The sequence below is a fragment of the Pseudonocardia kongjuensis genome (assembly GCF_039526905.1).
GTDB lineage: Bacteria > Actinomycetota > Actinomycetes > Mycobacteriales > Pseudonocardiaceae > Pseudonocardia > Pseudonocardia kongjuensis.
Map to the genome: position 1 here is coordinate 332,254 of NZ_BAAAJK010000007.1, position 54,778 is coordinate 387,031.

At 74.3% G+C, this 54,778-nt stretch carries 57 protein-coding genes (2 of these 57 running past the window's edge); 30 read left to right on the forward strand and 27 right to left on the reverse strand.

Features of this window, described 5'->3' with window-relative positions; translation table 11 throughout:
• A protein-coding gene (locus ABD160_RS11870; RefSeq protein ID WP_344021490.1) for a GntR family transcriptional regulator crosses the window boundary here: on the reverse strand, window positions 1-489 show its 5' portion. It extends 213 nt beyond the left edge of the window; the window shows 489 of its 702 coding nt (coding positions 1-489); it begins with the start codon at window positions 487-489; its stop codon lies beyond the left edge, outside the window.
• Between the two features lie 112 nt (window positions 490-601).
• Between ABD160_RS11870 and ABD160_RS11875 the strand changes: the two genes are divergently transcribed.
• From ABD160_RS11875 to ABD160_RS11900, 6 genes are read left to right on the forward strand one after another with little or no spacing between them, the layout of a single operon-like run.
• Complete coding sequence (locus ABD160_RS11875) at window positions 602-1,819, forward strand: NRAMP family divalent metal transporter (protein ID WP_344021492.1); 1,218 nt, start codon at window positions 602-604, stop codon at window positions 1,817-1,819.
• Window positions 1,816-2,580, forward strand: a complete 765-nt coding sequence (locus ABD160_RS11880) for a LamB/YcsF family protein (RefSeq protein WP_344021494.1) — start codon at window positions 1,816-1,818, stop codon at window positions 2,578-2,580. Before ABD160_RS11875 ends, ABD160_RS11880 begins: the two co-directional genes overlap by 4 nt.
• Window positions 2,577-3,356: a putative hydro-lyase gene (locus tag ABD160_RS11885; protein WP_344021496.1), complete on the forward strand. Its 780-nt coding sequence runs from the start codon at window positions 2,577-2,579 to the stop codon at window positions 3,354-3,356. The genes ABD160_RS11880 and ABD160_RS11885 overlap by 4 nt, the downstream gene beginning before the upstream one ends.
• 14 nt (window positions 3,357-3,370) lie before the next feature.
• Window positions 3,371-5,389 (forward strand): prolyl oligopeptidase family serine peptidase, encoded by a 2,019-nt coding sequence (locus ABD160_RS11890; RefSeq protein ID WP_344021498.1) that lies wholly within the window; start codon window positions 3,371-3,373, stop codon window positions 5,387-5,389.
• Between the two features lie 11 nt (window positions 5,390-5,400).
• Window positions 5,401-6,300, forward strand: coding sequence for an NADP-dependent oxidoreductase (locus ABD160_RS11895; RefSeq protein ID WP_344021500.1), 900 nt, complete (start codon window positions 5,401-5,403; stop codon window positions 6,298-6,300).
• A 45-nt stretch (window positions 6,301-6,345) separates the two neighbouring features.
• Window positions 6,346-6,807, forward strand: a complete 462-nt coding sequence (locus tag ABD160_RS11900; protein ID WP_344021502.1) for a maleylpyruvate isomerase mycothiol-dependent enzyme family protein — start codon at window positions 6,346-6,348, stop codon at window positions 6,805-6,807.
• On the opposite strand, the gene ABD160_RS11905 is transcribed toward ABD160_RS11900, so the two are convergent.
• Window positions 6,721-7,998, reverse strand: a complete 1,278-nt coding sequence (locus tag ABD160_RS11905; RefSeq protein ID WP_344021503.1) for an HNH endonuclease — start codon at window positions 7,996-7,998, stop codon at window positions 6,721-6,723. The two genes, ABD160_RS11900 and ABD160_RS11905, sit on opposite strands and share 87 nt — an antisense overlap.
• Before the next feature lie 251 nt (window positions 7,999-8,249).
• Between ABD160_RS11905 and ABD160_RS11910 the strand changes: the two genes are divergently transcribed.
• Window positions 8,250-8,930 carry an SIMPL domain-containing protein gene (locus tag ABD160_RS11910; protein WP_344021505.1) on the forward strand — a complete coding sequence of 227 codons (681 nt, stop codon included), beginning with the start codon at window positions 8,250-8,252 and terminating at the stop codon, window positions 8,928-8,930.
• A gap of 13 nt (window positions 8,931-8,943) precedes the next feature.
• Here the strand turns inward: ABD160_RS11910 and ABD160_RS11915 are convergent, their stop codons facing one another.
• Entirely contained in the window at window positions 8,944-10,560 is a 1,617-nt protein-coding gene (locus ABD160_RS11915; RefSeq protein WP_344021507.1) for an acyl-CoA synthetase, read from the reverse strand.
• Window positions 10,561-10,717: 157 nt separating this feature from the next.
• Between ABD160_RS11915 and ABD160_RS11920 the strand changes: the two genes are divergently transcribed.
• The gene (locus ABD160_RS11920) at window positions 10,718-12,088 is read left to right on the forward strand and encodes a short-chain fatty acid transporter (protein ID WP_344021509.1); all 1,371 of its coding nucleotides are present in this window, start codon (window positions 10,718-10,720) and stop codon (window positions 12,086-12,088) included.
• Window position 12,089: 1 nt separating this feature from the next.
• Here ABD160_RS11920 and ABD160_RS11925 read toward each other — a convergent pair whose 3' ends face one another.
• The 6 genes from ABD160_RS11925 to ABD160_RS11950 form a co-directional block, all read right to left on the reverse strand.
• Window positions 12,090-13,619 (reverse strand): adenylate/guanylate cyclase domain-containing protein, encoded by a 1,530-nt coding sequence (locus tag ABD160_RS11925; RefSeq protein ID WP_344021511.1) that lies wholly within the window; start codon window positions 13,617-13,619, stop codon window positions 12,090-12,092.
• Between the two features lie 31 nt (window positions 13,620-13,650).
• On the reverse strand, window positions 13,651-14,811 hold the full coding sequence (locus ABD160_RS11930) for a pyridoxal phosphate-dependent aminotransferase (protein ID WP_344021513.1): 1,161 nt from the start codon (window positions 14,809-14,811) through the stop codon (window positions 13,651-13,653).
• Window positions 14,812-14,856: 45 nt separating this feature from the next.
• On the reverse strand, window positions 14,857-15,027 hold the full coding sequence (locus tag ABD160_RS11935) for a hypothetical protein (protein WP_344021515.1): 171 nt from the start codon (window positions 15,025-15,027) through the stop codon (window positions 14,857-14,859).
• Between the two features lie 64 nt (window positions 15,028-15,091).
• Window positions 15,092-15,982 (reverse strand): MaoC family dehydratase, encoded by an 891-nt coding sequence (locus tag ABD160_RS11940; RefSeq protein WP_344021517.1) that lies wholly within the window; start codon window positions 15,980-15,982, stop codon window positions 15,092-15,094.
• 1 nt (window position 15,983) lies between these two features.
• Window positions 15,984-17,351: a 3-oxoacyl-ACP reductase gene (locus ABD160_RS11945; RefSeq protein WP_344021519.1), complete on the reverse strand. Its 1,368-nt coding sequence runs from the start codon at window positions 17,349-17,351 to the stop codon at window positions 15,984-15,986.
• Window positions 17,348-18,649: an acetyl-CoA C-acetyltransferase gene (locus ABD160_RS11950; protein WP_344021521.1), complete on the reverse strand. Its 1,302-nt coding sequence runs from the start codon at window positions 18,647-18,649 to the stop codon at window positions 17,348-17,350. Before ABD160_RS11950 ends, ABD160_RS11945 begins: the two co-directional genes overlap by 4 nt.
• 97 nt (window positions 18,650-18,746) lie before the next feature.
• On the opposite strand from ABD160_RS11950, the gene ABD160_RS11955 reads away from it, so the two are divergent.
• Both ABD160_RS11955 and ABD160_RS11960 read left to right on the forward strand, forming a co-directional pair.
• Window positions 18,747-19,433 (forward strand): TetR family transcriptional regulator, encoded by a 687-nt coding sequence (locus tag ABD160_RS11955; RefSeq protein WP_344021523.1) that lies wholly within the window; start codon window positions 18,747-18,749, stop codon window positions 19,431-19,433.
• Window positions 19,430-21,433 (forward strand): acyl-CoA dehydrogenase family protein, encoded by a 2,004-nt coding sequence (locus ABD160_RS11960; protein ID WP_344021525.1) that lies wholly within the window; start codon window positions 19,430-19,432, stop codon window positions 21,431-21,433. The genes ABD160_RS11955 and ABD160_RS11960 overlap by 4 nt, the downstream gene beginning before the upstream one ends.
• 70 nt (window positions 21,434-21,503) lie before the next feature.
• Here ABD160_RS11960 and ABD160_RS11965 read toward each other — a convergent pair whose 3' ends face one another.
• Window positions 21,504-21,689: a hypothetical protein gene (locus ABD160_RS11965; RefSeq protein ID WP_085913327.1), complete on the reverse strand. Its 186-nt coding sequence runs from the start codon at window positions 21,687-21,689 to the stop codon at window positions 21,504-21,506.
• Between the two features lie 288 nt (window positions 21,690-21,977).
• On the opposite strand from ABD160_RS11965, the gene ABD160_RS11970 reads away from it, so the two are divergent.
• The 3 genes from ABD160_RS11970 (at window position 21,978) to ABD160_RS11980 (ending at window position 27,505) form a co-directional block, all read left to right on the forward strand.
• Window positions 21,978-24,296, forward strand: coding sequence for an FdhF/YdeP family oxidoreductase (locus tag ABD160_RS11970; protein ID WP_344021528.1), 2,319 nt, complete (start codon window positions 21,978-21,980; stop codon window positions 24,294-24,296).
• A gap of 103 nt (window positions 24,297-24,399) precedes the next feature.
• The gene (locus ABD160_RS11975; RefSeq protein ID WP_344021530.1) at window positions 24,400-25,620 is read left to right on the forward strand and encodes a multidrug effflux MFS transporter; all 1,221 of its coding nucleotides are present in this window, start codon (window positions 24,400-24,402) and stop codon (window positions 25,618-25,620) included.
• A 67-nt stretch (window positions 25,621-25,687) separates the two neighbouring features.
• Window positions 25,688-27,505 carry an ABC transporter ATP-binding protein gene (locus ABD160_RS11980; RefSeq protein WP_425563612.1) on the forward strand — a complete coding sequence of 606 codons (1,818 nt, stop codon included), beginning with the start codon at window positions 25,688-25,690 and terminating at the stop codon, window positions 27,503-27,505.
• Here ABD160_RS11980 and ABD160_RS11985 read toward each other — a convergent pair.
• On the reverse strand, window positions 27,498-28,046 hold the full coding sequence (locus ABD160_RS11985; RefSeq protein ID WP_344021534.1) for a bifunctional nuclease family protein: 549 nt from the start codon (window positions 28,044-28,046) through the stop codon (window positions 27,498-27,500). The genes ABD160_RS11980 and ABD160_RS11985 overlap by 8 nt on opposite strands.
• 58 nt (window positions 28,047-28,104) lie before the next feature.
• A complete protein-coding gene (locus tag ABD160_RS11990; protein WP_344021536.1) occupies window positions 28,105-29,070 on the reverse strand; it encodes a LysR family transcriptional regulator in 966 nt (321 codons plus the stop codon).
• A 133-nt stretch (window positions 29,071-29,203) separates the two neighbouring features.
• Between ABD160_RS11990 and ABD160_RS11995 the strand changes: the two genes are divergently transcribed.
• Window positions 29,204-29,965, forward strand: a complete 762-nt coding sequence (locus tag ABD160_RS11995; protein WP_344021538.1) for an acetoacetate decarboxylase family protein — start codon at window positions 29,204-29,206, stop codon at window positions 29,963-29,965.
• 29 nt (window positions 29,966-29,994) lie between these two features.
• Complete coding sequence (locus tag ABD160_RS12000) at window positions 29,995-30,882, forward strand: alpha/beta fold hydrolase (RefSeq protein ID WP_344021540.1); 888 nt, start codon at window positions 29,995-29,997, stop codon at window positions 30,880-30,882.
• An 8-nt stretch (window positions 30,883-30,890) separates the two neighbouring features.
• On the opposite strand, the gene ABD160_RS12005 is transcribed toward ABD160_RS12000, so the two are convergent.
• Window positions 30,891-31,628, reverse strand: coding sequence for an SDR family oxidoreductase (locus tag ABD160_RS12005; RefSeq protein WP_344021542.1), 738 nt, complete (start codon window positions 31,626-31,628; stop codon window positions 30,891-30,893).
• Window positions 31,629-31,735: 107 nt separating this feature from the next.
• Between ABD160_RS12005 and ABD160_RS12010 the strand changes: the two genes are divergently transcribed.
• Entirely contained in the window at window positions 31,736-32,833 is a 1,098-nt protein-coding gene (locus ABD160_RS12010; RefSeq protein ID WP_344021544.1) for an NAD(P)/FAD-dependent oxidoreductase, read from the forward strand.
• Entirely contained in the window at window positions 32,830-33,702 is an 873-nt protein-coding gene (gene sigJ / locus ABD160_RS12015) for an RNA polymerase sigma factor SigJ (protein ID WP_344021546.1), read from the forward strand. The genes ABD160_RS12010 and sigJ overlap by 4 nt, the downstream gene beginning before the upstream one ends.
• Before the next feature lie 362 nt (window positions 33,703-34,064).
• On the opposite strand, the gene ABD160_RS12020 is transcribed toward sigJ, so the two are convergent.
• Entirely contained in the window at window positions 34,065-35,051 is a 987-nt protein-coding gene (locus tag ABD160_RS12020) for an AraC family transcriptional regulator (protein ID WP_344021548.1), read from the reverse strand.
• 134 nt (window positions 35,052-35,185) lie between these two features.
• Between ABD160_RS12020 and ABD160_RS12025 the strand changes: the two genes are divergently transcribed.
• The 3 genes from ABD160_RS12025 (at window position 35,186) to ABD160_RS12035 (ending at window position 36,874) form a co-directional block, all read left to right on the forward strand.
• Window positions 35,186-36,061 carry an NmrA family NAD(P)-binding protein gene (locus ABD160_RS12025; protein ID WP_344021550.1) on the forward strand — a complete coding sequence of 292 codons (876 nt, stop codon included), beginning with the start codon at window positions 35,186-35,188 and terminating at the stop codon, window positions 36,059-36,061.
• Window positions 36,058-36,468, forward strand: coding sequence for an anthrone oxygenase family protein (locus ABD160_RS12030; protein WP_344021552.1), 411 nt, complete (start codon window positions 36,058-36,060; stop codon window positions 36,466-36,468). The genes ABD160_RS12025 and ABD160_RS12030 overlap by 4 nt, the downstream gene beginning before the upstream one ends.
• 127 nt (window positions 36,469-36,595) lie before the next feature.
• A complete protein-coding gene (locus ABD160_RS12035) occupies window positions 36,596-36,874 on the forward strand; it encodes a hypothetical protein (protein ID WP_344021554.1) in 279 nt (92 codons plus the stop codon).
• 73 nt (window positions 36,875-36,947) lie between these two features.
• On the opposite strand, the gene ABD160_RS12040 is transcribed toward ABD160_RS12035, so the two are convergent.
• Window positions 36,948-38,411 (reverse strand): peptide MFS transporter, encoded by a 1,464-nt coding sequence (locus ABD160_RS12040; protein WP_344021555.1) that lies wholly within the window; start codon window positions 38,409-38,411, stop codon window positions 36,948-36,950.
• A 54-nt stretch (window positions 38,412-38,465) separates the two neighbouring features.
• A complete protein-coding gene (locus ABD160_RS12045; protein WP_344021557.1) occupies window positions 38,466-39,455 on the reverse strand; it encodes a Gfo/Idh/MocA family protein in 990 nt (329 codons plus the stop codon).
• A 103-nt stretch (window positions 39,456-39,558) separates the two neighbouring features.
• On the opposite strand from ABD160_RS12045, the gene ABD160_RS12050 reads away from it, so the two are divergent.
• Entirely contained in the window at window positions 39,559-39,966 is a 408-nt protein-coding gene (locus ABD160_RS12050) for a VOC family protein (protein WP_344021559.1), read from the forward strand.
• A gap of 51 nt (window positions 39,967-40,017) precedes the next feature.
• Here the strand turns inward: ABD160_RS12050 and aroQ are convergent, their stop codons facing one another.
• From aroQ to ABD160_RS12065, 3 genes are read right to left on the reverse strand one after another with little or no spacing between them, the layout of a single operon-like run.
• Window positions 40,018-40,491, reverse strand: a complete 474-nt coding sequence (gene aroQ / locus ABD160_RS12055) for a type II 3-dehydroquinate dehydratase (protein ID WP_344021773.1) — start codon at window positions 40,489-40,491, stop codon at window positions 40,018-40,020.
• Window positions 40,492-40,500: 9 nt separating this feature from the next.
• Window positions 40,501-41,169, reverse strand: a complete 669-nt coding sequence (locus ABD160_RS12060; RefSeq protein ID WP_344021561.1) for a response regulator transcription factor — start codon at window positions 41,167-41,169, stop codon at window positions 40,501-40,503.
• Entirely contained in the window at window positions 41,166-42,323 is a 1,158-nt protein-coding gene (locus ABD160_RS12065) for a sensor histidine kinase (RefSeq protein WP_344021563.1), read from the reverse strand. Before ABD160_RS12065 ends, ABD160_RS12060 begins: the two co-directional genes overlap by 4 nt.
• A 168-nt stretch (window positions 42,324-42,491) precedes the next feature.
• Here ABD160_RS12065 and ABD160_RS12070 point away from each other — a divergent pair, with 168 nt between their 5' ends.
• From ABD160_RS12070 to ABD160_RS12085, 4 genes are read left to right on the forward strand one after another with little or no spacing between them, the layout of a single operon-like run.
• Complete coding sequence (locus ABD160_RS12070) at window positions 42,492-43,004, forward strand: DUF1707 SHOCT-like domain-containing protein (RefSeq protein WP_344021565.1); 513 nt, start codon at window positions 42,492-42,494, stop codon at window positions 43,002-43,004.
• Window positions 43,001-43,498 carry a hypothetical protein gene (locus tag ABD160_RS12075; protein ID WP_344021567.1) on the forward strand — a complete coding sequence of 166 codons (498 nt, stop codon included), beginning with the start codon at window positions 43,001-43,003 and terminating at the stop codon, window positions 43,496-43,498. Before ABD160_RS12070 ends, ABD160_RS12075 begins: the two co-directional genes overlap by 4 nt.
• 31 nt (window positions 43,499-43,529) lie before the next feature.
• The gene (locus tag ABD160_RS12080) at window positions 43,530-43,862 is read left to right on the forward strand and encodes an ArsR/SmtB family transcription factor (RefSeq protein ID WP_344021568.1); all 333 of its coding nucleotides are present in this window, start codon (window positions 43,530-43,532) and stop codon (window positions 43,860-43,862) included.
• Window positions 43,846-44,334 carry an SRPBCC family protein gene (locus tag ABD160_RS12085; RefSeq protein WP_344021570.1) on the forward strand — a complete coding sequence of 163 codons (489 nt, stop codon included), beginning with the start codon at window positions 43,846-43,848 and terminating at the stop codon, window positions 44,332-44,334. Before ABD160_RS12080 ends, ABD160_RS12085 begins: the two co-directional genes overlap by 17 nt.
• Before the next feature lie 26 nt (window positions 44,335-44,360).
• Here the strand turns inward: ABD160_RS12085 and ABD160_RS12090 are convergent, their stop codons facing one another.
• Window positions 44,361-44,867 carry a DnaJ family domain-containing protein gene (locus tag ABD160_RS12090; RefSeq protein WP_344021571.1) on the reverse strand — a complete coding sequence of 169 codons (507 nt, stop codon included), beginning with the start codon at window positions 44,865-44,867 and terminating at the stop codon, window positions 44,361-44,363.
• A gap of 73 nt (window positions 44,868-44,940) precedes the next feature.
• Between ABD160_RS12090 and ABD160_RS12095 the strand changes: the two genes are divergently transcribed.
• The 4 genes from ABD160_RS12095 (at window position 44,941) to ABD160_RS12110 (ending at window position 49,974) form a co-directional block, all read left to right on the forward strand.
• Window positions 44,941-45,588: a nuclease-related domain-containing protein gene (locus ABD160_RS12095; protein ID WP_344021572.1), complete on the forward strand. Its 648-nt coding sequence runs from the start codon at window positions 44,941-44,943 to the stop codon at window positions 45,586-45,588.
• Window positions 45,589-45,717: 129 nt separating this feature from the next.
• Entirely contained in the window at window positions 45,718-47,811 is a 2,094-nt protein-coding gene (locus tag ABD160_RS12100) for a chorismate-binding protein (RefSeq protein ID WP_344021574.1), read from the forward strand.
• Between the two features lie 256 nt (window positions 47,812-48,067).
• Window positions 48,068-48,961: an alpha/beta fold hydrolase gene (locus ABD160_RS12105; protein ID WP_344021576.1), complete on the forward strand. Its 894-nt coding sequence runs from the start codon at window positions 48,068-48,070 to the stop codon at window positions 48,959-48,961.
• Window positions 48,961-49,974, forward strand: a complete 1,014-nt coding sequence (locus tag ABD160_RS12110; protein ID WP_344021578.1) for a TIGR03617 family F420-dependent LLM class oxidoreductase — start codon at window positions 48,961-48,963, stop codon at window positions 49,972-49,974. Before ABD160_RS12105 ends, ABD160_RS12110 begins: the two co-directional genes overlap by 1 nt.
• A gap of 70 nt (window positions 49,975-50,044) precedes the next feature.
• On the opposite strand, the gene ABD160_RS12115 is transcribed toward ABD160_RS12110, so the two are convergent.
• The 7 genes from ABD160_RS12115 to ABD160_RS12145 all read right to left on the reverse strand — a co-directional run bounded on the left by ABD160_RS12115 (window position 50,045) and on the right by ABD160_RS12145 (window position 54,373).
• Window positions 50,045-50,449, reverse strand: a complete 405-nt coding sequence (locus ABD160_RS12115; RefSeq protein ID WP_425563604.1) for a transglycosylase family protein — start codon at window positions 50,447-50,449, stop codon at window positions 50,045-50,047.
• 370 nt (window positions 50,450-50,819) lie between these two features.
• On the reverse strand, window positions 50,820-51,224 hold the full coding sequence (locus ABD160_RS12120; RefSeq protein WP_344021580.1) for a hypothetical protein: 405 nt from the start codon (window positions 51,222-51,224) through the stop codon (window positions 50,820-50,822).
• 2 nt (window positions 51,225-51,226) lie between these two features.
• Window positions 51,227-51,859, reverse strand: coding sequence for a class I SAM-dependent DNA methyltransferase (locus tag ABD160_RS12125; protein WP_344021582.1), 633 nt, complete (start codon window positions 51,857-51,859; stop codon window positions 51,227-51,229).
• A gap of 74 nt (window positions 51,860-51,933) precedes the next feature.
• Window positions 51,934-52,338, reverse strand: a complete 405-nt coding sequence (locus ABD160_RS12130) for a hypothetical protein (protein ID WP_344021584.1) — start codon at window positions 52,336-52,338, stop codon at window positions 51,934-51,936.
• Window positions 52,325-52,762, reverse strand: a complete 438-nt coding sequence (locus ABD160_RS12135) for a DUF1707 SHOCT-like domain-containing protein (protein WP_344021586.1) — start codon at window positions 52,760-52,762, stop codon at window positions 52,325-52,327. The genes ABD160_RS12130 and ABD160_RS12135 overlap by 14 nt, the downstream gene beginning before the upstream one ends.
• Window positions 52,763-52,827: 65 nt before the next feature.
• Window positions 52,828-53,352: a PadR family transcriptional regulator gene (locus ABD160_RS12140; protein WP_344021588.1), complete on the reverse strand. Its 525-nt coding sequence runs from the start codon at window positions 53,350-53,352 to the stop codon at window positions 52,828-52,830.
• A gap of 16 nt (window positions 53,353-53,368) precedes the next feature.
• Window positions 53,369-54,373 carry a hypothetical protein gene (locus tag ABD160_RS12145; protein WP_344021589.1) on the reverse strand — a complete coding sequence of 335 codons (1,005 nt, stop codon included), beginning with the start codon at window positions 54,371-54,373 and terminating at the stop codon, window positions 53,369-53,371.
• A 220-nt stretch (window positions 54,374-54,593) separates the two neighbouring features.
• Here ABD160_RS12145 and ABD160_RS12150 point away from each other — a divergent pair, with 220 nt between their 5' ends.
• On the forward strand, window positions 54,594-54,778 hold the 5' portion of the coding sequence (locus ABD160_RS12150) for a putative quinol monooxygenase (RefSeq protein WP_344021591.1). The gene runs 139 nt beyond the window's last position; only the first 185 of its 324 coding nucleotides appear in the window; its start codon is at window positions 54,594-54,596; its stop codon lies beyond the right edge, outside the window.

Consider the following 54,778-nt stretch of genomic DNA (forward strand, 5'->3'; position numbering starts at 1 on the left):
CCGGGGGCTGCCGCCGAGTGCGACGACGTCGCGGTGGAAGTGCTGGTTCGCGTCGGCGACCCCGGTCCAGTCCCCGGCCTCGGCGGCCTCGCGGCCACGGTCGTAGGCGGCCCGGACGGCGGACAGCGCCACCGGGTCGGTGGCGAGCAGGCCGTACCGGACCGCGCCCGGCTCGATCACCAGGCGGGCCGAGTAGACGTCGCGGATGTCGTCGATCCCCGGCTGGGCGACGAACACGCCGCGGTTCGGGATCCGGACCAGCACCCGCTCGGCGACCAGCTGGGACAGCGCCTCCCGGATGGTGTTGCGGGAGACCTGCAGCGCCTCGGAGAGCGCCTGCTCGGGGAGCCGGGCGCCGACCCGCAGCCGGGCCTCGGCGACCTCGATCCGGATCCGGTCGGCGACCCGCTCGGACGCGGGCACCACGACCGTGCGGGAGGCCGACAGCGAGGCCAGCGCGTCCTGCACGGAGGTGTTCACGTCAGTCACGAAACCAGATCCTAACGAGGAATGCCCCCACCTGGGATTGCAGGATCGTAGGACAATCCGCCACACTCTCCCGACCTGCAGCGCTCGACGACCGCTACCCCGGGAGGCAGCGATGAGCGACGACACGGCCAGGCCGACGAGAACCGCGACCAGGACGGCCCTGTTCGGAGCGATGTTCCTGATGGCCACCAGCGCCATCGGCCCCGGGTTCATCACCCAGACCACGACCTTCACCGCCCAGCTCGGCGCGGCGTTCGCGTTCGCCATCCTGGTGTCGATCCTGGTCGACATCGCGATCCAGATGAACGTCTGGCGGGTGGTCGGCGTCTCCGGGCTGCGCGCCCACGAGCTGGCCAACAAGGTCGCGCCGGGCGCGGGCTGGTTGCTGACCGCGCTCGTCGTGGTGGGCGGGCTGGTGTTCAACATCGGCAACGTCGCGGGCGCCGGTCTCGGCCTGAACGCGATGCTCGGCCTGGAGCCGGCCATCGGCGGAGCGCTGTCCGCGCTGCTGGCGATCGGCATCTTCACCGTCCGCTGGGCCGGGATGGCGCTGGACCGGATCGTCGTCCTGCTCGGCATCCTGATGATCGGCCTGACCGCCTACGTCGCGGTCGTGTCCGGCCCGCCGGTCGGCGAGGCGCTGCGGCAGACCGTGCTGCCGGACGAGATCAGCTGGCTGGCGATCACCACCCTGATCGGCGGCACCGTCGGCGGGTACATCACCTACGCGGGCGCGCACCGGATGCTCGACTCCGGCCTGTCCGGGCCGGAGAACGCCGGGCGGGTCGCGGTCAGCTCGGTGCAGGGGATCCTGATCACCGGTGTGATGCGGGTGCTGCTGTTCCTGGCGGTGCTCGGCGTCGTCACCGCCGGGGTGGACCTGACCGGCAGCGACAACCCGGCGGCGGCCGCGTTCGCCGCCGCGGCCGGCGAGATCGGGCTGCGCCTGTTCGGCGTGATCCTCTGGGCCGCCGCGATCACCTCGGTGATCGGCGCCGCCTACACCTCGGTGTCCTTCCTGACCTCGCGCAGCACCCCCGAGCGCACCACCCGGCTGCTGACCGTCGGGTTCATCGTGCTCAGCACGGCGGTCTTCCTGGTGGCCGGCGCCGCCCCGGTCACCCTGCTGATCTTCGCCGGGGCCTTCAACGGGCTGATCCTGCCGATCGGGTTCACCATCCTGCTGTGGGTGGCCTGGCGGCGGCGCGACCTGCTCGGCGGCTACCACTACCCGCGCTGGCTGCTGGCGGCCGGTTTCCTCGGCTGGCTGGTCACCCTGTTCGTCGGGTACCAGTTCGTCGCCGAGAACATCGGGAAGCTGTTCGCATGACACCGCACATCGACCTCAACGCCGATCTCGGCGAGTCCTTCGGCCAGTGGGTGCTCGGCGACGACGACGCCATGCTCGGCCTGGTCAGCTCGGCGAACGTCGCCTGCGGGTTCCACGCCGGCGATCCGTCCACGCTGCGCACGACGACCACCCGGGCCGCCGCCGCCGGCGTCACCGTCGGCGCCCAGGTGTCGTACCCGGACCTGCGCGGCTTCGGCCGCCGGTTCCTCGACATCGAGCCCGCCGCGCTGACCGACGACGTGATCTACCAGATCGGCGCGCTGGACGGGCTGTGCCGGGTCGCCGGGAGCCGGGTCCGCTACGTCAAGCCGCACGGGGCGCTCTACAACGCGACCCGCACGCACACCGGGCAGGCCCGGGCGGTCGTCGACGCGGTCCGCGCCTACGACCCCTCGCTGCCGGTGCTCGGGTTGCCCGGCTCGGAGCTGCTGGCCGAGGCGGAGCGGGCCGGGCTGCGGCCGGTGACCGAGTTCTTCGTCGACCGCGGCTACACCGCCGAGGGCGCGCTGGTGCCGCGCCGCGAGCCCGGCGCCCTGCTCGACGACGCGGGCGCCGCCGCCGAGCGGGTCGTCCGGATGCTCACCGACGGCGTGGTCCGGGCGGTCGACGGCACCGACGTCGCGGTGCGCGCCGAGTCCGCCTGCGTGCACGGCGACTCGCCCGGCGCGGTCGCGATGGCCCAGCGGGTGCGGGACGCGCTGGCCGGCGCCGGGATCGCGATCGGGGCGTTCGCCTCGTGAGCGCCGCCCTCGATCTCACACCCGCGCAGGCCCGGGAACGGTTCCGGGACGGCGTGGTCGCGAGCACCTCGGGCTGGTGCGCGGGCTGGACCCAGGCGAACCTGATCGCCGTCCCCCGCGAGTACGCCTGGGACGTGCTGCTGTTCGCCCAGCGCAACCCGAAGCCCTGCCCGGTGCTCGACGTGCTGGAGCCCGGCGACCTCGCCGGCGCCCTGTTCGACGGCGACATCCGCACCGACCTGCCGGGCTACCGGGTGTACGTCGACGGCGAGCTCACCGAGCAGCCCACCGACGTGCGCGAGCACTGGCGCGACGACCTGGTCGCCTTCCTGATCGGCTGCAGCTTCACCTTCGAGAACGCGCTGCTCACCGAGGGCGTCCCGGTCCGGCACATGGCGCAGGGCAGCACCGTGCCGATGTACCGGACCACCCGGCGCTGCCGCCCGGCCGGGCGGATGTCCGGCCCGCTGGTGGTGTCGATGCGGCCGGTGCCCGCCGCGCTCGTCGACACCGCGGTGGCGGTGACCGCCCGCTATCCGGACGTGCACGGCGCCCCGGTGCACGTCGGCGACCCGGCCGCGCTCGGGATCGCCGACCTGGACCGGCCCGACCACGGCGATCCGGTGCGGATGACCGGCGACGACGTCCCGGTGTTCTGGGCGTGCGGGGTGACCCCGCAGGCCGCCGTGCTGGAGTCCCGGCTGCCGCTGGCGATCACCCACGAGCCCGGCCACATGCTGGTGACCGACGTCCGCGACGCCGACCTCCGGATCTGAGTCATGATCGGGGCATGACGAACGACCCGCACGCCTGGCTCGAGGACGTCACCGGCGAGGAGGCACTCGCGTGGGTGACCGGGCGCAACGCCCGCACCGAGCAGCGGCTGACCGCGACACCGCTGTTCGGCGAGCTGGAGTCCGGCATCCGGGAGGTGCTCGACGCCCCCGCCCGCATCCCGTTCGTCGGGCACCGCGGCGGCTACTACTACAACTTCTGGACCGACGAGCGGAACCCGCGCGGCCTGTGGCGGCGCACCACCCCCGAGCAGTACCGCACCGACTCCCCGGAGTGGGAGATCCTGCTCGACGTCGACGCGCTCAACGAGGCCGAGGGCGAGAACTGGGTCTGGCACGGCGCCCGCTTCCTGCGCCCCGACCTGGACCGGGTGCTGATCGACCTGTCCCGGGGCGGCGCGGACGCCGACGTGACCCGCGAGTTCGACATGGTCACCCGGGACTGGGTGCCCGGCGGCTTCGAGCGGCCGGAGGCCAAGGGCGGCGCGTCCTGGCTGGACCGGGACACCCTGCTGGTCGCGACCGATCTCGGCGAGGGCACCACCACCGACTCCGGCTACCCGCGCACCGTGCGGCGCTGGACCCGCGGCACCCCGCTCGCCGAGGCCGAGCTCGTCTTCGCCGGCGAGCCCGATGACCTGAGCGTGTCGGCGTACCGCGACCACACCCCCGGCTTCGAGCGGACCTTCGTGCGGCGGGCGCTGGAGTTCTACGCCGACGAGCTGTACCTGCTCGGCGACGACGGCGAGCTGCGGAAGATCGACGTGCCGGACTCGGCGATCGCCGACGTCGAACGCGAGTGGCTGCTGCTGGAGCTGCGCGAGGACTGGGCCGCCTTCACCGCCGGGTCGCTGCTCGCCGCCCGGTTCGACGACGTCCTCGCCGGCACCCCCGGCTGGGAGGTGCTGTTCGCGCCGACCGACGAGTCGTCGCTGGCCGGGTACACCTGGACCCGGCACCACCTGGTGCTCAACGTGCTGGAGAACGTCGTCAACCGGCTGTCCGTGCTCACCCCCGGCGACGCGGGCTGGACCCGCTCGGCGTTCCCGGGCGCGCCCGAGTTCGGCAGCATCGGCGTGTCCGCGGTGGACAGCGACGAGAACGACGACGTCTGGCTCACCGTCACCGACTACCTCACCCCGGCGTCGCTGGCGATCGCCACCGTCGGCAGCCCGCCGGAGACGCTCAAGAGCGCGCCCGCCTTCTTCGACCCCTCCGGGCACGTGATCGAGCAGCACTTCGTCACCAGCGACGACGGCACCCGGGTGCCGTACTTCCTGGTCCGGCCCGCGGACCTGCCGTTCGACGGCACCGCACCGACCCTGCTCTACGGCTACGGCGGCTTCGAGATCGCGCTCACCCCCGGCTACTCCGGCGGGACCGGGCGCTCCTGGCTCGCCCGCGGCGGGGTGTACGCGGTCGCGAACATCCGCGGCGGCGGCGAGTACGGCCCGCGCTGGCACCGGGCCGCGCTGCGGGAGAACCGGCCGCGCGCCTACGAGGACATGGCGGCGGTGGCCCGCGATCTCGTCGAGCGGCGGATCACCGCGCCGTCCCGGCTCGCCGTGCAGGGCGGCAGCAACGGCGGGCTGCTGGCCGGGAACATGCTGGTCCGCTACCCGGAGCTGTTCGGCGCCGTCGTCATCCAGGTGCCGCTGCTGGACATGAAGCGCTACAGCCACCTGCTCGCCGGGGCGTCCTGGATGGCCGAGTACGGCGACCCGGACACCGACGACTGGGACTTCATCCGGACGTTCTCGCCCTACCACCTGATCGATCCCGACGCCGATTACCCGCCGGTCATCCTGCTGACCTCGACCCGCGACGACCGGGTGCACCCCGGGCACGCCCGCAAGTTCGCCGCGGCGCTGGAGGCGGCCGGCCACGACGTCACCTACTACGAGAACATCGAGGGCGGCCACGGCGGCGCCGCGGACAACGCACAGGCGGCCCGGATGGCGGCGCTGGCGTACGCGTTCCTGTGGGAGAAGCTCGGCCCGGCGACCGGCGACTAGGGTCGGGGACCATGCGCGGGTTCGGGTTCGGACGGGTCGGCGGGCCGGAGCAGGAGACCTTCCTGGAGGTCGCGGAGCCGGTGCCCGGACCGGACGAGCTGCTGGTGCAGGTCCGCGCCGCCGGGGTGAATCCCGGCGACTGGCGGGTCCGCAACGGCTCCTACGGCACGACGGGCCCCGCGGTGCTCGGCCGGGAGGTCGCCGGCACCGTGCTGGCGCTCGGCGAGGGCGTCACCGGGTTCGCCGTCGGGGACGAGGTGTTCGGCGGCTGCCCCGGCATGCTGGGCGGCTGGGCGCCGCGCGCCCGCACCATCGCGTCGTTCTCGGCGCACCGGCCCGACGGGGTCTCCCCCGAGCAGGCCGCCGTGCTGCCGGTCGCCGCCGGGACCGCGCTCGACACGCTGCGCAGCCTGGACCTGCAGCCGGGTGCGACGCTGCTGGTGAACGGTGCGGGCGGCGGCGTCGGGCTGCCGCTGGTCCAGCTGGCCCGGTTGCGGGGGCTGCACGTCGTCGGGACGGCGAGCCCCGCCAAGCACGACCTGCTGACCCGGCTCGGCGCGACCCCGGTCGGGTACGGAGACGGGGTGGTGGACCGGATCCGGGCCGCCGCACCCGCCGGGATCGACGGCGCGCTGGACCTCGTCGGCGGGGACGCGCTGCGCACCGTCGCGCCGCTGGTCCCGATCGGGGCGCTGTACTCGGTCGCCGACAAGCCGACCGTCGCCGAGCTCGGCGGCCGGGCCGTGGAACGCGACCGCGGTCCCGCGGTGCTCGCCGAGCTGGCCCGGCTGGTCGCCGCGGGCGAGCTCGATCCGCTGGTGCAGCAGACCCGCCCGCTGGACGAGGCGGGTGCGGCGCTGGCCGCCGTCGAGTCCGGGCACGCCACCGGGAAGATCGTGCTCATTCCCTGAACCGTGCGGCCGGACGTGGCGGGCCGATGACTTCCCGGGGGCCGGATGCTGGTCGCCGCGGTGCGCGCCCGGTTCGACTTCGACCGGATGACCCGGGACCAGGCTCTCGCCCTGTCCGCCGAGCACCCGCGGGCCGAGCTGATCGCCCGGCTCCGGCAGAGTGCGACCACCTCCCGCCGGATGCCGCTCAGCGGACCGCTCGACCCGCTGATGGACCTGGTGATCCACGCGCAGGACATCGTCCGCCCGCTCGGCCGGGTGCACGAGTCGCCGCCCGAGGTGGTCGCCGCGTGCCTGGCGCACGTCGCGACCCACCGATTCATGGGTGGTCCGGCCCTGCTGCGGGGCGTGCGGGTGGTGTCGGCCGATTCCGGATGGACCCTCGGAGACGGCGCGGAGCTGCGCGGGCCCGACCCGGAGCTACTGCTCGTCGCCGCGGGACGACCGGCCGGGCTCGCCGGGCTGAGCGGGCCGGGTGTCGGGGTGGTCGCGCCGCGACTGGCCTGACGGGTGCAGCGGTTCCGTCCGGTGCAGGTAGGAATGCCCGGTCGGGGTGGTGGTGCGGGTGCCCTCGGCGGTCGGCTCGACCCACCACCCGGGCTGCTCGCGCAGCTGGTTGTGCAGCTCGCAGACCGCACGACCGTTGTCGAAACCGGTCGGGCCACCGTCGGCGGCCCGCACCACGTGATCGATGTGCCGGGCCGGAGCGTCGCAGTAGGGAGCGGTGCACCGGTGCCGGTCCCGGGCCCGGATCAGATCCGCCAGCCCGGCCGGGAAGCACCGCGCCCGGGAGTCACCACCGATCACCGTGCCCCGCACCGTCAACAGCCGCCGCAACAGCCTGCGCCCGCGTGCCCGGGCCAGGAACCCGACCGGGATCGGCCCGAACCCCGGGACCTCGGCGGGCAGCGGGCTGTCCTCGTCGAGCAACGCCTCCAGCGGCACGACGACCTGCACCTGCACGTCGACGTGCTCGGCGGTGACCCGCCCGGTCACCCGCTCCACGAACGTGTCGGCCATGACCTGCCCGCGGCTGCGGGTCAGCGGCTCCGGGGCGACCTGGACCGCGTCGAACGCCCGGCGCAGCGCCGCATAACAGGCCACCCCCTGCTCCACCGGCAGGTGCGCCCGCAGATCGACCATCCCGTCCGCGGCCTGCCGCAGGGTGACCCGCCGCCCCGCCCGCGCAGCCAGGCAGCGCTGCCGGAACCTCTCCGGCGCCACCTCCGCGGCGAGCGCGGCGACCAGGCTGCGCAACCGCGCCGGCCCGAGCCGGGCGATGTCGTGCCCGGCCAGCCGCCGATCCACCTCCGCCCGCTGCCCGGCATCGAGATGCGCGGTCCCGCCGGCCACGATCGACACCCGGTACCCGTCGAGCTCCCCCGCCGCGAACAGGCCGCGCACATGCCCCAGACCGTCGTGCAGGTCCCGGGCGGTGCGCATCCGGTTGCGCCCCACCGTCGGCGAGGCCCGGTTGGCCAGCCCGATCTCGGCGCCGATGCTGCGCTCGAGCCGCTCCGGGTCGACCTCGGCGGCACTGTCGGCGGCGCGGCGACGGGCGAAGGCCAGCTCGGTGGCCGCCAGCGCCGCCTCCACACTGTTGCGCACCGCGACCAGCGCGATCATCCGGTCCACCAGCACCGGCGCCGGCGACACCTCGTCGACCACCGCCGCCAGCTGCTCGAACCGAGCCCGCACGGCGTACAGGTCCGGCACCGCCGACAGATCGGCGGCAGCAGGCGGATCAGAGCCGGCAGGCAGATCAGAGACGGCAGGCCGAACAGGGCCGGCAGGCGAAACAGGGCCGGCAGGCGTGTCGGGTGAGGCAGGGGCGTTGATGACCGCGGTCATGCGTCCATCATAGACGAACATATGTTCGAGCAACAGGTCCGGAATGGACGAACCCACCGGCGGTTCCGGTGGGACCGACGGCCACTACCCTCGCGCTCATGGCAGAGGCACCGGCGGGCGAGGTCGTGATCAGGGTGCGCGGCGAGTTCGAACGGGAGGTCCCCGCCGAGCGGGGCACCGCGAACCTGCTGGTCCTCGCCCAGGGCGCCGAGCCGGGACCGGTGCGCGCCCGGGTCGAGGCGGACGCCGCCGCCGCGCTGGCCGACGTGCGCGGCCGGCACGACCCGGAGGCCGGCCCGGTCCGCCGCTACGTGGTCGGCCAGGTCCGCACCTCGGTCCAGCAGCCCTCGCACAAGGGCAGGCCCCGCCCGGCGGTCTACCACGCCTCGGTGTCGATCTCGGTGGAGTTCGACGACGTCGCCCGGCTCGGCGACTGGCTGTCCTCGCTCGGCGCGATCGAGGGCGTCACGGTGCAGGGGATCGGCTGGGACCTGGCCACCGAGCACCGCCGCGAGCTGGAGCGGGCGGTCCGCCAGGAGGCGCTGCGGCAGGCCCGCGAGCGCGCCCAGGACTACGCCGACGCGCTCGATCTCGGCCCGGTGCGCCCCCGGCTGGTCGCCGACGTCGGGCTGCTCGGCACGCATCCCGGGCCGTCGGCCCGGGCCGTCGGCCTCTCGTTCGCTGCTGCCCCGGAGAGCTCCGGGGACGGCCTGGGCGAGCTGCTGCGGCCCGACGACGTGACGGTGCAGGCGACCGTCGAGGCCGAGTTCACCGTCTGAGCAGGCGCCCGCCTCACCCCCGCTCGGCCGCGATGTCGGCGTGCGCGTCGCGCAGCGACCGCTTGAGGATCTTGCCGCTCGGGTTCTTCGGGAGCGCGTCGGCGAACACCACGTACTTGGGCCGCTTGTACCCGGCGAGCCGCTCGCGGGCGTGCGCGTGCACCTGCTCCTCGGTGAGCGTCACCCCCTGGCGCGGGACGACGACCGCGGTGACCGCCTCGATCCAGTGCGGGTGGCTGACCCCGAACACCGCGACCTCGGCGACGCCGTCGAGCAGGTAGAGGGCCTCCTCCACCTCGCGCGACGCCACGTTCTCGCCGCCGGTCTTGATCATGTCCTTCTTCCGGTCGACCACCGACAGGTAGCCGTCCGGCGTCATCACGCCCAGGTCCCCGGAGTGGAACCAGCCGCCGGCGAACGCGGCGGCGGTCTTCTCCTCGTCGTTGTAGTAGCCCAGCGCGGCGTGCGGGGAGCGGTGCACGATCTCGCCGACCTCACCGGGCGGCAGCGGCTCCCCGGCGTCGTCGACCACCCGGGTCTCCACGTTCAGCGACGCCCGGCCGGCCGATCCGGCCCGCTCCAGCTGCTCCTCGGGCCGCAGGATGGTGGCCAGCGGGGACATCTCGGTTTGCCCGTAGAAGTTCCAGAGCCGCACGTCCGGCAGCCGCCGGGACAGCTCGTGCAGCACCTCGACCGGCATCGCGGCCGCGCCGTAGTAGCCCTTGCGCAGGCTGGACAGGTCGGTCGAGTCGAAGTCCGGGTGGCGCAGCAGCGAGATCCACACCGTCGGCGGGCAGAACAGCTTGGTGACCTTCTCCCGGGCGATCGTGGCGAGCAGCGTCGCCGGGTCCGGCCCGGGCACGATGATGCTGGTCGCGCCGAGGTAGACGTCGACCGAGAAGAAGCAGTCCAGCTGCGCGCAGTGGTACATCGGCAGCGAGTGCAGCTCGACGTCGTCGGCGGTCATCCCGCCGTCGACGATGCAGGACAGGTACTGGGTGACCAGCGAGCGCGACGACAGCACGACGCCCTTGGGCCGGGACTCGGTGCCGGAGGTGTACATGAGCCGCAGCGGGTCGTCGTCGCCGACGTGCACGTCCGGCTCGCCCGGATCCCCGGCACCGTCGATCCACTCCGCGACGTCGGTCCAGTCGCCGGTGGCCGGCGCGCCGGAGAGCCCGATCCGGCCACGCACCCGGACCGGGGCGGACGAGTGCGCGAGCGCCTTCTCGGCGGTCTCGGCGAGCGCGTCCTCGGCGACGAACGCGACCGCCCCCGAGTGGTCGAGGATGTAGGCGATCTCCTCGGGGCCGAGCATGAAGTTCACCGGCACCAGGACGACGCCGAGCCGGGCGGTCGCGAAGGCGAGCACGCCGAACTGGCGGCAGTTGTGCGAGAGCAGCGCGAGCCGGTCGCCCTTGACCAGACCGCTCGCGGTGAGCGCCGCGGCGCAGCGGTTCACCGCCGCGTCGAACTCGGCGAAGCTCCAGCGGACGTCGCCGTCGACCACGGCCAGCCGGTCCGGGTAGCGCGCGGCGGTGCGGTGCAGGAGATCCCCGACCGAGTGCCGGCGGGCCCGCGTGACCGCGGCGGTGGTCTGCTCGCTGAATTCTCCGGCAACGCTGCTCATGCGCTGATCCTGCACCAGCCGGTGGCACACCGTCACGTGGTGCGAGCCCACATCGGGGGAGCGCCCGCGGTGGGGTCACGCACCGTGGCGATCACGCCGTTCGCCCCGTATGTTCCGTTAGTCAAGTTCGTTGATCCACACAGGAGTGGTGCACGGTATGGCCCGATCCGACACGAGCGCACCGACCGGTACCCCGCTCTCCCGCGCGATGCGCCCGGTGAACGCCGTCGTCGAGCGGTACATCCCGTCGGCGCTGGTCTTCGCGATCGTCCTGACGTTCGTGGTCGGCCTGATGGCGGTGGCGCTGACCGACTCCGGGCCGGTGGACGTCGTCGCCAGCTGGGGCGAGGGACTCTCCGGGCTGCTCGACTTCATCACCCAGATGGCCCTGATCCTGCTGCTCGGCCACATGCTGGCGCACACCCGTCCGGTGCAGCGGCTGCTGAAGGCGCTCGGCTCGCTGCCCCGGACCACGATGCAGGCGTACCTGTTCGTGTTCCTGGTCGCCGCGATCGCCTCGCTGATCACCTGGGGCCTCGGCCTCGTGGTCGCCGCGCTGATCGCCCGCGAGGTCGCCGCGCAGGGCCGGGAACGCGGGCTGCAGCTGCACTTCCCGATGCTGGTGGCGGCCGGGTTCTCCGGCTTCGTCGTCTGGCACATGGGCTACTCCGGCTCGGGACCGCTGCTCGCCGCCACCGAGGGCTCCTTCATCGCCGACCAGCTCGGGGCGCCGATCCCGGTCAGCGAGACGACCTACTCGGCCTGGAACCTGATCGCGATCGTGGTGACCCTGATCGCCGTCGCCGGCGCGCTCTACCTGGTCGCGCCCCGGCCCGGCGAGAAGGTCCGGGAGTTCGTCACCGACGAGCCGGTCACCGCCCCGGCCCGGACCGACGAGGAGCGCACCCCGGCCGACCGGGTGGACGGCAACCGGGTGCTCACCACGCTGCTCGGCCTGCTGCTCGCCGGCTACCTCGTGCACCACTACGCGACCGGCGGCAGCCTGACCCTGGACATCGTCAACTGGACGTTCCTCTGCCTGATCCTGCTGCTGGTGGCGAACCCGTTCGAGATGATCGCGCTGACCCGCAACGCGGCGTCCAACGTCGGCGAGATCCTGCTCCAGTTCCCGCTCTACGCCGGCATCCTCGGGATCATGACGGCCAGCGGCCTGGTCGAGATCATCTCGGCCTGGTTCGTCAACATCTCGACGCCGGTCACCTTCGGCCTGCTCACGTTCCTCTCGGCCGGGCTGGTGAACCTGGCCATCCCGTCCGGCGGCGGGCAGATCGCCGTCCAGGGCCCGGTGATGATCGACGCGGCGAACCAGATCGGCGTCGACCCGGCCATCGCGCTGATGGCGATCGCCTACGGCGACCAGTGGACGAACATGATCCAGCCGTTCTTCGCGCTGCCGCTGCTCGCCATCGCCGGGCTCAAGATCCGGGACATCCTCGGCTACACGACGGTCACCCTGGTCGCGTCCGGCATCGTGTTCGGCGGGACGATGCTGCTCATCTCGCTCTGACTCACCGGGCCGCGGCCGCGGGCTCCCCGATCGGCGTGTGGACCGGCGTCGGGGTGTCCCGGCCGCGGAGCACGACCTCCCGGCCGGCCCGCCAGTGCCGGGCCTCGCGGCCGGCCGCGTCGACGGCGCGGGCGGCCGCGACGACCCCGCCGGGGACCGACTTGGCGAGCTCGGTGAGCCGGGCCGCCTCGTTCACCGGGTCGCCGATCACGGTGTATTCGTAGCGGCGCGGATCGCCGATGTTGCCCGCGACGGCGTCGCCGGCGGACACCCCGATCCCGGCCTCGATCTCCGGCATCTCGGCGGCCAGCCGCCTGCCCAGGCAGCGCGCCGCGGACAGTGCCGCACCGGGGGCGTCGTCCAGGTCCATCGGGGCGCCGAAGACGGCCAGCGCCGCGTCGCCCTCGAACTTGTTGATCCAGCCGCCGGCCTGCTCCACACACTCGACGACGACGCCGAAGAACCGGTTGAGCAGCGCCACGACCTCCTCCGGGGGCCGCCGGGCCGCCATCGTCGTCGATCCGACGAGATCGACGAACAGCACCGCCACCGGCCGCAGCTCGCCGCCCAGCCGGATCCCGTCGCCGCGGGCCGCGGCGGCCTCCGCCACGTCCCGGCCGACGTGCCTGCCGAACAGGTCCCGGATCCGCTCCCGCTCGCGCAGCCCCTCGACCATGCCGTTCGTCCCGGCCTGCAGCTGGCCGAGCTCGGTGTTGTCGTAGACCGGGACGCGGACGTCGAGATCGCCGTCCTGCACCCGGGCCAGCGCCCGCCGCACGGTCAGCACCGGATCGGCGATCGCCCGGGCCGCACCGACCGCGGTGAGCAGGCCGGTGCCGATCGCGGTGCCGCCGAGCACCAGCATGGTCACCGCCAGCTGGGTCGGCGACGAGTCGCCGTAGACCAGCGCGAGCAGCCCGGCCAGCATCACCCCGCACAGCGGGACGGCGGTGCCCAGCGCCCAGAAGCCGACCGAGCGCAGCATCACCCCGGTCACCAGGCGCCGGCGCTCCGGCGGGCGCCCGGACAGCACCCGGGCGGCGGCCCGGCGCAGCATCCGCTCGACCAGCAGGTAGCACAGCGCACAGGTGGTGATCCCGCCGATCGCGACGGTCGCCGTCACCGAGAACGCCAGCCGCCCCGAGTAGCGCAGGTTCACCAGGCAGAACAGCACCGCGGCGAGCAGCCACAGGAAGGCGATCATCCAGGTGATCCGGGCCGGCCCGCGCAGCACCAGCCGGCGCTCGGCCCGGGCGGGGTCCGTCGTGCGCCGGGGCAGGGTCAGCTTGCGGCGGCCGAACCAGATCCCGATCGGGACCGTGAGGAGCAGGTACGCCCCCAGCACGACCAGGTTCACCAGCCGGATCCCGGCCGCGTCCAGCAGCTCCTCGCGGGGCAGCACGAACGCCGAGATCACCAGCACCACGGCCGCGCCGCCGACGTTCGCCGCGACCACCACGAACGCCAGCAGCGCCCGCACCGGGAGCCCGACGACCGGGCGTCCCGGCTGCGCAGGCCGCTGATCCGTCATGGCCGGAGTCTAGGCCGAAAGGGTGATCCGATCAGGGTCGCAGGGCGGCGAGCCGTTCGGCGGCCTCGACGAGCACCTCGTCGCGCTTGCAGAAGGCGAACCGGACCAGCGGCCGGGTCGCCGCGACACCGGCCTCGGACGCGCAGAACACCGACACCGGCACCGCCGCGACCCCGCACAGCTCGGGCAGCTTCCAGGCCAGCTCGACGCCGTCGTCGTGGCCGAGCGGGCGCGGATCGGCGACCACGAAGTAGGTGCCGCGCGGGGTGAGCACGTCGAACCCGGCGGCGCGCAGGCCGGCCGAGAGCAGGTCCCGCTTGCGGGTCAGGTCGGCGGTGATCCCGGCGTAGAAGTCGTCGCCGAGGGCGAGCGCCTCGGCGACCGCGGGCTGCAGCGGGGCGCCGCCGTGGAAGGTGAGGAACTGCTTCACCGCGCGGGCCGCGCCGACCAGCTCCGGCGGGCCGTGCACCCAGCCGACCTTCCAGCCGGTCACCGAGAACGTCTTGCCCGCCGAGGAGATCGTCAGCGTCCGGTCGGCGAGCCCGGGCAGGGTCGCCATCGGGACGTGCCGGGCGTCGTCGAAGGTCATGTGCTCGTAGACCTCGTCGGTCACGATCACCGCGTCGTGCGCGCGGGCGAGCTCGCCGATCCGGATCAGCCGGTCGCGGCTGAACACCGCGCCGGTCGGGTTGTGCGGGGTGTTGACCAGCACCACCCGGGTGCGCTCGGAGAAGGCGGCGGCGAGCTCGTCGTCGTCGACGTCGAAGCCGGGGGCGCGCAGCGGGACCGGGCGCAGGGTCGCGCCGGACAGCGCGACGGTGGCCGCGTAGGAGTCGTAGTTCGGCTCGAACGCGATCACCTCGTCGCCCGGGCCGCAGAGCCCGAGCAGGGTCGCCGCGATCGCCTCGGTCGCGCCGGTGGTGACCAGCACGTCGTCCGGGTCGACGTCGAGGCCGTAGAAGCGCCGCTGGTGTGCGGCGACGGCCTCGCGCAGCGCGGGCACGCCCGGCCCCGGCGGGTACTGGTTGAGGCCGTGCTCGGTGATGTTCGCGGCGGCGCCGGCCAGCAGCGACGCCGGACCGTCGGTGTCCGGGAACCCCTGGCCGAGATTGATCGCCCCGGTCCGCGCGGCCAGCCGGGAGATCTCGGTGAAGATCGTGGAGGTGAACGGGCGCATGCGCTCGACCAGCATGGTTCCCACAGTAGAGCCGGGGCGGCCCGGGCCCGGCCGCGCGGGTCAGTCGAGGCCGCGGACGATGTTCCCCTCGTCCTCGTGTTCCTCGACGTCGGCCCGCGTGGCGGTGCTGTCGGCGGTGTTCATCATGACCTCCTGCTGAGTGTCCGGTGACGAATGGTGGACACAGGGATGGACGTACGTCACCGGGTTCCGGTTGCTGTACCGGCTCATGGACCGATCCAGATGCACCCGGCCGGGTGAGTGCGACCTGTCCACCCGGCCGGGCGGTACCTGCCTAGCGGCCGATCCGGCCCACCAGATGGATCACTTCCGGTTTCTTGACGCCGCGGACCGCGAACCGCCACGCGTCGCCGTCGCGGGCGGTCACCAGCTCCGCGGTCGACGGGAGCAGCAGCGGCCTGCGGAAGGCGACGTCGAAGCCGACCGCGTCCGGGAGCCTGCCCTCCAGCGCCGCGGCCACCCGGGCCGCCGTCCACATGCCGTGCGCGATCGCCCGCGGGAAGCCCATCGCCTTCGCGGTGAGCGGGTACAGGTGGATCGGGTTCACGTCACCGGAGACCGCCGCGTAGCGACGCCCGGTGTCCCCCGGCACCCGCCACAGCGCGGCGGCCGGGCCGGTCGGCACCGCCGGCTCCGGCGGCGCCGGGGCCGGCTCACCGGAGGGCGCCCGCGCGCCGCGGGACAGGTAGGTCGAGCGGCCCTCCCAGACCGTCGCCCCGCCCGCCGACACCGTCCCCACCAGATCGACCTGCGCGCCCTTCGGGTGCGCGGTGAACCGCTCGGCGCGCACCCGCACGTCGAGGGTCTCGGACACCGCGACCGGCCGGTGCACGGTGATCCGGTTCGCCAGGTGCACCAGGCCGGGCAGCGGCAGCGGGAACGACCGGCCGGCCATCAGCGCGACCTGCAGCGGGAAGGTCAGCAGGTGCGGATAGGTGACCGGCAGCGCGTCGCCGATCCGGAAACCGCAGACCCGGGCGTAGTCGGCCAGGTGCCCCGGGTCGACCACGATCCCGCTGCGTGCCAGCTCCCGGTCCGGCAGGCTGCCGGCCCGGCCGGGCAGCACGGTCCGGACCGCCGCGGCGGCGTAGAGCGGGCCCAGCGCGGGCGCCCCGGACAGCTCGGTCACCGCGGTGGCGCCGGCGTTCCCGGCGTTCCCGGTCATCTCAGGCCCCCAGCATGGACTGGCCGCAGACCCGCACGACCTGCCCGTTCAGCCCGCCGGACTCGGCACGGCCGAACCAGCCGATCGTCTCGGCGACATCGACCGGCAGCCCGCCCTGGCGGAGCGAGTTGATCCGGCGGCCGCCCTCGCGGGTGGCCAGCGGCATCGTCGCCGTCATGTCGGTCTCGATGAACCCGGGCGCCACCGCGTTGATCGTCGCGCCGCGCTCGGCGAACCGCGGTGCCAGCGCGCGCACCATGCCGATCACGCCCGCCTTGGAGGCGGCGTAGTTGGTCTGCCCGCGGTTGCCCGCGATCCCGGACTGCGACGACACGCAGACCACCCGGCCCGCCTCGCGCAGCGGCGACCCGTCGGCCAGCAGCGCGTCGTTGATCGCCAGCTGGGCGCCCAGGTTCACCGCCAGCACCGCGTCCCACCGGTCGGCGGTCATGTTCGCCAGCAGCTTGTCCCGGGTGATCCCGGCGTTGTGCACCACCAGGTCGACGCCGTCGTGCCGCTCGGCGAGGTGCCCGAGCAGCCGGTCGGCGGCGTCGGCGGCGGTGATGTCGAGCTGCAACGCGGTGCCGCCGGTGCGGTTCGCCGTCTCCGCGAGCCGCTGCCCGGCGGCCGGCACGTCGACCGCGACGATCGTCGCGCCGTCCCGGGCCAGGGTGTCGGCGATGGCCGCACCGATCCCGCGGGCCGCCCCGGTGACGACGGCGACCCGGCCGGCGAGCGGCCGCTCCTCGCCGTGCGGGTCGTCCACCTCGGCCGGCTCGGGCAGCACGCCGATCGGCGCGGCGACGTGCACGACCTGGCCGTCGACGTAGGCCGAGCGCGCGGACAGGAAGAACCGCACCGACGAGTCGATCGCCACCGGCGCCGCGCCCTCCGCGACGACCAGCAGGTTCGCCGTCGCCCCGGCGCGCAGCTCCTTGGCGACCGAGCGGACCAGCCCGTCCAGCGCCTGGGCCACCGCGGCCGCCTCGGCGCCCCCGGTCGCGAACGCGTCGGCCGGCTCGGCACCGATCAGCAGCAGCCGGCCGGACGGGCGCAGCCTGCGCATCGCCGGGGTGAGGAGCTGCTGGGCCGCGGCGAGATCGGCCAGCGTCCGCGCCCCGGACAGGTCGACGACGATGCCGTGCAGCTTCTCCTCGCCCGCCTCGGCGAGCGCCGGCTGCCCGTTCTCCTCGACGAGCGCGGCGACCGCCTTCGCGAACCGCCCGTCGGCCGCGCCCGGGGACGCCACCAGGACCGGACCGGCCAGCAGCGGATCGCCCGGCCGGTGCCGGCGCAGCACCGGCACCGTCGGGAGCCCCAGCTGCTTGGCGATGCCGGTGTGCGACAGGGTCGCCAGGAAGTCGCTCATGCGGTGGCCTCCAGGATCGCGACGACGCCCTGGCCGCCGGCGGCGCAGATGGAGATCAGGCCGCGCTGGTCGCGGCCCTCGGCGTCGGCCCGCTCGCGCAGCAGCTTCGCCAGGGTCGCCACGATCCGCCCGCCGGTCGCGGCGAACGGGTGCCCGGCCGCGAGCGAGGAGCCGGCGACGTTGAGCCGGTCGTCGTCGATCGGGCCCAGCGGGGTGTCCCGGCCGAGCCGCTCCTTGCAGAACCGGGCGTCCTCCCAGGCCTTGCGCTGCACCAGCACCACCGAGGCGAACGCCTCGTGGATCTCGTACAGGTCGAAGTCCTGCAGGGACAGGCCGTTGCGCTCGAGCAGCCGGGGCACCGCGAACACCGGCGCGGTGAGCAGTCCGTCGCTCCCGTGCACGTAGTCGACGCCGGAGGTCTCCGCGTCCACCACGTGCGCGAGCACCGGCAGCCGGTGCTCGGCCGCCCACTCGTCCGAACCGAGCAGCACCAGCGCGGCGCCGTCGGTCAGCGGGGTCGAGTTGCCGGCCGTCATGGTGGCGTCCGGGCCCTTCCCGAAGACCGGCTTCAGCTTCGCGAGCTTCTCCGGCGACGAGTCGGCGCGCAGGTTGTCGTCCCGGGTCAGCTTCAGGTACGGGGTGAGGAGATCGTCGAAGAAGCCGCGCTCGTAGGCGGCCGCCAGGTTGCGGTGGCTGCGCACGGTGAGCTCGTCCTGCTCGGTGCGGCCGATGCCCCACTCCAGCGCGGTGCGGGCGGCGTGCTCACCCATCGACAGGCCGGTCCGCGGCTCGGAGTTCTGCGGGATCTCCGGCACGATCTGGCCCGGCCGCAGCTGCCCGACCAGCTTCAGCCGCTCCAGCGGCGTGCGCGCCGCGTTCAGCTTGACCAGGACCCGGCGCAGGTCGTCGTTCAGCGCGATCGGCGCGTCCGACGCGGTGTCCACGCCGCCGGCCACCCCGGACTCGATCTGCCCGAGGGCGATCTTGTTGGCGACCGCGATGGTCGCCTCCAGGCCGGTGCCGCAGGCCTGCTGCACGTCGTAGGCGGCGGTCGCCGGGCTCAGCCGGGAGCCCAGGACGGCCTCCCGGGTCAGGTTGAAGTCACGCGAGTGCTTGAGCACCGCCCCCGCGACGACCTCGCCGAGCCGTTCGCCGGCCAGCCCGAACCGGGCCACCAGGCCGTCCAGGGTGGTGGTGAGCATGTCGAGATTGGACGCGCCGGCGTACGCGCGGTTGGCCCGGGCGAACGGGATCCGGTTGCCGCCGATGACGGCGGCCCGCCGGGTGCTGGCTGGCATGGGGTCGTCCCTCCTGGGGTAGGACCGTGGGCAGGAGCTGGTGGTCGTGATTACCACCGGGTAGCCGATACTCAAGGTACACGGTACTGTTGGTTTCGTGAAGGTGGGACGGGACAGGCGGGACAGCCGGTGGGACGCGCACCGCGAGCAGCGGCGCGTCCAGCTCGTCGCCGCCGCCATCGGCGCCATCCGCCACCAGGGCGCCGGCCTCGGGATGGACGAGATCGCCGCCGCGGCCGGCACCAGCAAGACCGTCATCTACCGGCACTTCGGCGACCGCAGCGGCCTCTACACCGCGATCTGCGAGTCGGTCGCCGACGTGCTGCTCACCGAGGTGCGGCGGGCCACCGCCGACGCGCTGACCGCACCGGCGGGCGGCCCGCGGGCCGCCGTCGCCGCGGGCATCGACGCCTACCTGCGGCTGATCGAGATCGACCCGGAGCTCTACCGCTTCGTGGTGCACCGCCCGCTGCTCTCCCAGGGCCCGGCGACCGGCCGCCGCCCCGCCCGGGAGGACGGCACCACCGACCCGGTCAACGACCTGGTCACCGTGATCGGCGACGAGATCGCCGCCGTGATCGGCGCCCGCGTCACCGGCGGCGACGGGCCGTCCGCCGCCCGGATCTGGGGGCACGCGATCGTCGGCCTGGTCCGCGGGGCCGCCGACGACTGGCTGGCCCGCCCGGACGGCACCACCCGCGACCGGCTCACCGCACACCTCACCGACCTCGCCTGGTCCGGACTCTCCGGCCTGGCACCGCACGTGCAGGAGGTTCAGCCATGACCCCCACAACTCCGGCGACCCCGACCGGCACCCTTCCCGCACCGGACCGGATCCCGGCCGACGCCCTGCGCGACGTCGTCGACGGCCGGTGGATCGACGTCCGGCGGGAGACCCGCGAGCAGCTGGCCGCCGCCGGCGTGCTGGCCGATCCGGACGCCTCGTCCGAGGAGTACCGCGCCCGGATCACCGAGGCGCTCAAGATCCTGACCGCGTCCGGGCGGCCGCACAGCGGGTTCGCCCGGTCGGTCGGCGGGCGCGGCGACGTCGGCGGCGTCGTGACCGCGTTCGCGATGCTCGCCTACGGCGACCTGTCGCTGCTGGTGAAGGCCGGCGTCCAGTGGGGGCTGTTCGGCGGCGCGGTGCAGGTGCTCGGCACCGCCGGGCACCACGAGCGGTACCTGCGCCGGATCATCGACGGCGAGCTGCTCGGCTGCTTCGCGATGACCGAGACCGGGCACGGCTCGGACGTGCAGCACCTGCACACCACCGCGACCTACGACCGGGCGTCCGGCGAGTTCGTGGTGCACACGCCCTACCCGCAGGCGCGCAAGGAGTACATCGGCAACGCCGCCCGGGACGGCCGGATGGCCGTGGTGTTCGCCCAGCTCGTCACCGACGCCGGCACGCACGGCGTGCACGCCTTCCTGGTCCCGATCCGGGACTCCGACGGCCATCCCGCGCCCGGCGTCACGATCGGCGACGACGGCCGCAAGGCCGGCCTGAACGGCGTCGACAACGGGCGGCTGAGCTTCGACCGGGTCCGCATCCCGCGGGAGAACCTGCTCAACCGGTTCGCCGACGTCGCCGAGGACGGCAGCTACTCCTCGCCGATCGAGAACGAGACGGCGCGGTTCTTCACCATGCTCGGCACCCTGGTCCGCGGCCGGATCTCGGTGGCCGGCGGCGCGGGCGGAGCCACCCAGAAGGCGCTCGCGCTCGCCGTCCGGTTCGGCGAGCGCCGCCGCCAGTTCTCGAACCCGTCGACCGGCGAGGAGATCGCCGTCCTCGACTACCTGGCCCACCAGCGCAAGCTGCTCCCCGCGCTGGCGACCACCTTCGCGCTGCACTTCACCCAGGAGGACCTGGTGGCCCGGATGCACGACATCCAGGCGCCCGGATCCGGCCCGGTCGGCGCCCGCGAGCAGCGCACCCTGGAGCAGTCCGCGGCCGGGATCAAGGCGATCGCGACCTGGCACGCCACGCAGACCATCCAGACCTGCCGGGAGGCCTGCGGCGGCGCCGGCTACCTGGAGGAGAACCTGCTGCCGGCGCTGAAGGCGGACACCGACGTGTTCACCACCTTCGAGGGCGACAACACGGTGCTGCTGCAGCTGCTCGCCAAGGAGCTGCTGTCGGACTACGGCCGGACGATCCGCAAGGGCAATCCGCTGCAGATCGCCCCGCTGCTCGGGCGCCAGCTCGCCGGGGTGCTCGCCGAGCGGACCGGCCTGGCCTCGGCGGCCCGGCGGCTGCCGCTGCGCGGCCTGGACCTGACCGACCGGGAGCGCCGCCGCACGCTGCTGCGGGTGCGCCGGGACGACACCCTGGCCGCCGCGATCCGGAACCTGGCACCGGCGATGCGCCGCGGGAACGACGAGTTCACCGTCTTCAACGCCAACCAGGACCTGCTGCTGACCGCGGCCCGTGCGCACGTCGACACGCTCGTCGAGGGATCGTTCGCCGAGGCGCTGGACCGGATCGACGACGCCGGGGTGCGGGCGCTGCTGGAGCGCGTCTACGACCTGCACGTGCTCGGCGTGATCGACCGCGAGCGGGCCTGGTACCTGGAGACCGGCCGGCTGACCGCGGCCGAGTCCCGCTCGCTCCGCCCGCTGGTCAACGACCTGTGCCGGGAGCTGCGGCCCTACGCCCGCACGCTGGTCGACGCGTTCGGCATCCCGGAGAACCTGCTGGCCTGCCCGATGCTCGACGACGAGGCGTGGGCCCCGGCGCCGGGCGCCCCGGCCGAGCCGGTCACCGGTTCGGTCGAGACCGGCTGATCCGCGCGGACACACGAACGGCCGGCCCCCTGGACCCGGGGGCCGGCCGTGCGCGTGTGGTGGGGCCGGATCAGGCGGCGAGGCCCAGCGCGTCGAGCACGCCACCGACGGTGGAGAGCAGGTCGGCGACGGTGGAGTCGACGTACTCGGCGATCGGGGTGATCTCGGCGGCGCTGGCCGAGCCGGCGAGGCCCAGCATCAGCAGCGGGGCGGCGAGCCCGGCGACGGTGATTCCGGCGATGCGGCGCTTGCTCATGGGAGTTCCTTTCGGGGAGCGGACTGTCGCGGCCATCGTGGGTCGCCCGAAGCGGATCTTCCAGACATCCGACGGAGATGTAACCGCGCGCTTACACCCATTCGGCAGTGGCAACGTGACTGACATACGGACCCCGTCTCGCCGCCGTACGGCCCCTAAGGGACAGGGCCGGGCGCTCCGTGTGAGCCGACCCACCTTCCTCCGACGGGAGCCCGCGGCCGGGCGCGCTTAGGCTCGACGTGAAGGTCGTTGTCGTTCGACGCTGAAGTCTGTGCAGGTGAGGAACACGTGTCCGTCTCCCCCATCCATCCTCCGGTCGACACCGAGGAGTCCGAGCTCCGGGTCACCGAGCGGAAGACGAGCGCGGCCGGGGCGAAGGCCGTGGCCGTCTCCATGCAGCGGTCGCTGGCCGAGCAGGGTGTGGTCAAGACGGCGCGCAACCTGCTCACCCTGAACCAGGTCGACGGCTTCGACTGCATGAGCTGCGCCTGGCCGGACCCGGAGCCCGGGGAGCGGCACACCGCCGAGTTCTGCGAGAACGGCGCCAAGGCCGTCGCCTGGGAGGGCGACCGCCGCCAGGTCGGGCCGGAGTTCTTCGCCCGGCACCCGATCGCCGACCTGCGCACCCGCAGCGCGCACTGGCTGGAGAGCCAGGGCCGGCTGGTGCACCCGATGGTCCGCCGCGACGGCGGCACGCACTACGAGCCGATCAGCTGGGAGAGCGCGTTCGAGCTGATCGGCGAGCACCTGCGGGCGCTCGACTCGCCGGACGAGGCGATCTTCTACACCTCCGGCCGGGCGTCCAACGAGGCCGCGTTCAGCTACCAGCTCTTCGCCCGCGCGTTCGGCACCAACAACCTGCCGGACTGCTCGAACATGTGCCACGAGTCGACCGGCGTCGGGCTGGCCCAGTCGATCGGCATCGGGAAGGGCTCGGTGTCGCTGCGCGACCTGCACGAGGCCGAGCTGATCGTCATCTCCGGGCAGAACCCGGGCACCAACCACCCGCGGATGCTGTCCGCGCTGGAGATCGCCAAGAAGAACGGCGCCCGGATCCTGGCGATCAACCCGCTGCCCGAGGCCGGGCTGTTCAAGTTCGACAACCCGCAGCACGTGCGCGGCATGACCGGGATCGGCACCCGGCTGGCCGACGAGTTCCTGCAGATCCGCTCGGGCGGCGATCTCGCGCTCTGGCAGGCGTTCGGGCACCTGCTGCTCGCCGCCGAGGAGCGCGACCCGGGCAGCGTGCTGGACCGCGACTTCGTCGAGCGGCACACCAACGGCTTCGAGGACTACGCGGCGCACGTCAAGGACCTGGACCGGGACGCCGTCGTCGCCGCCACCGGGCTCGACTGGCAGCAGATCGAGACGGCCGCCGCGATGCTGGTCTCCTCGAAGCGCACCGTGAACTGCTGGGCGATGGGCATCACCCAGCACCGCAACGCGGTCGCCACCATCCGCGAGATGGTCAACGTGTCCCTGCTGCAGGGCATGATCGGCAAGCCGGGCGCCGGCCTGTGCCCGGTCCGCGGCCACTCGAACGTGCAGGGCGACCGGACGATGGGCGTCTGGGAGCAGATGCCCGACGCGTTCCTCGACGCCGTCCGCGACGAGTTCGGCTTCGACCCGCCGCGCGAGCACGGCCACGACTCGATCGCCGCCGTGAAGGCGATGGCCGCCGGACACGGCAAGGTCTTCGTCGGCCTCGGCGGCAACTTCTCGCAGGCCATGTCGGACACCGGCGTCACCGAGCCCGCGCTCGAGCAGTGCGCGCTGACCGTGCAGATCTCCACCAAGCTCAACCGGTCGCACGTCGTCGCGGGCACCGACGCGCTGATCCTGCCCGCGCTCGGCCGGACCGAGAAGGACCTCACCGGCGGCCGCGCCCAGCAGGTGACCGTCGAGGACTCGATGTCGGCGGTGCACGCCTCGCACGGCCGCTCGCAGCCGGCCGGGGAGCTGCTGCGCTCCGAGGTCGACATCGTCTGCAACATCGCCCGCGCCACCCTCGGCGACGACCACGTCGTGCCGTGGGCCGAGTTCACCGCCGACTACGACCGCATCCGGGACCGGATCGGCCGGGTCGTGCCGGGCTGCGAGGCCTACACCGAGAAGGTGGCCCGCTCCGGCGGCTTCACCCTCCCGCACCCGCCGCGGGACTTCCGGCAGTTCCCGACGGCGTCCGGGAAGGCCGAGTTCGCGGTCAGCCCGCTGAGCGTCACCACCCTGCCCGAGGGCCGGCTGGTGCTGCAGAGCCTGCGCAGCCACGACCAGTTCAACACCACCATCTACGGCCTGGACGACCGCTACCGCGGCATCCACTCCGGCCGCCGGGTGGTCTTCATCTCGCCCGCCGACCTGCGCGAGCTCGGCTTCGCCGACGGCGACCGGGTGAACCTGGTGAGCGAGTGGACCGACGGCACGGTGCGCCGCGCCGACGACTTCCGGCTGGTGTCGTACTCGACGCCGAAGGGCTGCATCGCCGCCTACTACCCGGAGACCAACCCGCTGGTCGCGCTGGACTCCTACGCCGACGAGTCGCGCTGCCCGACGTCGAAGTGGATCGAGGTCCGGCTGGAGCCCGCGATCCCGGCCCGCGCCGTGTGAGCGCGGTCACCCGGCCGGGTGGCCGGGGCCGGAATCCCGGTCACCGCCGGTGTGGTTGGACGTTCCGGGGACACACGTCCGTGCCCCCGCTGAGGGGGACCGGGTGACATCCACGACCACCGCGGCACCGAGCAGGCTGCGGATCGCGCTGATCCTCGGCGCGCTGATCGCGCTCGGGCCGCTCACCATCGACACCTACCTGCCCGCGCTGCCGCAGGTCGGCGAGGACCTGGGCGCGTCCGGCACGACGGTGCAGCTGACCCTGACCGGCACGCTGGCCGGGCTCGCGCTGGGCCAGCTGCTGATCGGCCCGCTGTCCGACGCCTACGGCCGCCGGCTGCCGCTGCTGGCCGGCACCGGGCTGCACGTGCTGGCGTCGGCGCTGGTCGCGGTGGCGCCCTCGATCGAGGTGCTCGCCGCGCTCCGCGTGCTGCAGGGGATCGGCGCGGCGGCCGGTGCGGTCGTCGGGCTGGCGGTGGTGCGGGACCTGTTCAGCGGCCGGGCCGCCGCGACCATGCTGTCCCGGCTGATCCTGGTGATGGGTGCCGCGCCGGTGCTCGCGCCGACCCTCGGCGGGCTGCTGCTCACCTGGACGTCCTGGCGCGGGGTGTTCCTGTTCCTCGCCCTGTACGGCCTGGTGATGCTGGCCGTGGTCACCGCCGGGCTGCCCGAGACGCTGCCGCCGGAGCGTCGCCGCTCCGCCCGGTTCGGCCCGACCGTGCGCACCTACGGGATGCTGCTGCGCGATCGCGCCTTCGTCGGTCTGGTGCTGGTCGCCGGGCTCGCGATGGGCGCACTGTTCAGCTACGTCTCCGGCGCCGCGTACGTCTTCCAGGAGCAGTTCGGGGTGGACCAGCAGACCTTCGGGCTGCTGTTCGGCGCGGGCGCGATCTGGCTGGTCGTCGGCACCCAGCTCAATCCGGTCCTGCTCCGCTACGTCGAGCCGCGCCGGGTGATGACCGCCGCGGTCGCCGCGGGCGTGCTGGCCGGGCTGGCGCTGGCGGTGCTCACCACGACCGGCACCGGCGGCCTGCCCGCCGTGCTCGCCGGGGTCTGGGCCCTGCTGCTGACCTGCGGTTTCATCCTGCCGAACGCGCCGGCCCTGGCGCTGGCCCGGCACGGCAGGACGGCGGGCACCGCGGCCGCGCTGCTCGGCTCGCTGCAGTTCGGCATCGGCGCCGCGACCTCGCCGGTGGTCGGCCTGCTCGGCAACGACGCCGCCGCGATGGGCCTGTCGATGTTCGGCGCGATCGCGCTCTCCGGGCTGGCGCTGGTCCTGGTCGTGCGGCCGTGGACGCTGCCCGACCTGGAGGAGGACGCCTGACCTCTTGTCCTGAAGTGAACTTCAGGTCATAGCGTCCGGCGGCATGGACGCGAGCATCTACACCGCCATGCGCAACGCGGGCACCGAGCCGGTGCACCGCACCCGGCCGGCCGGCGAGACCGGGCGCCGGATCCTGCGGCTCGCCCGCCCGCACCGCAGGCGGATGGCGTGGTTCCTGGTCACCAGCACCCTCGGCGCGGTCCTCACCGTCGTCACGCCGGTGCTGGCCGGGCGGGCCACCGACGCCATCACCACCGGCGCCCCGCTCGCCGTGCTCGGCGTCGTCGCCGGGCTGATCGCCGCCGCCGCGGTCGCCGAGGCCGCGCTCGGCCTGGTCACCCGGTGGCTCTCGGCGAACCTCGGCGAGGGGCTGATCCACCAGCTCCGCACCACCGTGTTCGACCACGTGCAGCGGCTGCCGGTCGCGTTCTTCACCCGGACCCGGACCGGCGCGCTGGTCTCCCGGCTCAACTCCGACGTGCTCGGCGCCCAGCGGGCGTTCTCCGACACCCTCGCCGGGGTGGTGTCGAACCTGGTGACGCTGCTGCTCACGCTCGGCGTGATGCTCGCGATCTCCTGGCAGGTGACGCTGCTCGCGGCACTGCTGCTGCCGGCGTTCCTGGTCCCGGCCCGGCTGATGGGACGGCGGCTGGCCGCCCTGGAGCGGGCCGCCGCCGACCACAACGCGGCGATGAGCACCCGGATGACCGAGCGCTTCTCCGCGCCCGGCGCCACCCTGATCAAGCTGTTCGGGCGGCCGGAGCAGGAGTCCGCCGAGTTCGCCGACCGGGCCGGGCGGGTGCGCGCGATCGGGGTGCGCTCGGCGATGCTGCAGTGGGTGTTCGTGACCGCGCTGATCCTGGCGTCGTCGCTGGCGGTGGCGCTGGTCTACGGCGTCGGCGGCGGGTTCGCACTGTCCGGCGCGCTGTCCGCCGGTGACGTCGTGTCCCTGGCGATGCTGCTGACCCGGCTCTACCAGCCGCTGACCGCGCTCGCCGGGGCCCGGATGGAGATCATGACGGTGCTGGTGAGCTTCGAGCGGGTCTTCGAGGTGCTCGACCTGGAGCCCTCGATCCGGGACCGGCCGGGCGCCCGGGAGGTGCCCGACGGCCCGCTCGACGTCGAGTTCGACCGGGTGTCGTTCGCCTACCCGACCGCCGACCAGGTCTCGCTGGCCTCCCTGGAGGAGGTCGCGACGCTGGACACCCGCGGCGGCGAGCAGGTGCTGCAGGACGTGTCCTTCACCGCGCCGGCCGGGCGGATGGTGGCGCTCGTCGGGTCGTCCGGCGCCGGCAAGTCGACCGTCGCGCAGCTGGTCGCCCGGCTCTACGACGCGTCGGCGGGCACCGTCCGGATCGGCGGCGTCGACGTGCGGGACCTGACCGCCGCGTCGGTGCACCGGGCGGTCGGGTTCGTCACCCAGGACGGTCACCTGCTGCACGACACGGTCGCCGCCAACCTGCGGATCGGCGCGCCGGACGCGACCGGCGCGCAGCTGTGGGAGGCGCTGCGCCGGGCCCGGCTCGACGAGCTGGTCGCGTCCCTGCCGGACGGCCTGGACACCGTCGTCGGTGAGCGCGGCTACCGGCTCTCCGGCGGTGAGCGGCAGCGGCTGACGATCGCCAGGGTGCTGCTCGCGCGGCCGCGGATCGTGGTGCTCGACGAGGCCACCGCCAGCCTGGACACGACGTCCGAGGCGGCGGTGCAGGAGGCGCTCGCGGAGGCGCTGGAGGGGCGGACGGCGATCGTCATCGCGCACCGGCTGACCACGGTGCGCGACGCCGACGAGATCCTCGTCCTGGAGCACGGCCGGATCATCGAGCGGGGTGCGCACGCCTCGCTGCTGGAGCTGGGCGGCCGGTACCGGGCGCTGGCCGCTACCTGAAGTCCTCCGGCGAGACGTCGTCGATGAACTCGCGGAACTCGCGGAGCTGCTGCTCGGGGTGCTCGGCGGGTTCGGTGGGGATCCCGCCGGTGGCCGCGCGGGCCTGCGCGGCGATCCCGCTGGCGTCCTCCGAGTCGGGCGGCAGCACCTCCTCGATCGGCTGGCCGACCTCGTCGAGCACGTGCTCGGCCATCCCGATCGGCAGGCCCTCGCGGACCGCGATCGACAGCGCGTCGGACGGCTTGACCTGCAGCCGGACGTCGCCGTCGAACACCAGCTCGGCGGTGTAGACGCCGTCGGTGAGGTCGCTGATCTCGACCGACTCGCAGGTCCGGCCGAGCGCCTCGACGACCGGGAGCAGCACGTCCTGGGTGAGGGCGACGCTGGACTCGTCCCGCCGGCCGGCCGCGATCACCTCGGCCTGCGGCGGTCTCAGGAACACCGGGACGCAGCGGTCCCCGCCCGCCTCGCCGAGCAGCAGCACCGGCTGCCGCGAACGGGCGTGAACGATCAGTCGCAGGACGTGCATCGTCCGGGCCATCCAACCCTCCCGTGACAGGGGTCACGGCAGTATCCCACCCCGGGGGCCGGTCCGTGTCTCACAACGAGACGCTTCCCACCGGTTGGACAGCCATCCGGGGCAGTACCCGGTCGAGCGCACCGGGCACCCGGGTGGTCGCGGCGACCGCACGGGCGGTCTCGACGAAGTCCCGGACGAGATCGGAGCCGTCCGCGGTCCGCCAGGCGATCGCCACCTCCGAGGGCGGGACGTCGACGACCGGCACCGCGGTCAGCCCGGGCCGGGAGTAGTACCGCAGCGTCGACAGCTGGGTGAACGCGACGCCGCGGCCGGACGTGACGGCCTCGATGCACTCCTCGACCTGGGCGATCCGGGCGCCGACGCGCACGTCCTGGCCGCCCCGCGAGCCGGTCGCCAGCCAGTAGTCGCGCCACGCGTCCGGGCCCTTGCGCGCCACGAACGGCTCGTCGACCAGCCTGCCCACCGAGATCGGCCCGGCTCCCGCAAGCGGCGAGTCGACACCGACCGCCAGCACCCGCGGCTCCCGGAACAGCACCGCCACCGACAGCCAGTCCGGAACCGGGACACCGGTCCGCAGGAAAGCCACGTCGACCGATCCGTCGGCCAATCCCGCGAATGGATCGGAAAGATCGTGCGAACGCATCTCGGCGGCCCGGCCGGGAAAGCGCTCCGCATAACGGGCGAGAATGCGCGGCGTCAGTTCCGCGGCGGCGTTGGCCTGGAACCCGATCAGCACCGTGCGCCGGTCGGGGGCGCCCGCCTCCCGGGTGACCCGGCAGATCCGCTCGGCGTCCACGAGCAGGTCGCGCGCCTCGGCGAGCAGGACCTCACCGGCCCGGGTGAGGCTCACCCGCCGGCTGGTCCGCTCGAAGAGCGCGACCCCCATCCCCTGTTCGAGCTTCCGGATCTGCACGCTGAGGGACGGCTGGGCGATATGCAGGCGGGCCGCGGCCCGGCCGAAATGGAGCTCTTCGGCGACCGCGAGAAAATACCGAAGTGTCCGGATCTCGAACGGTATGCTCACGGCGCCGACAGTAGCCGAGATCAGCACCGCGAACGATAGTTGCGAACTATCGGTCGATAGCGCACCGATCTTGGACGCGGCGCCCCGCGGGCGATCTGATGACGCGGTCACCAGCGCTCGACGAGGAGGACACGTGACGACCTACCGTGGGATGCCCCCGCAGATCTGGGCACCGCCGGCCCCGCAGCTGATCCGGAACGCGCGGATGCTGATCGTCGGTTACGAGGCCCGGCGGGAGGCGCTGGAGGCCGTGCTGCCGCCGGGACTGACGCCGCACCCGAGCAACCTGGTCCAGATGAACATGTACGAGGTCGCGGCCGAGCAGACCAGCGGGTTCGGAGCATTCTCGCTCACCTACCTGACCGTCGAGATCGCCGATCACGACAGCCTTGCCGCCGACGGGACCCTGCCGATCCCCGGCCGGTTCTTCGCCTACTACTGGAACTCCTCGCCGCGGGTGATCTCCTACGCACGCGAGTCGGCCGGGATCCCGGCGCTGCACGGGGTGCGGCGCGGCGTCGTCGAGGGCGGGACGCTCACCTCGACCCTCGCCGTCGACGACCGGGACGTCATCACCGCCAGGGCGTCGGTCACCGACGAGCCCGCCGGGACGCTCGGCGGGCACCTGAACTACTACGCGCACCGCCAGATCCCGGTCCCCGAGGGCGGGCGGGCCGCGATCAGCGAGCTCATCGAGCTGCCGCTGCCGTTCGTGGTGGAGCTGTACGCCGCGACCGTCGACGACATCACGTTCTCGTTCCCGGACGGGCACCCGGCGGCCGAGCTCGCACCGGTGGCCCCGCTGCGGGCGCCGTCGGTGCTCTACGGCGACGTCACCTTCACCTACTCGGCGGGCCGCCGGATCCTCGACCTCCTGACCGGCACACCCGCCTGATCCTCCGCACCACGACCCGGGAGACACCCATGAGCAGCACCGCAACCGTCGACGTCAGCCACCTCGGCACCTCCACGATCGGCCACCGCTTCGGCAGGCCGTACGACCCGGCACTCCCCACGCTCGTCCTGGTCAACTCGTTCACGACCACGGTCGACCTGTACCGCCCGCAGTTCGACGACCCGGCCCTCGCCGGGACCGTCAACCTGCTCGCCGTCGAGCCGTACGGGCACGGCGCGACGCGGGCCGGCCACCGGCACTTCACCTACTGGGACAGCGCCGTCGCGAACCTCCAGGTGCTGGACGCGCTCGGCATCCCGGACGCGTTCGTGCTGGGCACCTCGCAGGGCGGCTGGATCGCCGCCCGGATGGCGCTGCTCGCGCCGGACCGGATCCGCGGGATCGTCCCGCTCGGCACCTCGATGGACTTCGAGAGCCCGCGCAGCCGCGAGCTCGGCTGCTGGGACGGGATCGAGTTCTGCACGCCGTCGGTGGACGCGCTCGCCGAGCCGGTCGGCGACGACTGGGTGGTGCCGGGCGAGTTCGTCGACGCCGTGCTCGCGGCCGGGCTGGGCGACACCGTGTCGGACGCCGACCGCGAGTTCTGGCACGCCACCTACCGGGCCACCTACACCGGCGACGAGGGCAGGCACCGGCTGCGGGTCAGCACGGTGAACCTGCGCGACCGGGACGGTCTGCACGGCAGGCTGGACGACGTCCGGTGCCCGGTGCTGTGGATCCACGGGACCGCCGACACCGTCTACTCGGTGGCCAACGCCGAGGACGGGATCGCGCGCTTCGTCAACTCCCCCGGCGCCGAGCTGCGGATCGTCGAGGGCGGCCAGCACTTCCTGAGCGCGTCGAACCCGGCGGAGGTGAACGCGGCCGTCGTCGGCTTCGTGAAGCAGTGGTCGTAGCGGCCCGCTCAGCCGCGGGCGAGCCAGGGCATCGTGGTCGCGGCGATGGTCAGGAACTGCACGTTCGCCGACAGCGGTAGCCCGGCCATGTGGACGACGGCGTCGGCGACGTGCCGCACGTCGAAGGTCTGCTCCGGCCGGACCGTGCCGTCGGCCTGCTTCGCGCCGCTCGCGATGCCCGCGGTCATGTCGGTCGCCGCGTTGCCGATGTCGATCTGCCCGCAGGCGATGCCGAACTCGCGGCCGTCCAGCGACAGCGACTTCGTCAGCCCGGTGATCGCGTGCTTGGTGGCGGTGTAGGCGGCGCTGCCGGGGCGCGGCGCGTGCGCCGAGATCGAGCCGTTGTTGATGATCCGGCCGCCCTGCGGGCGCTGGGCGCGCATCGCGCGGAACGCGGCCCGCGCGCACAGGAAGGAACCGGTGAGGTTGGTCGCGACGGTGGCGTCCCAGTCCTCGACGGCGATCTCGTCGACGGTGCCGCCGGGGCCGAACGTGCCGGCGTTGTTGAACAGCAGGTCGACCCGGCCCCAGCGGTCGTCGACGGCCGCGAACAGCGCGGCGACCGATCCGGGATCGGTCACGTCGACGGCGACGGTGAGCGCCCCGGCGTGACCGGCGGCGACGGCGTCGAGCCGCTCGGTCCGCCGGCCGGCGAGCGCGACCCGCCAGCCGGCGTCGAGCAGCCCCCGCGTCACCGCCTCCCCGATGCCCGATCCGGCCCCGGTCACCACCGCCACCCCGCTCATGCCCCCACCCTGGCACGCGTACCGGCGTGATCCGGGCCACACGGTGTCACGCCGCGGGCGCCCGCCGGTGTCCCCATCCCGACCGACGACGACGGAAGGGGACGGTCATGGGACGTGCGGTGGTGGTGGTCGGGGCCGGGTACGCCGGGATCGCGGCGGCGAACCGGATCGCGGCGGGCTCGGACGCGCAGGTGACGGTGGTCGGCCCGCGGGAGGTGTTCGTCGAGCGGATCCGGCTGCACCGGCTCGCGGCGGGCAGCGGGGAGGCGACGGTGCCGCTGCGGACGGTGCTGCACCCGCGGGTGCAGCACCGGTCCGGGCTGGCCACGCTGATCGGGGCCGGCCCCGGGAACGACAGCCCTGGGAACGACAGCCCTGGGAACGACACGGTGCTGCTCGACGACGGCTCGACGGTGCGGTTCGATCGGCTGGTGTACGCGGTCGGCAGCGGCGATCCCGATCCTGATCCCGGCGCGGACGGGTACCGGGTCGACTCGCTGGAGGACGCCCGCCGGCTGCACGCCGCGGTCGCCGCGCTGCCGGCCGGGGGCACGGTCGCCGTCGTCGGGGGCGGGCTGACCGGGGTGGAGACGGCGACCGAGCTGGCCGCCGCGCGGCCCGACCTGGCGGTCCGGCTGGTGACCGACGCCGAGGTCGCGGGCGGGCTCCCGGCCCGCAGCCGGGACCGGGTCCGGGCCCGGCTGCGCGCGCTCGGCGTCGGGCTGCGCGAGCACACCCGGGTCACCGGCACCGCGGATCCGGGCGCCGACGTGGTCGTGTGGGCGACCCCGCCCGCGGTCCCCGATCTCGCCCGGCGCAGCGGCCTGCCGACCGACGACGCCGGGCGGCTGCGGGTGGACGCGACGCTGACCGCCCTCGGCGATCCGCGGATCGTCGGCGCCGGGGACGCGATCAGCGCCCCGCCGGAGGTCGGTTTCGTGCGGGCCAGCTGCCAGGCCGCCATCCCGCTCGGGAACGCGGCCGCCCGCACCGTGCTGGCCGGGCTCGCCGGCCGGGCCGCACCGGCGGCGTCGGTCGTCTACGGCGCGCAGTGCCTGGCGCTCGGGCCCGGCGCGGGACTGGTGCAGCTCGTCGACACCCACGACGTGCCCCGGCGGATCGCGATCGGCGGCCGGGCCGGCGCGGCGATCAAGGAGCAGGTGGTCCGCCACACGCTGCGCGCGATCCGGAGCCGGGCGGCATGACCGGCCCGGACCCGCTCGCCGAGTTCGGCGCGCACCGCGGGCTGCTGTTCCGGCTGGCCTACGACATCCTCGGCAGCGTCGCCGACGTCGAGGACGTGCTGCAGGACAGCTGGCTGCGCTGGACCGAGGTGGACCACGCGCGGGTGCTCGATCCGCGCGCCTACCTGGCCCGGCTGGTCACCCGGCAGGCGCTGAACCGGCTGCGCAGCACCGCCAGGGCCCGGGAGACCTATCCCGGGACCTGGCTGCCCGAGCCGCTGCCCACCGGCGAGGACGCCTCGGACCGGGCGCTGCGGACCGACGACGTCACGGTGGCGATGCTGCTGGTGCTGGAGAGCCTCTCGCCGGAGGAGCGGGCGGTGTTCGTGCTGCGGGAGGCGTTCGGGATCGACTACGACGAGATCGGCGCGACCCTGGACCGGCCGGCGGCCACCGTGCGGCAGATCGCGCACCGGGCGCGCGAGCACGTGCACGCCCGGCGGCCGCGGTTCACGGTGCCCGCGGACCGGGCCCGGCAGGTCGCCGAGGCGTTCGTCGGTGCCGCGCTGGGTGGGGACGTCGCGGCGGTGACGGCGCTGCTCGCGCCGGACGCCGTGCAGATGTCCGACGGCGGCGGGCGGGCCTCGGCGGCGCTGCGGCCGATCGTCGGGCGGGATCGGGTGGCCCGGTTCCTGGTCGGGATCACCCGGTGGCCGATCCCCGGGCCCGGACCCGAGTTCGGCGTGTTCAACGGGATGCCCGGGGTGCTGGTGCGCGACGGCGACACCGTGGACACGGTCATGCTGTTCGAGGTGTCCGAGGTGGACGGCGCCGACCTGGTCACCGCCGTCTACGCCGTCCGCAACCCGGACAAGCTGGCCCATCTCTGACCGGCCCGATCGGGCAGCATCGGGCTCTCTCGGATCCGGGCTAGAGAACCGCAGACGACGGCATCGAAGCGCCTCGATGCCGTCGTCTACCCGTTTCTCGGACTCACCCGAGAAACGGCCATAACTCGGCATCGACGCTCCGATCGGAGCCTCTACCGCTTTCTAGCTCATGGCCGAGACACGTGGATACTTCGCCATCGAGCATGCTCGATGGCGGCGCATACCGCTCTCTACCGTTGTCACGATACTGCTCGATAGCGGGCGATCGAGCAGTATCGGCGACCGCACCCCGGCCGCGTCGTCGCAGCGTAACACCCCTGCGTCGAACGTGTGTGCGACACCCCGCGGAGCCGGACGAACGGTCAGATCGCGTCGGCGAACGCACCGAGCCCGGCCGGTCCCCGGGCCGCCGCCCGCCGCCGCACCCGCCCGGCGGGCTCGCCGACCACCCGGACGAAGGCCCGCGCGAACGCCGCCTCCGAGCGGTAGCCGAACCGCCGGGCGGCCTCGGCCACCGTGACATCTCCCCCCGACAGGACGTCGACGGCCGCGTGCATCCGCCAGCGGGTCACGTAGGCCATCGCCGGCTCGCCGACCAGCTCGGTGAACCGGGCGGCGAACGCCGACCGGGACATCGTCGCCGTCGCGGCCAGCGACGCGACCGTCCAGTCCCGGTCCGGCTCCCGGTGCACCGCGGCGAGCGCGCGGCCGATCCGGTCGTCGGCGAGCGCGCCGAGCCATCCGGTGCGGGCCGCCGCGTCGCGTTCCAGCCAGCCGCGGACGGCCTGGATGACGAGCACGTCGGCCAGCCGGGTGATCACCGCGGCGGCGCCGGGGCCGCCCTCCTCCACCTCGGCGGCGATCAGCCGCAGGGTGTCCTGCACCCGGTCGCCGACCGGCGACGGCTCGACCCGGATCAGGCCGGGCAGCCGGTCGACGAGATCGCCGGCCGCGGGATGGCCGAACCGGACGGCCCCGCACACCATCCGGGTCACCGGGCCGTCGCCGCCGTGCCGGAGCAGCGCGTAGCGGCCGTCCAGCATCGGATGCGGGATCGACCGGATGTCCGGCGCGAACACCTCCGGGGCGCTGCGCAGCACGTGCCCGGCGCCCTGCGGGACGAGCGCGAGCTCGCCGGGGCGCAGCAGCACGTCGTCGTGCCCGCCGACCGTCAGCCGGCAGCCCCCGGAGGTGACGACGTGGAACCACAGGCAGCCGGGTGTCGCGGGCAGCGTCATCCCCCACGGCTCGCCGAGCTCGGAGCGGCAGTAGAAGACGCCGTCCATCCGCAGCACGTGCAGCGCCTCACCGACCGGGTCGGCGGCCGGGAACGGCGGCGCGGTCTGCATGAGGCACAGCATGACAGCCCGTCCACAGCCGATCCCCAGCTGTGGACGAACAAGCAGGAACTGTGGACGAACGGCGATCGTGCGTCCGGTACCCGGCGGAGATGCTGGATCCACATCGACGAGAGGGGACCATCGTGATCACCGTTCTGGGGGCGACCGGGAACGTCGGCTCGCAGGTCGTCCGCGAGCTGCGGGCGGCCGGCGTCGCGGTGCGGGCGGTCGGGCGCGACGCGGACCGGCTGGCCGCCGCGGCCGCGGCCGGCGCCGAGCCGTGCACCGGCGACATCACCGACACCGGCTTCCTGCTCCGCGCGTTCGACGGCGCCGCGGCCGCCTTCACCCTGCAGCCGCTCGACCTGTCCGAACCGGACCACGCCGCGCACCAACGCCGGGTGGGCGAGGCGGTGGTCGCGGCACTGCGCGGCGCGCGGATCGGCCGGGTGGTCGCGCTCAGCTCGCTGGGCGCCGAGATCCCGGGCGGGCCGAACCTGTCCGGCACCGGCTTCCTCGGCGGCCTGTACGAGCAGGAGCAGCGGCTGGCGACGCTGGACGCCCGGGTCACCCGGATCCGGCCGGGCCTGTTCCTGGAGTCGTTCCGGCCCGCGTTCGACACGATCCGGGCCCACGGCGGGCACGCCGACTCGATCGACCCGGACCGGGCACTGCCGATGGTCGCCACCCGCGACGTCGGCCGGGCCGCCGCGGCCGCGCTGCTCGACCCGGCCGGACCGGCCGTCGTCGAGGTGCCCGGGCCCGCCGACCGGACGGTGCCCGAGGTGGTCGCCGCGCTCGGCCCGGCGCTCGGCGTGCCGGGCGCCGGCTACGCCCGGCTCCCCGACGCGGAGCTGACCGCGGTGCTGCTGGACGCGGGCCTGCCGCCGGACGTCGCCCGGCTGCAGGTGGCGATGAACCGGGCGTTCAACGACGGGCGGGTGCGCGCACACGCACCGCGCGGCGACGCCGGGGGACTGCTGACGGTCGAGGCGTGGGTGGCGGAGGCGGTCGCATGAGCGCCGCGCTCGCCGCCGCCGGGTCCGGCCTGCTCGGCGGGGTCTACCTGGCGTTCTCGACGGCGGTACTGCCCGCCCTGCGCCGCCGGCCGGACGCCGAGGCGGCCGCCACCATGCGCGAGGTCAACCGGGTGATCCTGAACCCGGTGTTCGGGACGCTGTTCGCCGGGACCGCGCTCGCCTGCGGCGCGGCGCTGGTCACCGGGGCGCTGCACGGGGAGCCGCTGCGGATCGCCGGGGCGGTGGCCGGGCTGGCCGGCTTCGCCGTCACCGCGGCGGTGAACATCCCGCTCAACACCGCGCTGGACCGCGGCGGCCCGTGGTCGGCGTTCGACCGGCGATGGACGCGGGCGAACCACCTCCGGACGGCGACCTCGGCACTCGCCGTGGCGCTGCTGCTGCTCTGAGTCCACATCCACTCGAACGTGTGTGCGACATCTCGGGCACACCCCTGGCGGCGGGGCGGGGCCGGGATGCACCCTGGTCCGGCGCCCGCTCCCCCGGGCCGGACCCGACGCCCACCCACGGGGGAGCATGAACGCCCACGAACGACGCCGGTCCGCCGCGCTGCGCACCGACCGGGAGACCGTGCTCGCGGCCGCCGCCCGGCTGCGCCACGAGGCGGTCCAGGCGCACTACGCCGGCCTGGCCCGCCCGGAGTTCGCCTTCGGCCTGGCCTCGATCCTCGAACTGCTGGCACTGCGGGTCGCCGACCTGGATCCGGACGTCCGCGCGCACGTCGTGCGGGTCGCCCGGGAGATGACCGGGGACGGACTGGACCAGCCCTCGGTCCGGCGCACCCGTCGTCGGTGATGGTTGTCCACAGGCCGGTCCGGGTTGTCCACAGGTGTGCACACAGCTGGGGACAACTCGAACCGGCGTTCGATCAGCGGACGCCGGCCATGAGCACCTTCAGCCGCGGGACCGCCGCGATCACCACCAGCCCGACCACGATCGCGACGGCGCCGGTGATGCCGAAGTAGGCGATCTCGTTCTCCGCGCTGTAGAACTGCGCGAGCACCCCGGCGAGCACCGTGCCCATCGAGACGGACAGGAAGAACAGCGCCACCATCTGGGTCCGGAACGCTTGCGGCGCCAGCTTGGTGGACAGCGACTGGCCGACCGGCGAGGTGAACAGCTCGGCCACGCAGAAGACCAGCAGGATGCCGGCGACCGCGAGCAGCGGGGTGCCGTTCGGGCCGGTGCCGGCCAGCGGGACGAACAGCAGGAAGCCGATCCCGACCACGATCGTGCCGATCGCCATCTTCGTCGGCGACGACGGCTGGCGCGGCCCCAGTCGCGTCCAGACCGTCGCGAACACCCCGGCGAGCAGCACGACGAACAGCGGCTCGATCGCCTGCACCGATCCCGCGGGCAGCACGAACAGGCCGAACACCGAGCGGTCCAGCCGCTGATCGGCGTAGATCGTCAGGACCGTGAAGATCTGCTGGAAGATCGCCCAGAACACGGCGCTGGCGACCCACATCGGCAGGAACGCCAGCACCCGCCTGCGCTCGGTCCGGTCCACCTTCGGGCTGGTGAGCAGCAGCGTGAAGTAGCCGACGGCGGCGACCGCGACGATGCCGGTGACGATGTAGTCCAGCCGCCCGGCGGTGATCACCCCGGCGAGCGTCAGCGCCACCGGCACGACGACCGCGGCGGCGCCGATCAGGCCGGCCCGCACCCGTCCGGCGGGCGGGAGCGGATTGGGCACGATCCGCCCCTCGGGCGGCAGGTTCCGGCGGGCGACCGTGTACTGGACCAGGCCGAGCGCCATCCCGACGGCGGCGAGGCCGAAGCCCCAGTGGAACCCGGCGGCCGTCTGCAGGGCCGGGGTGAGCAGCTGGCCGGCCAGCGCCCCGATGTTGATGCCCAGGTAGAAGATCGAGAACCCGGCGTCGCGGCGGTCGTCGCCGGGGGCGTAGAGCATCGCGATGATGGTCGACGCGTTCGCCTTGATGCCGCCGCTGCCCAGCGCGACCAGGACGAGGCCGACGGCCAGGCCGGTCCCGCCGGGCAGCAGGGCCAGCGCGACGTGCCCGGCCATGACCGAGATCGCGCTGCCGAACAGCACCCGCTCCGGGCCGAACAGCCGGTCACCGGCCCAGGCGGCGAGGATCGTCGAGAGGTAGACGGTGCCGCCGTAGGCGCCCACCACACCCGCCGCGACGCCCTGGTCGTAGCCGAGGCCGCCGTCGGTGACGGAGTAGTACATGTACAGCAGCAGGATCGCCTGCATGCCGTAGAACGAGAAGCGCTCCCACATCTCGACGCCGAACAGCGTCCCGAGCTGGGCGGGATGACCGAGGAAGGTCTTCTCACGCGGTGGGGTCGTCGTGGGATCGGGCACCCGCCCGGTCTACACCCGTCGTTGCGCCGGGTAAAGATCGTCCACCCGGACCGGTCACAGGGTGGCGGGGCCCTCCTCCGGGACCATCCCGAGCTGGTCGGCGACGGCCGCCATCACGTCCTGCACGGCGATCGTGTCGGCCAGCGGCATCACCGGGCTCTCCTGCTCCCCGGCCGCGACCCGCAGGGTGACCTCGGCGATCTCGTGCGAGTAGCCGCCGCCGGTGGCGGGCAGCACGATCTCCTCGGGCTCGGCGCCGTGCCGGTGCAGCTCGATCCGGTCCGGATGGTGGAAGCGCGGCGGCACCTCGATCCAGCCCTCGGTGCCGATCACCCGGGCCGAGCCGGGCATCGCGCACCGCAGGCTCGCCTGCAGGGCGGCGCTGCGGCCGTCCGGCCAGCCCAGCAGGATCGACTCCTCCAGGTCGACGCCGGTCGGCGCGAGCGCGCCGGTCGCGGCGATCACCGAGGGATCACCCAGCACCATCTGCGCGAACGAGATCGGGTAGACGCCGAGATCGAACAGCGCGCCGCCGCCGAGCTCGGGGGCGAGGTAGCGGTCGCCCGCGTCGGACAGGTTCCGCACGCCGAGATCGGCCTGCACCGACCGGACCTCGCCGATCGCGCCCTCGGCGACCAGCTCGCGGAGCCGGACGATCGCCGGGAAGAACCGCGTCCACATGGCCTCCATCGCGAAGACGCCGGTGCGCCGGGACGCCGCGGCGATCTCCCGGGTGGCCACCGAGCTGACCGTGAACGACTTCTCGACCATGACCGCCTTGCCGGCCTCGATCGCGGCCAGCGCGACGGCGCGGTGCTGCGGGTGCGGGGTGGCGACGTAGAGGACGTCGATCTCCGGGTCGTCCAGGACCGCCCGGTACCCGGTGTGCGTGCGGGCGATGCCGTGCCGGTCCGCGAACGCCGCGGCGCGTTCCGCGGAACGCGACGCCACGGCCACCACCTCGGCGCCGGGCACGTGCGGGAAGTCCCGCACGACGGCGTCGGCGATCCGGCCCGGTCCGACGATTCCCCACCTGACGGTCATGCCCCGATCCTGCCGGATCGTCACCGATGACTTCCCGGCGCCGTCCCGGTCCTTCCTCTCGTAACGGCGCCGACGACGGCGCCCCGGAGCACAGGAGCCCGCGATGCCCAGCTCGATCTTCGTCAACCTGCCCGTCGCCGACCTCGCGGTCGCCACGACCTTCTACTCCTCGCTCGGCTTCACGCTGAACGAGCAGTTCTCCGACGAGCAGACCGCGTCCTTCGTGATCAGCGACGCGATCGTCGTCATGGTGATGGTGGAGAAGCGGTTCATCGAGTTCACCGAGCAGTCCGGCACCGCCGACCCGGGCGGCGCCCGCGAGGTGATCAACGCGCTGGGCGTGGAGAGCCGGGACGAGGTGGACCGGCTCGCCGAGGCGGGTCTGGCCGCCGGCGGCACCCAGGGCGGGAAGACCCAGGACCACGGCTTCATGTACGGCCGCAGCGTCGACGACCCGGACGGTCACCGCTGGGAGTTCGTGTGGATGGACGTCTCGGCGATGGAGGGCTGAGCCGGCCGCGGCCCGGGAGTGCTGCGCTCCCGGGCCGGGCGCAGCGCGCGATCAGGCGGAGCGCACCGGGCGGAGCTTGCGGACCAGGCCGTCGATGGCGAGCGCGTAGCCGTCCACCCCGAACCCGACGACGATCCCGGCCGCCACCGGCGACACGTAGGAGTGGTGCCGGAAGGCCTCCCGGCCGTGCACGTTCGAGATGTGCACCTCGACGGTGGGCAGCTCGGCGCCCTCGATCGCGTCGTGCAGCGCCACCGAGGTGTGGGTGTAGGCGGCCGCGTTCAGCACCAGGCCGAGCGCGTCGCCGCGCTTCACCGCGGCGCCGGCCTCCTGGATCCAGTCGACCAGGGTGCCCTCGTGGTTGGTCTGCCGGAAGTCGAGCTCCAGGCCGTGCCCGGCGGCGGTCGTCGCGCAGAGCGCCTCGACGTCGGCGAGCACGGTCGTGCCGTACACCTCCGGCTTGCGGACGCCGAGCAGATTGAGGTTCGGACCGTTGAACACGTACACGGTGGTCACCCCCGCGATCCTGCCACCTCACCCGGTCCAGCCCGGGCGGACCAGCCCGGACTCGTAGGCCAGCACCACCAGCTGCGCCCGGTCCCGCGCGCCGAGCTTGCTCATCGAGCGGCTGACGTGCGTCTTCGCGGTGGTCGGGCTCATGTGCAGGCGGGCGGCGATCTCGTCGTTGGACAGTCCGGCGGCGACCTCGACGAGCACCTCCCGCTCCCGGTCGGTCAGCGCGCCCAGGCGCGCGGCACCGGCCGGGCCGCCGCGGGAGCGGGCGGCGAACTCGGCGATCAGGGTGCGGGTGACGCCCGGCGCGAGCAGCGCCTCGCCGTCGTGCACGACCCGGATCGCCCGGATCAGGTCGGCCGGCTCGGCGTCCTTCACCAGGAAGCCGCTGGCGCCGCCGCGGATCGCGTCGAACACGTACGAGTCGTCGGTGAAGGTGGTCAGCACGATCACCCGCACCGCGCCCAGCGCGGGATCGGCGCTGATCTCGCGGGTCGCGGTGATGCCGTCGGTGCCGGGCATCCGGATGTCCATCAGCACCACGTCCGGCAGGTGCTCGCGGGTGGCGGCGATCGCCTGGGCGCCGTCGGCGGCCTCGGCGACGACCGCCAGGTCCGGCTGGGACCCGAGCAGCGCCCGGAACCCGGACCGGACGAGGGCCTGGTCGTCGGCCAGCAGCACCCGGATCACCGGTCCACCCTCCCCGCCGGGAGGGTGGCGAGCACCCGGAACCCGCCGGACGGCCCCGGGCCGGCCTCCAGGGTGCCGCCGACCGAGCGGGCCCGCTCCCGCATGCCGGTCAGTCCGGTGCCGTCGGCGACGCCCTCGGCCGGGCCGCGGCCGTCGTCGTCGATCCGCAGCTCCAGGGAGTCCGCCGAGTAGCTCAGGGTGACGACCGCGGTCGCCGCACCGGCGTGCCTGCGGGTGTTGGTCAGCGACTCCTGCACGATCCGGTACGCGGCGAGATCGGTGCCGGTCGGGAGCGGCCGCGGCTCGCCGGTGGTGTCCCGGCGCACCGGCAGCCCGGCGGCGCGGGCCTCGTCGAGCAGTGCGTCGAGCCGGTCCAGACCGGGGGTGGGCAACCGGGGCGCCGCCTCGTCGACCCCGCGCAGCACGCCGAGGGTGGAGCGCATCTCGCGCAGCAGGTCCCGGCTGGCCCGCTTGATCTCGGTGAGCGCGGTGCGGGCCTGCTCCGGGTCGTCGTCCATCAGGAACAGCGCCACCCCGGCCTGCACGTTGATCAGCGACACGTGGTGGCCGAGCACGTCGTGCAGCTCCTGGGCGATCCGCAGCCGCTCCTCCCCGATCCGGCGGTGGCGCTCCTGCTCGGCGGCGAGGCGGGCCTGTTCGATCCGCTCCCGGCGGACCCGCCACAGCAGCCCGGCGGCGAACAGCACGGCGATCCAGGCGAGCAGCGGCCCGGTCGCCGCCCACGGCACCGCACGGCCGGTCAGCAGCAGCCAGCCGAGCAGCGTCGCGGCTGCGGCACCGACCACCGCGAGCGCCCGGTGGTGGTGCCCGGCCGCCACCGCGGAGACCAGCGCGACCGCGAAGGCGAGCCCGGTCGGCCCGGCCGGCGGGTAGCCCAGCCCGAAGTAGACGACCACCGCGCCGGCGGCCACCGCGAGCGCCGCGACCCGGTTCGCCCGGCGGAACACCAGGGCGAGCGGCCCGGCCGCGAGCAGCGCGATCCCGATCCCGTCCAGCGTGCCGGCCGGAGCCGCGTCCCACGGCCGGTGCAGCGCGAACGCGGTGCCGCCCGCGGTGAGCAGCGCGACCACGGCCGGCAGGACGAGGGTCCGCAGCACCCCGCCCCACCAGCTCGGACGGGTCGGGGTGGGCACGGGCGTCACGGTAGACCGGGGGACCGACGATCTGCGTCGTCCGCGCGGAGACGGCCGCACTACCGCACCGGGAGTACCCGGGAGGGTCCGACCGGCACCGGGGCAGCAGGCCGATCGGCGACCACCGACGGACGCGCCGGCCCCGGCCCCGCCGCCACGCTGACCGGCATGACCGACACAGTGACCACCGATCCCGACGCATCCGACACCTCCGACACCTCCGGCCCGCCCGCACCGGCCGGCGCGCACCGGACCGTCCCGCCCGGAGGGGACGCCGTGCTCGCCTCGGACGCCGAACGCGAGCACGTGACCGACCGGCTGCGGGCGGCCGCCGCCGAGGGCAGGCTGACCCTGGTCGAGGCCGACGAGCGGCAGGCCGCCGCGTACGCCGCGCGGACCCGCGACGAGCTGGTCCCGCTGGTCTCCGACCTGCCCCGGCCGGCCCGGCCGCCGCGCCCCCGGCGCGGGCCGCTGACGCCGCGGGCCCGCCGGATCCTGGCCGTGCACGGCGGGGTGACCGCCGCGGTGTTCCTGCTGATGGTGCTGCCCTGGCTGCTCGGCGCCGCCCCGTTCGTGCCGGTCGGACCGGTGCTGCTGATGCTGCTGATCCTGTTCGTGCACTCCCGCCGGGCCGAGCGGGAGCCCTCGCCGGACGCGACCGTGCCCGACGAGCTCCGGTGACCGGGACCGTCGAGCGGCGCGCCGGCACGGCGGCGGCACCGCGCCGGCTGGGCCGCCGCCCGCGCGCGGTGCTGCGGACCGCGCACGTGGTGCTGGCGATCGGCTGGACCGGGCTGTCCACGGTGCTGCTCGTGCTCCCGGCCGCGGCACTGCTCCAGGGATCGGGATCGGAGTTCGCGGTGCCCGCGATGGCGCTGGTCGGCGGGGGTCTCGTCCCGTTCTTCGCGGTCGGGACGGTGCTCACCGGGGCCGCGCTCGGGATCGGGACGCCGTGGGGGCTGTTCCGGTACCGCTGGGTCGTCGTCAAGACGGTGCTCTCGCTCGCCGTCATCGCCGGCTCGGTCGCGTTGAACACCGGCTGGATCGACGCCGCCGCGGCCGATCCGTCGCTGCTGTGGCCGCTGCTGCTCAGCGCGGCACTGCACCAGGTGATGCTGCTGTCGGCCACCGTGCTGTCGGTGGAGAAGCCGTGGGGTCGGCTGCGCCGCGGTTGACACGCAACCATTTGGTTGCATAATTGGTCCCGTGACCGACGTGGACGCCGTCTTCCGGGCCCTCGCGGACCCGACCCGGCGCCGCATCCTCGACCGGTTGCACGAACGGGGCGGGCAGACGCTCGGCGAGCTGTGCGAGGGGCTGGGGATGAGCCGGCAGGCCGTGTCCAAGCACGTCGCGCAGCTGGAGTCGGCCGGGCTGCTGTCCGCCGTACGCCGCGGCCGGGAGAAGCTCCACCATCTCGACCCGGTGCCCATCCAGGAGATCCACGACCGGTGGATCGGGAAGTTCGAGCGCAGCCGGGTGCAGGCGATCACCGCCCTGCGCGCCGCGCTGGAGGACGGCGATGACCGAACCGAGTGACCGCAGCTACGTCTACACCACCTACATCCGCAGCACCGCCGAACAGGTCTTCCGGGCGCTGACCACGCCCGAGTTCACGATGCAGTACTGGGGCGGCGCCGAGCTGACCTCGGACTGGCGGGTGGGCAGCAGGCTGGAGGCACTGCATCCGGACCGGGAGGACTTCGTCGGCGAGATCGTCGCCGTCGAGCCGCCGCGCCGGCTCTCCTACACCTTCACCGGGCGTGCCGAGGAGGAGCGCGGACGACCGCCGACGCTCGTCGAGTTCACCGTCGACCCGTTCGGCGACGAGGCGGTGCGGCTGCGGGTCGTGCACACCGGGTTCACCGCGGACGAGCAGGGCGACCAGGACATGCGCGACGTCGGCGAGGGCTGGCCCGCGATCCTCGCCGCGCTGAAGACGCTGCTGGAGACCGACCGGCCGCTGGCGTCGCCGGGGCACTTCGCGCCCCGGATCCCGGCCCGCGCCTGACCGGGTGGTGGCCGGCCGGCCGGCGGTCAGCGGCGCCGGAGCCGGGACCACCACCGGCGCCGGACCGGCGACGCGGTGCCGTCGTCCCCGGCGCCGGACCGGGCGGACGGTCCGGCGGGCGTCGGCCGGGGACGCTCCCGGGCGGCCCGCCACCGGGCGACGATCGCGTCGGCGTCCGGCCTGCGGATCGGCACCCACGGCCCGACCGGGTACCGCATGTGGTCGACGACCCGCGCGTCGATCTCCTCGACGTGGTCGCGGACCCGGCGCTCGTCGGTGAACCGGGCGACGGTCCCGTCGATCCGGTCGAGCTCCTTGCGGAGCTGGACGGCCGGTGGCAGCAGCGCCTCGCCGGAGAGGCCCTCGCGCTCCAGGTAGCCGCGCACCCACCAGTTCGCGTCGACCGGGCCGGTCCGCCCGGCGCCCGGGAGCGGCTTGCCCCGGCCGGGCAGGTCGTCGAACTCGCCCCGCTCGACGGCCTCCCGGATCGCGCGCTCCACCGGCGACTCGGAACGCGGGTCCGCAGCGTCCATCGGCGATCACCCCGGGACCGACGGTACCGCCGCGCAGACGTTTCCTGTCGGGGGTCGGGTCCACACTCCCGGCATGACCGACACCAGCCCGCTGATCGACCGCTCCCGCACCATCGACCTCGCCCGGCACCACCCCGGCCGCCGGGCCGGGCACGTCGCCGCGCACGTCCGCGGCACCGGCCTGCCGGACCGGAACTGGCGGCTCGGCGCCGACGGGGAGCTGCGCACCGCCCGGCTCCTGGAGCCGCTGACCGGCCGCACCCGCCGCGACCGGCTGCTGCACCGGCCACCGCGCTGGCGGGTGCTGCACTCCGTCCCGCTGGACGGCGGGGCCGCGGATCTCGATCACGTGCTGATCGGCCCGCCGGGGATCTGCGTGATCAACACCAGGCACCACCGGCACCGCACGGTCCTGCTCGACGGCGACCGGCTGGTCGTCTCCGGCACCGCGACCGACGCCGTGCCGCGGGCCCGCACCGAGGCCGACCGGGTGCGCGAGCTGCTGCTGCCCCGGCTGGGGCCGGACGGTGCCGGGGTGCCGGTGCGTCCGGTGATCGCGGTGGTGGGCACGCCGGTACGGGTGCGCCGCTGGCCGGACGACGTGGTCGTCGCGACCGAGGGCGCGCTGGTGCCCGCCCTGCGCGGGATGGCCCCGGTACTCGATCCCGGGGAGGTGGACCGGATCCACGCGATCGCCCGCCGGCCCGCGAGCTGGGTCTGAGGGCGGGCCGGCCGGGGGCTCGGCGGGGGCTCGGCGGGGGCTCGGCGGGGGCTCTGTGGGGCATTGCGCCGACGTGCACTACGCCACCGGCCCCTTCCCGGCCGCCGATCGGGTCAGCATGCTCTGGCGGTGACCACCCCTGCTCCCGCACCGGCCCGGACCCGGTTGCACGCGCGACCGCTGCCCGTCACCGCGGGGGTCGCCGAGCTGGTCCGCCGGCTCGCCCACCGTGAGCGGATGGTCGCGTTCGCCGGTGGCTGGGCCTGGGGTACGCTGGTGGCCTGCGATCCGGCGCTGGTCGCACCGCCGGGGGCGGATCCGTTCGCGGTGCTCGGTTCGGTGCCCCGGCCGGGTTCCGGCCCGGGGCACCGGGGGGTGGGCGGCGGCTGGTTCGGCGCGCTCGACTACGCCGAGCCCGGGATCCGGCCCGGATCGGTGCTGGGCTGGTACCGGGACGTGCTGCGGCACGACGGGGAACGCTGGTGGTTCGAGGCGCTGGTGTCCGGCGGGACCGGCGGGTCCGGGGATCTCCCGGTGCACCCCGACGAGGACTCGGCGGAGCGACGGCTCGCCGAGCTGCTCGCGGACCTGGACCGGGGCGCGCGCAGCGCCACGGAGCGGCCCGGCCCCGCCGCGCCGGTGCGGCTGGAGGTCGAGCGGTGGCCGGACCGGGACGCGCACCTGGCCGCCGTCGAGCGGTGCATCTCCGAGATCCGGCGCGGCGAGATCTTTCAGGCGAACATCGCGACCGAGCTGCGGGTCCGGCTGCACGGCGACGTGCACGACGCGTGGGCGTCGCTGGTCGGCGACGCGCCGCCGGCCCGCTCGGCACTCGTCGTCGCGCCCGGCCGGGTCGCGCTCAGCGCGAGCCCCGAGCTCTTCCTGCACCGCACCGGGGACCGGGTCCGCACGGCGCCGATCAAGGGCACCCGCCCGCGCACCGGCACGGACGACGAGCAGGAGCGGCGCCGGCTCGCGGCCTCGGTGAAGGACGCCGCGGAGAACGTCATGATCGTCGACCTGATGCGCAACGACCTGGCCCGGGTCGCGGTACCCGGCGGCGTCCGGACCGGTCGGCTGCTCGGGGTGGAGCCGCATCCCGGGGTGTGGCACCTGGTCTCCGAGGTGTGCGCGACGCTGCGCGAGGACATCACCGACCACGACCTGCTCGCCGCCGCGTTCCCGCCCGGCTCGGTCACCGGCGCACCGAAGATCCGGGCGTGCGAGGTGATCGCGGAGTGCGAGGGCCGGGAGCGCGGCCTGTTCACCGGGGCCGTCGGCGGGATCAGCCCGCTGGCCGGGCTGGAGCTGAACGTCGCGATCCGCACCCTCGATCTCGGCCCGGCCGGTCCGGACGGGACCCGGCGCGGACGGCTCGGCGTCGGCGGCGGGATCACCGTCGACTCCGACCCGGCCGAGGAGTTCGCCGAGTGCCTCACCAAGGCGGCGCCGGTGCTCGCGGCGCTGGGCGGCCCGCCGCCCCCGCCGCCGGTCACGGTGACCCGCCCCGCGGAGCGCGCTGCCGGCCTGTTCGAGACGCTGGCCTGCACCGACGGCCGGGTGGGCCGGATCGGCGAACACGCCGCCCGGCTGCGGCGCAGCTATCTGGCCGTCACCGGCCGGGTGCTGACCGCGCCGCTGGAGGCCGAGATCACCGCCGCGGCCGACGGGCTGACCGGGCACCACCGGCTCCGGGTCGAGGCGCTGCCCGGGGATCCGGCGCGGGTCGTCGTGCACGCGACCCCCTGGCCCGGCCCGGTGCCGCTCGACGGCCGGCCCGGGCTGGTGCTCGACGTCCGCCGCGGCACCGACGGCGAGTCGCACAAGTTCGCCGACCGGCGCTGGCTGACCGGGCACGAGGACGCGTCCGGCGAGCACACCCCGCTGCTGTGCGATCCGGCCGGGAACATCCTCGAGTCGGCCCGCTCCGCGATCGCCGCCGTCCACGACGGACGGTTGTGGGTGCCCCCGCTGGACGGGCGGATCCTGCCCGGGGTCGGGCGCCGCGCGGTACTGGACCTGCTGCCGCCGGACGCCGTCCGGATCGCCCCGCTGCCGCTCGCCGCGCTGGCCCGCACCGACGGGTTCTTCCTGGTCAACGCGCTGCGCGGGATCCAGTGGGTGCGCGAGGTGCGGGAGGACGGGATCCCGGTCGCCCGGTGGGACGCGCCGGACCCGTTGACCCGCAGGCTGGCCGCCGGGCTGGACCGGACCGCACCCTGATCCCGCCACCGGGTCCGGCCCGCGCCGCACCCCGACCGCGCCGCCGCACCCCGACCGGACCACATCGCACCTCCAGCTCGACGGCGCACCGTGCAGAGACGGTGCGACACCGACGGCGGGGTGCGGGACAACCTCCGGGGTGCGAGGCGGCCGCGGCGGTCCCCAGCGGGGGTTGACCAGCGGGCATTGACCACCCGTCACGCCGTGGCGGACGATCCGGGCGAGTCCGATCCGACACCAACGGCGGTGCGCTCCCATGACGACCGAGACCTTCACCTTCACCGGCCGCGACGGCACCGCCGTCACCGCCTACCGGTGGCTCCCCGGCCACGCGGACGGCGGGGCCGTGCGCGGGATCGTCCAGCTCACCCACGGCATGGGCGAGCACGCGCTGCGCTACGTCGCGCTCGCGGAGCAGCTGACCGGGCGCGGCTTCGCCGTGTACGCCCAGGACCACCGCGGGCACGGCGCGACGGCCGGCGGCCCGGACGGCTACGGCGTGCTCGGCGAGGACGGCTGGGACCAGCTCGTCACCGACGTCGGGCTGCTGTCCGGGCACGCCCGAGCGGCGCACCCGGGCGCCCCGCTGGTGCTGCTCGGGCACAGCATGGGGTCGTTCGCGGTGCAGCAGCACCTGGTCGCCGACGTCGACCCGCCGGACGCGGTCGTGCTGTCCGGCACCGCCGTGCTCGACCTGATGGAGCAGGGCCTGGACCTGTCCGGCCCGCTGGACCTGTCGTCGTTCAACGCGCCGTTCGAGCAGCGCACCGGGTTCGAGTGGCTGTCCCGCGACCCGGCCCAGGTGGACGCCTACGTCGGCGACGCGCGCTGCGGCTTCGGCCTGGACCTGCCCGGCACCCGGGCGATGTTCGCCGCGGCCCGCCCGCTCGCCGACGTCGCGACCCTGAAGCGGATCCCCGGCGGCCTGCCGGTGTACGTCGTCGTCGGCGACGAGGACCCGGTCAACGCGGGCCTGGCACTGGTCCGCCCGCTCACCGAGCGCTACGCCGCGGCCGGGCTGTACGACGTGACGCTCCGGATCTGGCCGGGCGCCCGGCACGAGGTGTTCAACGAGACCAACCGCGACGAGATCGTCGCGGACCTGCAGACCTGGCTGGACCGGGTCGTCCCCGAACGGAAGGACGAATAGTGCGCGTCGACACCACCGGAGGCTTCTCGGCCGGCCCGCTGGAGACCGAGCAGACCGCGGTCGAGGCGGAGAAGGACGGCTACGACACCCTCTCGGTGCCGGAGACCTCGCACGACGCGTTCGTCGCGCTCGCCCTCGCCGCCCGCGCCACCAGCCGGATCCGGCTGCAGTCGGCGATCGCGGTCGCCTTCGCCCGGAACCCGATGACGCTCGCCTACCAGGCCAACGACGTCACGCTGGTCTCCGGCGGCCGGTTCGATCTCGGGCTCGGCTCGCAGGTGAAGCCGCACATCGAGCGCCGGTTCGGGATGCCGTGGAGCAGGCCGGCGGCGCGGATGGAGGACTTCGTGCTGGCGCTGCGCGCCATCTGGGACGCGTGGGCGACCGGCGACCGGCTGCGCTACGAGGGCGAGTTCTACTCGCACACTCTGATGACCGAGTTCTTCTCGCCCGGCCCCAACCCGCACGGCACGCCGCCGGTGATGCTCGCCGCCGTCGGCGAGCGGATGACCGAGGTGGCCGGCCGGGTCACCGACGGCCTGCTGGCGCACTCGCTGACCTCGCCGTCGTACCTGGCGGAGGTCACCCTGCCCGCACTGCGCCGCGGCCGCGGCGACACCGGCACGCTCGACGGTTTCGACGTGTGCCTGCCGGTGTTCGCGGTGCTCGGCGCCGATCCGGACGCCCGGGCCGCCGCCGCGGCCGGGGTGCGCAGGCAGATCGCGTTCTACGCGTCCACCCCGCCGTACCGGCCGGTGCTGGAGCACCACGGCCGCGGCGAGCTGGCGGACCGGCTCAACCGGCTGTCCCGGCAGCAGGCCTGGGACGAGATGGCCGGTCTCGTCGACGACGACGTGCTGGACCTGTTCGCGGTCTCCGGCACCCCGCAGGAGGTGGCCGCCGGGATCGTCGCGCGCTACGACGGGCTGGTCGACCGGGTGTCGCTGAACACCCCCTACGACGCCGATCCGGCGCTGGTGCACGACACCGTCGCCGGGCTGCGCACCGCCTGACCGGCCCCGCGGACGACGACGGGCGGCGCCGGACGCACCGGTCGCCGCCCGTCCCCGCGGGTGCCGTGGCTCAGCGCAGGCCGAGCTGGCTGGCGCAGGACGGCCAGGCGCCCCAGCCCTGGCCCTCGAGCACGTTCTCCGCGACGCGGATCTGCTCGGCCTTGCTGGCGTTGTGCGCCTCGCCGCTGCCGCCGTACGCCTTCCAGGTCGACGGCAGGAACTGCAGGCCACCGGAGTAGCCGTTGCCGGTGTTGATGCTCCAGTCGCCGCTGGACTCGCACTCGGCGAGCTTGTCCCACGTGGAGGTGGGCACCGACTGGCCGGGCGCGACGGCGGCGGCCGGCGCGACCGGGGTCGAGGTCTCGGGGGCGGCGTTCGCGGTGCCGGCCAGGGCGAGCGGGGCCCCGAACGCGAGGATGCCGGCCGTCAGAGTTCCGACAAAACGCCCACGGATGGACATACGGGTGCTGCTCATCGTGATTCTCACCTGGATCCGGACCCACGGCTTTCCGGGCGGGCCGTCCGACGCGGGGAGCGACGTCCGGTCTCACGGAGCTGCGCCCGTGGCCCGCGGCCCCGTCCCGTCCGTGGCGGATCGACTGGCCGGTGACCATGGGACGGGGCCGTCCTGGCGTGGTGGTTCCGGCGCTTCGGTGCACGCTCCCACCGCGGAACGGCGGGGAGCGACCACGAAGGTCGCCGACATCCCGAGATCGGGTCAAGCCGAGCCCCGGTGACGTATCACACCGGGATAACGAGAATACCCGTCGTTGCAGGTCAGAACCGGAAAACGACGATCACGGACGATCACCGCCCGGATCGTCTTGCTTTCATTCCGGAGATGTTCAGCGGGGTTTCCGGCCCGGATCACCGACCTTGCGCATGGTGAACACGGCGACCCGGACGACCATCGCGTCCAGCAGCAGCGCGCCGAACATCCACGGGTCCAGCCAGGCCGTCCAGGAACCGCCGCCGGCGACCGAGACCAGGCCGGGCACCAGGAACAGCGCCACCCCGAGACCACCCGCGACGGCGGCGGTCAGCAGCGCCGTCGCGTCGGCGTGGCGGACCACCATGGCCAGCGCGACACCCGCGACGATGGCGACGATCCCGTCCAGCGCGGCCAGGATCGGCCCCTCGGCGCCGGTGCCGGCGGCCAGCCGGGCGTGCACCAGCGCGGTGAGCGCCAGCAGCACGATCAGGATGCGGCGCCCGACGACCGGGCCGCGATCGACACTCGCGGAGCTCACCGCTACCGCACCCTCAGGACCAGCAGCCGGCAGTCCACCTGCTGGCCGGAGCGGTAGGGGGCGATCTCGATGGAGACCGCCTCGACGAGATCCCCCGCGCACAGCCGGTCCACCTCGGCGCGGTAGCCGCCGGACTCCCACACGTCGTCCAGCACGGTCGCGACCAGGAACCCGCCCGGCCGGATCACCCGGGCGAACTCGGCCAGCGCCGACGGCCCGACGTGTGCGTGGGTGAGCGTCCCGACGCAGACGACGACGTCGTAGCGGTCGTCCGGGAGCTCCAGCGCGGCCGTCAGGTCGGCCTCGCGCAGGTCGCGGTAGACGCCGGTCGCGCGGGCCTGCTCCAGCATCCCGGGCGAGAGGTCCAGCCCGTCGATCGTGCCGACCCCGCGCCGGTTCAGCTCGACGCCGACCAGGCCGGTGCCGCAGCCGGCGTCCAGCACCTCGCCGCCGGTCCCGGCCGCGGCGACGACGGCGTCGGCGGTCACCGACGGTGCGACGTAGCCCTGGGCGTCGCCGGTCAGGTCGGCGTCGTAGGTGGCGGCCCAGTCGTCGTAGAGGGCACGGGCGTCGTCCGGGCCGCTCAGCGTGTACGCGCGTTCCAGGTGGGGGTCGCCCCCGGTACTCGTGGCCATCCGCCGATCATCGTGGAGACCGGCCCGGCTGTCATATGCCGGGGTGCGCCGGAGCGCCGGGAGCAACCCGATGATCAGCGCCGGAGCAACCCCCGCTGCGGCCGGCCGGCCGCGAGGAACGACAGCGCGCAGAGCGCACCCCAGCCGGCCGCGACCATGGTCGCCTTCTCCCGGGCGTCCCGGTCGGGCAGCCGGGAGCCGAGCACCGCGAGATCGGCGACGTCGGCACCGACCCGGACGGCGATCGCCGTCTTCAGCGGGGTGCCGGCCGGCGCGAACAGCATGGCCAGACCGGACGCGATGTCCCGGCCGCCGACCGCCATCGTGAACGTCCGCTGCTCGGAGGTCGGCTCGCCACCGTCGCCGACCAGCCCGGTGGGGCGCAGGAACAGCTCCGGCTTGGCAGTGATCGCCGCGCCGTAGGCGGCGGTGGCCGCGCCGAGCAGGCGCGGGATCCAGGTCAGGTCACGTCGGGCCATGCATCCGGCATACCCGCTCCGGGCGCGGCCCATCCCAGGACGGCGGGACCGGCATCGCCGGTGCCACGACGGTGCCCAGCACGAGCAGCGCACCCCATGGCCCGAGCACCCACAGCGGCCAGCTGTGCAGGCCCCCGCCGCCGAGCGCGACGGCCGTCCAGACCACCAGGCAGATCAGGCCGGTGAGCAGCCACGGGCCCCAGGCGGCGGTGAGCGCGATCCGCCTGCCCCGGGCGGCGCGCGCCGGATCCGGCAGTCGCGGCAGGTCGGCCAGCACGGCGGCCAGCTCGGCCCGGGTGCGGGCCGCGGTCACCCGGCCGCTGCGCTCGGTGAACTCGGCCAGGTCCAGGCGGCCGTCCCCGACGTGTCGTCCGAGCTGGTCGATCGCCTGCTCGCGCTCGCGGTCCCCGATGCGCAGGTCCATCCGCCCGCTCCCTCCGATTGGATATCAGAACTATCCGGTATCCGTTCGGGGTCGTCAAGCCGGAATCACATCTCGTCGAGGAAGGCCAGCGCGGCCTCGGCGGACACCAGCCGCCAGGTGACGAGCATCCGGTCGAAGTCCCCGGTGGCGTCCTGCCCGGTGCCGTCCCGCTCGCTGCGCAGCGCCGCGACGATCGGCTCCAGCTCCCGGCGCTGCGCCGCGACCAGCGGCGCCGGGTCCTCGCCGCGCCGGTGCAGCACGGCCAGCTTCAGCAGGAACTCCGAGCGCAGGTCCCGCACGTGCGGCACCGGGGCGGCCAGCCAGGCCTCGACGCGCTCGCGACCGGACGCGGTGGACGCGTAGAGGGTGCGCGGCGGCCCGCCGCCGGTCTCGACCGCCTCGGCGGTGATCAGGCCGGCGTCGACCAGCCGCCCGATCGCCCGGTAGACCACCGGCCGCGGGATCTGCCAGACCCGGCCCAGGTGCCCGTCGGCGGCGGTGAGCGCGGCGATCGCGAAGCCGTGCACCGGCCGTTCGCCGGTGACGGCGAGGACCGTCCACTCGGCGAGCCCGAGCCGGACCTGCGTCATGCGTCCCAGCCTAGGTTCACCGGTTGACGGCGGCCTCGTTGCCCAGGTCCCAGGAGAAGCCGCGGTCGTAGAGGAACCTCAGCTCCGGATCGCTCTCCAGCAGCAGGTCCTGCCCGTCGCCGCGCAGTGCGACCCGGCCGTCCGGCCGGACCTCCCAGCTCAGCTCGACGGTGCGCTCGGTGTCGCCGAACATCGGCTGCGCCCCGGCGGTCACCGGCCGCAGCGTGGCCTCGACGACGCCGTCGCGGACCGGCCGGTAGTTCCCGGTGACCAGATCGCCGTTCGCGAGCCGGACCGACAGCCCGGCCGCCCCGGGGACCGGGTAGCTCGGGATCGGGATCTCCGGGCCGTCGTACACCCACTGCCCGAACGCGACCGACTGCCAGCGGGGGTCGTCGGCGAGCCGGGCCGCAGCCGGGGCCGGGTCCTCGACCACCCGGTAGACGCCCGGCAGCGCCAGCTCCGACTCCACCCGCGGCGGCTGCCCCTGCCAGAACAGGACGCCGCCGAGCAGCACGACCAGCACGCCGAGCGCCGGGGACGTCCACCGGGTCACCGCCCGCACCCGCGGCCAGGGCAGCAGCCGGGGCGTCCCCTCGGTCCCGGCGACCGGACGGCCGGCCACGAACCGCAGCACCCGCCCCAGCTCCGGGACCGCGACCAGCAGGAAGCCGATCGTGAGCAGCAGCGCGGGCTGCTTCACCGGCACGTCGAAGGTCATGTTGAGCAGGAAGACCGTGCCCAGCGCCGCCGTGCCGAGCAGGCCGCCGAGCCACGCCGTCCGCCGGAACACCAGCAGCAGCGCGACGACGAGCTCGGCCAGGCCGGCCAGGAACTGGACCACCGGCGAGTACGCCATGAACGTCCACAGCAGACCCATCGGGCTCTTCTCGCCGACCGTGGTCAGCGCCGCGGAGTAGTCCAGCCGGCCCATCTGCGTCAGGTTCAGCTTGGACCAGCTGTAGGGGATCATCCAGACGATCAGCAGGAACCGGAGCAGGCCGTGCAGCACCCACAGCACGGTCCTCCACCGTGGACGAGCGGACGTCGGACCGGCCCCCGGGGTGCTCACAACCGACGGACCCTAGGCCGGACGGAGTATCCCGCGCAGCCGGTTTTCGGCCCCCGCCGCCCGCGCCGGGCGTCCCGCATTGAGACGCACGGGCGGGGGCGGTCCGTGGAAGGATCGCCCGCGACGTTCCCGACGACCGTGAACAGACGACCGTGAACAGGAGGCCGGCGTGATCCTCATCGTCCTCAAGGCACAGATCCGCCCCGACAAGCGCGACGAGTGGCTGTCCGGGATCTCCGAGTACAAGAAGAACGTGAACTCGGAGCCGGGCAACATCTCCTTCGACTACCACGAGAACGTCGAGAAGGAGAACGAGTTCGTGATCGTGGAGGTGTTCCGCGACGGCGACGCCGG

Bases quoted from the DNA above. Each gene is read 5' to 3' on its own strand.
- ABD160_RS11875 (WP_344021492.1), top strand. From the start codon at position 602: ATGAGCGACGACACGGCCAGGCCGACGAGAACCGCGACCAGGACGGCC.
- ABD160_RS11880 (WP_344021494.1), top strand. From the start codon at position 1,816: ATGACACCGCACATCGACCTCAACGCCGATCTCGGCGAGTCCTTCGGC.
- ABD160_RS11890 (WP_344021498.1), top strand. From the start codon at position 3,371: ATGACGAACGACCCGCACGCCTGGCTCGAGGACGTCACCGGCGAGGAG.
- ABD160_RS11895 (WP_344021500.1), top strand. From the start codon at position 5,401: ATGCGCGGGTTCGGGTTCGGACGGGTCGGCGGGCCGGAGCAGGAGACC.
- ABD160_RS11900 (WP_344021502.1), top strand. From the start codon at position 6,346: ATGCTGGTCGCCGCGGTGCGCGCCCGGTTCGACTTCGACCGGATGACC.
- ABD160_RS11910 (WP_344021505.1), top strand. From the start codon at position 8,250: ATGGCAGAGGCACCGGCGGGCGAGGTCGTGATCAGGGTGCGCGGCGAG.
- ABD160_RS11915 (WP_344021507.1), bottom strand. From the start codon at position 10,560: ATGAGCAGCGTTGCCGGAGAATTCAGCGAGCAGACCACCGCCGCGGTC.
- ABD160_RS11920 (WP_344021509.1), top strand. From the start codon at position 10,718: ATGGCCCGATCCGACACGAGCGCACCGACCGGTACCCCGCTCTCCCGC.
- ABD160_RS11925 (WP_344021511.1), bottom strand. From the start codon at position 13,619: ATGACGGATCAGCGGCCTGCGCAGCCGGGACGCCCGGTCGTCGGGCTC.
- ABD160_RS11930 (WP_344021513.1), bottom strand. From the start codon at position 14,811: ATGCTGGTCGAGCGCATGCGCCCGTTCACCTCCACGATCTTCACCGAG.
- ABD160_RS11935 (WP_344021515.1), bottom strand. From the start codon at position 15,027: ATGAGCCGGTACAGCAACCGGAACCCGGTGACGTACGTCCATCCCTGT.
- ABD160_RS11940 (WP_344021517.1), bottom strand. From the start codon at position 15,982: ATGACCGGGAACGCCGGGAACGCCGGCGCCACCGCGGTGACCGAGCTG.
- ABD160_RS11945 (WP_344021519.1), bottom strand. From the start codon at position 17,351: ATGAGCGACTTCCTGGCGACCCTGTCGCACACCGGCATCGCCAAGCAG.
- ABD160_RS11950 (WP_344021521.1), bottom strand. From the start codon at position 18,649: ATGCCAGCCAGCACCCGGCGGGCCGCCGTCATCGGCGGCAACCGGATC.
- ABD160_RS11960 (WP_344021525.1), top strand. From the start codon at position 19,430: ATGACCCCCACAACTCCGGCGACCCCGACCGGCACCCTTCCCGCACCG.
- ABD160_RS11965 (WP_085913327.1), bottom strand. From the start codon at position 21,689: ATGAGCAAGCGCCGCATCGCCGGAATCACCGTCGCCGGGCTCGCCGCC.
- ABD160_RS11980 (WP_425563612.1), top strand. From the start codon at position 25,688: ATGCGCAACGCGGGCACCGAGCCGGTGCACCGCACCCGGCCGGCCGGC.
- ABD160_RS11985 (WP_344021534.1), bottom strand. From the start codon at position 28,046: ATGGCCCGGACGATGCACGTCCTGCGACTGATCGTTCACGCCCGTTCG.
- ABD160_RS12000 (WP_344021540.1), top strand. From the start codon at position 29,995: ATGAGCAGCACCGCAACCGTCGACGTCAGCCACCTCGGCACCTCCACG.
- ABD160_RS12005 (WP_344021542.1), bottom strand. From the start codon at position 31,628: ATGAGCGGGGTGGCGGTGGTGACCGGGGCCGGATCGGGCATCGGGGAG.
- ABD160_RS12010 (WP_344021544.1), top strand. From the start codon at position 31,736: ATGGGACGTGCGGTGGTGGTGGTCGGGGCCGGGTACGCCGGGATCGCG.
- sigJ (WP_344021546.1), top strand. From the start codon at position 32,830: ATGACCGGCCCGGACCCGCTCGCCGAGTTCGGCGCGCACCGCGGGCTG.
- ABD160_RS12020 (WP_344021548.1), bottom strand. From the start codon at position 35,051: ATGCAGACCGCGCCGCCGTTCCCGGCCGCCGACCCGGTCGGTGAGGCG.
- ABD160_RS12030 (WP_344021552.1), top strand. From the start codon at position 36,058: ATGAGCGCCGCGCTCGCCGCCGCCGGGTCCGGCCTGCTCGGCGGGGTC.
- ABD160_RS12035 (WP_344021554.1), top strand. From the start codon at position 36,596: ATGAACGCCCACGAACGACGCCGGTCCGCCGCGCTGCGCACCGACCGG.
- ABD160_RS12045 (WP_344021557.1), bottom strand. From the start codon at position 39,455: ATGACCGTCAGGTGGGGAATCGTCGGACCGGGCCGGATCGCCGACGCC.
- ABD160_RS12050 (WP_344021559.1), top strand. From the start codon at position 39,559: ATGCCCAGCTCGATCTTCGTCAACCTGCCCGTCGCCGACCTCGCGGTC.
- ABD160_RS12070 (WP_344021565.1), top strand. From the start codon at position 42,492: ATGACCGACACAGTGACCACCGATCCCGACGCATCCGACACCTCCGAC.
- ABD160_RS12085 (WP_344021570.1), top strand. From the start codon at position 43,846: ATGACCGAACCGAGTGACCGCAGCTACGTCTACACCACCTACATCCGC.
- ABD160_RS12090 (WP_344021571.1), bottom strand. From the start codon at position 44,867: ATGGACGCTGCGGACCCGCGTTCCGAGTCGCCGGTGGAGCGCGCGATC.
- ABD160_RS12095 (WP_344021572.1), top strand. From the start codon at position 44,941: ATGACCGACACCAGCCCGCTGATCGACCGCTCCCGCACCATCGACCTC.
- ABD160_RS12105 (WP_344021576.1), top strand. From the start codon at position 48,068: ATGACGACCGAGACCTTCACCTTCACCGGCCGCGACGGCACCGCCGTC.
- ABD160_RS12115 (WP_425563604.1), bottom strand. From the start codon at position 50,449: ATGAGCAGCACCCGTATGTCCATCCGTGGGCGTTTTGTCGGAACTCTG.
- ABD160_RS12125 (WP_344021582.1), bottom strand. From the start codon at position 51,859: ATGGCCACGAGTACCGGGGGCGACCCCCACCTGGAACGCGCGTACACG.
- ABD160_RS12130 (WP_344021584.1), bottom strand. From the start codon at position 52,338: ATGGCCCGACGTGACCTGACCTGGATCCCGCGCCTGCTCGGCGCGGCC.
- ABD160_RS12135 (WP_344021586.1), bottom strand. From the start codon at position 52,762: ATGGACCTGCGCATCGGGGACCGCGAGCGCGAGCAGGCGATCGACCAG.
- ABD160_RS12140 (WP_344021588.1), bottom strand. From the start codon at position 53,352: ATGACGCAGGTCCGGCTCGGGCTCGCCGAGTGGACGGTCCTCGCCGTC.